Annotated in this window: 58 protein-coding genes and 1 pseudogene (2 of these 59 cut by a window edge); 29 read left to right on the top strand and 30 right to left on the bottom strand. The window is 69.5% G+C overall.

Annotated elements, in window-relative coordinates; translation table 11 throughout:
- Nucleotides 1-231, top strand: the 3' end of a protein-coding gene (locus tag AB0B91_RS37985) for an MFS transporter (RefSeq protein ID WP_358330445.1). The gene continues 1149 nt to the left of window position 1, outside the view; only the last 231 of its 1380 coding nucleotides appear in the window; its start codon lies off the left edge, out of view; the stop codon is at nt 229-231.
- 11 nt (nt 232-242) lie between these two features.
- On the top strand, nt 243-653 hold the full coding sequence (locus tag AB0B91_RS37980) for an organic hydroperoxide resistance protein (RefSeq protein ID WP_358330442.1): 411 nt from the start codon (nt 243-245) through the stop codon (nt 651-653).
- Between the two features lie 100 nt (nt 654-753).
- On the opposite strand, the gene AB0B91_RS37975 is transcribed toward AB0B91_RS37980, so the two are convergent.
- Together AB0B91_RS37975 and AB0B91_RS37970 are read right to left on the bottom strand one after the other, a co-directional pair.
- Nucleotides 754-2034 carry a S1 family peptidase gene (locus AB0B91_RS37975; protein WP_358330439.1) on the bottom strand — a complete coding sequence of 427 codons (1281 nt, stop codon included), beginning with the start codon at nt 2032-2034 and terminating at the stop codon, nt 754-756.
- Nucleotides 2035-2139: 105 nt separating this feature from the next.
- Nucleotides 2140-3105 (bottom strand): DUF2332 domain-containing protein, encoded by a 966-nt coding sequence (locus AB0B91_RS37970; RefSeq protein WP_358330436.1) that lies wholly within the window; start codon nt 3103-3105, stop codon nt 2140-2142.
- Between the two features lie 120 nt (nt 3106-3225).
- Here AB0B91_RS37970 and AB0B91_RS37965 point away from each other — a divergent pair, with 120 nt between their 5' ends.
- The 6 genes from AB0B91_RS37965 (at nt 3226) to AB0B91_RS37940 (ending at nt 6853) form a co-directional block, all read left to right on the top strand.
- Entirely contained in the window at nt 3226-3747 is a 522-nt protein-coding gene (locus AB0B91_RS37965) for a SigE family RNA polymerase sigma factor (RefSeq protein ID WP_358330433.1), read from the top strand.
- Between the two features lie 23 nt (nt 3748-3770).
- Nucleotides 3771-4547 carry a hypothetical protein gene (locus AB0B91_RS37960; protein ID WP_358330431.1) on the top strand — a complete coding sequence of 259 codons (777 nt, stop codon included), beginning with the start codon at nt 3771-3773 and terminating at the stop codon, nt 4545-4547.
- 119 nt (nt 4548-4666) lie between these two features.
- Nucleotides 4667-5293: a TetR/AcrR family transcriptional regulator gene (locus tag AB0B91_RS37955; protein WP_358330428.1), complete on the top strand. Its 627-nt coding sequence runs from the start codon at nt 4667-4669 to the stop codon at nt 5291-5293.
- Nucleotides 5294-5296: 3 nt separating this feature from the next.
- Entirely contained in the window at nt 5297-5737 is a 441-nt protein-coding gene (locus tag AB0B91_RS37950) for a thioesterase family protein (protein WP_358330425.1), read from the top strand.
- The gene (locus tag AB0B91_RS37945; RefSeq protein ID WP_358330422.1) at nt 5734-6111 is read left to right on the top strand and encodes a hypothetical protein; all 378 of its coding nucleotides are present in this window, start codon (nt 5734-5736) and stop codon (nt 6109-6111) included. The genes AB0B91_RS37950 and AB0B91_RS37945 overlap by 4 nt, the downstream gene beginning before the upstream one ends.
- A gap of 61 nt (nt 6112-6172) precedes the next feature.
- Nucleotides 6173-6853, top strand: coding sequence for an SDR family oxidoreductase (locus tag AB0B91_RS37940; RefSeq protein ID WP_358330419.1), 681 nt, complete (start codon nt 6173-6175; stop codon nt 6851-6853).
- Here the strand turns inward: AB0B91_RS37940 and AB0B91_RS37935 are convergent, their stop codons facing one another.
- Nucleotides 6854-7597, bottom strand: coding sequence for a TetR/AcrR family transcriptional regulator (locus AB0B91_RS37935; RefSeq protein ID WP_358330416.1), 744 nt, complete (start codon nt 7595-7597; stop codon nt 6854-6856).
- Nucleotides 7598-7705: 108 nt separating this feature from the next.
- Here AB0B91_RS37935 and AB0B91_RS37930 point away from each other — a divergent pair, with 108 nt between their 5' ends.
- On the top strand, nt 7706-8131 hold the full coding sequence (locus AB0B91_RS37930; RefSeq protein WP_358330413.1) for a nuclear transport factor 2 family protein: 426 nt from the start codon (nt 7706-7708) through the stop codon (nt 8129-8131).
- Here the strand turns inward: AB0B91_RS37930 and AB0B91_RS37925 are convergent.
- Nucleotides 8128-8697, bottom strand: coding sequence for a dihydrofolate reductase family protein (locus AB0B91_RS37925; protein ID WP_358330410.1), 570 nt, complete (start codon nt 8695-8697; stop codon nt 8128-8130). The two genes, AB0B91_RS37930 and AB0B91_RS37925, sit on opposite strands and share 4 nt — an antisense overlap.
- A gap of 87 nt (nt 8698-8784) precedes the next feature.
- Here AB0B91_RS37925 and AB0B91_RS37920 point away from each other — a divergent pair, with 87 nt between their 5' ends.
- Entirely contained in the window at nt 8785-9222 is a 438-nt protein-coding gene (locus tag AB0B91_RS37920; protein ID WP_358330407.1) for a GNAT family N-acetyltransferase, read from the top strand.
- Here AB0B91_RS37920 and AB0B91_RS37915 read toward each other — a convergent pair.
- From AB0B91_RS37915 to AB0B91_RS37900, 4 genes are read right to left on the bottom strand one after another with little or no spacing between them, the layout of a single operon-like run.
- Nucleotides 9212-10036: a class II fructose-bisphosphate aldolase gene (locus tag AB0B91_RS37915; protein WP_358330405.1), complete on the bottom strand. Its 825-nt coding sequence runs from the start codon at nt 10034-10036 to the stop codon at nt 9212-9214. The genes AB0B91_RS37920 and AB0B91_RS37915 overlap by 11 nt on opposite strands.
- A 21-nt stretch (nt 10037-10057) precedes the next feature.
- Complete coding sequence (locus AB0B91_RS37910) at nt 10058-11005, bottom strand: hexose kinase (RefSeq protein WP_358330402.1); 948 nt, start codon at nt 11003-11005, stop codon at nt 10058-10060.
- A complete protein-coding gene (nagA, locus tag AB0B91_RS37905; protein ID WP_358330399.1) occupies nt 11005-12138 on the bottom strand; it encodes an N-acetylglucosamine-6-phosphate deacetylase in 1134 nt (377 codons plus the stop codon). Before nagA ends, AB0B91_RS37910 begins: the two co-directional genes overlap by 1 nt.
- Entirely contained in the window at nt 12135-13007 is an 873-nt protein-coding gene (locus tag AB0B91_RS37900; protein ID WP_358330396.1) for an SIS domain-containing protein, read from the bottom strand. The genes nagA and AB0B91_RS37900 overlap by 4 nt, the downstream gene beginning before the upstream one ends.
- 128 nt (nt 13008-13135) lie before the next feature.
- Here AB0B91_RS37900 and AB0B91_RS37895 point away from each other — a divergent pair, with 128 nt between their 5' ends.
- The 3 genes from AB0B91_RS37895 (at nt 13136) to AB0B91_RS37885 (ending at nt 16253) form a co-directional block, all read left to right on the top strand.
- Nucleotides 13136-13906, top strand: coding sequence for a DeoR/GlpR family DNA-binding transcription regulator (locus AB0B91_RS37895; protein WP_358330393.1), 771 nt, complete (start codon nt 13136-13138; stop codon nt 13904-13906).
- Nucleotides 13907-14028: 122 nt separating this feature from the next.
- A complete protein-coding gene (locus AB0B91_RS37890; RefSeq protein ID WP_358330390.1) occupies nt 14029-15759 on the top strand; it encodes a glycerol-3-phosphate dehydrogenase/oxidase in 1731 nt (576 codons plus the stop codon).
- Nucleotides 15759-16253 (top strand): DinB family protein, encoded by a 495-nt coding sequence (locus tag AB0B91_RS37885; protein WP_358330387.1) that lies wholly within the window; start codon nt 15759-15761, stop codon nt 16251-16253. Before AB0B91_RS37890 ends, AB0B91_RS37885 begins: the two co-directional genes overlap by 1 nt.
- 50 nt (nt 16254-16303) lie before the next feature.
- Here the strand turns inward: AB0B91_RS37885 and AB0B91_RS37880 are convergent, their stop codons facing one another.
- Together AB0B91_RS37880 and AB0B91_RS37875 are read right to left on the bottom strand one after the other, a co-directional pair.
- A complete protein-coding gene (locus AB0B91_RS37880) occupies nt 16304-18274 on the bottom strand; it encodes a beta-propeller domain-containing protein (RefSeq protein WP_358330384.1) in 1971 nt (656 codons plus the stop codon).
- Nucleotides 18275-18312: 38 nt separating this feature from the next.
- Nucleotides 18313-20562, bottom strand: a complete 2250-nt coding sequence (locus tag AB0B91_RS37875) for a protein kinase (protein ID WP_358330381.1) — start codon at nt 20560-20562, stop codon at nt 18313-18315.
- 74 nt (nt 20563-20636) lie between these two features.
- Here AB0B91_RS37875 and AB0B91_RS37870 point away from each other — a divergent pair, with 74 nt between their 5' ends.
- The 3 genes from AB0B91_RS37870 to AB0B91_RS37860 are packed head-to-tail and all read left to right on the top strand — an operon-like array spanning nt 20637 to nt 23535.
- Entirely contained in the window at nt 20637-22142 is a 1506-nt protein-coding gene (locus AB0B91_RS37870) for a succinic semialdehyde dehydrogenase (protein WP_358330378.1), read from the top strand.
- A gap of 15 nt (nt 22143-22157) precedes the next feature.
- Complete coding sequence (locus AB0B91_RS37865; protein ID WP_358330375.1) at nt 22158-22739, top strand: TetR/AcrR family transcriptional regulator; 582 nt, start codon at nt 22158-22160, stop codon at nt 22737-22739.
- Nucleotides 22740-22776: 37 nt separating this feature from the next.
- On the top strand, nt 22777-23535 hold the full coding sequence (locus AB0B91_RS37860) for an MBL fold metallo-hydrolase (RefSeq protein WP_358330372.1): 759 nt from the start codon (nt 22777-22779) through the stop codon (nt 23533-23535).
- Here the strand turns inward: AB0B91_RS37860 and AB0B91_RS37855 are convergent.
- On the bottom strand, nt 23532-24272 hold the full coding sequence (locus AB0B91_RS37855) for an N-acetyltransferase (RefSeq protein ID WP_358330369.1): 741 nt from the start codon (nt 24270-24272) through the stop codon (nt 23532-23534). The two genes, AB0B91_RS37860 and AB0B91_RS37855, sit on opposite strands and share 4 nt — an antisense overlap.
- Before the next feature lie 124 nt (nt 24273-24396).
- Between AB0B91_RS37855 and AB0B91_RS37850 the strand changes: the two genes are divergently transcribed.
- The 3 genes from AB0B91_RS37850 to AB0B91_RS37840 all read left to right on the top strand — a co-directional run bounded on the left by AB0B91_RS37850 (nt 24397) and on the right by AB0B91_RS37840 (nt 28615).
- The gene (locus tag AB0B91_RS37850; RefSeq protein ID WP_358330366.1) at nt 24397-25890 is read left to right on the top strand and encodes a DUF885 family protein; all 1494 of its coding nucleotides are present in this window, start codon (nt 24397-24399) and stop codon (nt 25888-25890) included.
- 54 nt (nt 25891-25944) lie between these two features.
- The gene (guaA, locus tag AB0B91_RS37845; RefSeq protein ID WP_358330363.1) at nt 25945-27492 is read left to right on the top strand and encodes a glutamine-hydrolyzing GMP synthase; all 1548 of its coding nucleotides are present in this window, start codon (nt 25945-25947) and stop codon (nt 27490-27492) included.
- A gap of 253 nt (nt 27493-27745) precedes the next feature.
- On the top strand, nt 27746-28615 hold the full coding sequence (locus AB0B91_RS37840) for a hypothetical protein (RefSeq protein ID WP_358330361.1): 870 nt from the start codon (nt 27746-27748) through the stop codon (nt 28613-28615).
- Between the two features lie 21 nt (nt 28616-28636).
- On the opposite strand, the gene AB0B91_RS37835 is transcribed toward AB0B91_RS37840, so the two are convergent.
- The 5 genes and pseudogenes from AB0B91_RS37835 to AB0B91_RS37815 form a co-directional block, all read right to left on the bottom strand.
- Nucleotides 28637-29176, bottom strand: a complete 540-nt coding sequence (locus AB0B91_RS37835; RefSeq protein WP_358330358.1) for a hypothetical protein — start codon at nt 29174-29176, stop codon at nt 28637-28639.
- 15 nt (nt 29177-29191) lie between these two features.
- Nucleotides 29192-29662, bottom strand: coding sequence for a TetR/AcrR family transcriptional regulator (locus AB0B91_RS37830; protein ID WP_358330355.1), 471 nt, complete (start codon nt 29660-29662; stop codon nt 29192-29194).
- Between the two features lie 34 nt (nt 29663-29696).
- Nucleotides 29697-29750: pseudogene (locus tag AB0B91_RS37825) on the bottom strand (hypothetical protein); the annotation flags it as partial.
- A gap of 63 nt (nt 29751-29813) precedes the next feature.
- A complete protein-coding gene (locus tag AB0B91_RS37820; RefSeq protein ID WP_358330352.1) occupies nt 29814-30488 on the bottom strand; it encodes a response regulator transcription factor in 675 nt (224 codons plus the stop codon).
- Entirely contained in the window at nt 30473-31723 is a 1251-nt protein-coding gene (locus AB0B91_RS37815; protein ID WP_358330349.1) for a sensor histidine kinase, read from the bottom strand. The genes AB0B91_RS37820 and AB0B91_RS37815 overlap by 16 nt, the downstream gene beginning before the upstream one ends.
- A gap of 176 nt (nt 31724-31899) precedes the next feature.
- Here AB0B91_RS37815 and AB0B91_RS37810 point away from each other — a divergent pair, with 176 nt between their 5' ends.
- The 3 genes from AB0B91_RS37810 (at nt 31900) to AB0B91_RS37800 (ending at nt 33566) form a co-directional block, all read left to right on the top strand.
- Complete coding sequence (locus AB0B91_RS37810) at nt 31900-32340, top strand: hypothetical protein (protein WP_358330346.1); 441 nt, start codon at nt 31900-31902, stop codon at nt 32338-32340.
- 142 nt (nt 32341-32482) lie between these two features.
- The gene (locus AB0B91_RS37805) at nt 32483-33076 is read left to right on the top strand and encodes a hypothetical protein (protein WP_358330344.1); all 594 of its coding nucleotides are present in this window, start codon (nt 32483-32485) and stop codon (nt 33074-33076) included.
- 82 nt (nt 33077-33158) lie between these two features.
- Nucleotides 33159-33566, top strand: coding sequence for an ASCH domain-containing protein (locus AB0B91_RS37800; RefSeq protein ID WP_358330341.1), 408 nt, complete (start codon nt 33159-33161; stop codon nt 33564-33566).
- Between the two features lie 185 nt (nt 33567-33751).
- Here the strand turns inward: AB0B91_RS37800 and AB0B91_RS37795 are convergent, their stop codons facing one another.
- Nucleotides 33752-34045, bottom strand: coding sequence for a DUF397 domain-containing protein (locus AB0B91_RS37795; RefSeq protein ID WP_358330338.1), 294 nt, complete (start codon nt 34043-34045; stop codon nt 33752-33754).
- A complete protein-coding gene (locus AB0B91_RS37790) occupies nt 34045-34899 on the bottom strand; it encodes a helix-turn-helix transcriptional regulator (protein ID WP_358330336.1) in 855 nt (284 codons plus the stop codon). Before AB0B91_RS37790 ends, AB0B91_RS37795 begins: the two co-directional genes overlap by 1 nt.
- Before the next feature lie 572 nt (nt 34900-35471).
- Here AB0B91_RS37790 and AB0B91_RS37785 point away from each other — a divergent pair.
- From AB0B91_RS37785 to AB0B91_RS37770, 4 genes are all read left to right on the top strand, one after another.
- Complete coding sequence (locus AB0B91_RS37785) at nt 35472-35948, top strand: ATP-binding protein (protein ID WP_358330334.1); 477 nt, start codon at nt 35472-35474, stop codon at nt 35946-35948.
- Nucleotides 35949-36598: 650 nt separating this feature from the next.
- On the top strand, nt 36599-36733 hold the full coding sequence (locus AB0B91_RS37780; protein ID WP_358330332.1) for a hypothetical protein: 135 nt from the start codon (nt 36599-36601) through the stop codon (nt 36731-36733).
- A gap of 6 nt (nt 36734-36739) precedes the next feature.
- Nucleotides 36740-37153, top strand: a complete 414-nt coding sequence (locus AB0B91_RS37775) for an ABC transporter permease (protein ID WP_358330330.1) — start codon at nt 36740-36742, stop codon at nt 37151-37153.
- Between the two features lie 97 nt (nt 37154-37250).
- A complete protein-coding gene (locus AB0B91_RS37770; protein WP_358330327.1) occupies nt 37251-37601 on the top strand; it encodes a helix-turn-helix domain-containing protein in 351 nt (116 codons plus the stop codon).
- An 18-nt stretch (nt 37602-37619) separates the two neighbouring features.
- Here the strand turns inward: AB0B91_RS37770 and AB0B91_RS37765 are convergent, their stop codons facing one another.
- The 11 genes from AB0B91_RS37765 to AB0B91_RS37715 form a co-directional block, all read right to left on the bottom strand.
- Nucleotides 37620-39068: a hypothetical protein gene (locus AB0B91_RS37765; RefSeq protein ID WP_358330324.1), complete on the bottom strand. Its 1449-nt coding sequence runs from the start codon at nt 39066-39068 to the stop codon at nt 37620-37622.
- 19 nt (nt 39069-39087) lie between these two features.
- Nucleotides 39088-39771: a polysaccharide deacetylase family protein gene (locus AB0B91_RS37760; RefSeq protein WP_358330321.1), complete on the bottom strand. Its 684-nt coding sequence runs from the start codon at nt 39769-39771 to the stop codon at nt 39088-39090.
- A 10-nt stretch (nt 39772-39781) separates the two neighbouring features.
- Nucleotides 39782-40444: a class I SAM-dependent methyltransferase gene (locus AB0B91_RS37755; RefSeq protein ID WP_358330318.1), complete on the bottom strand. Its 663-nt coding sequence runs from the start codon at nt 40442-40444 to the stop codon at nt 39782-39784.
- A 9-nt stretch (nt 40445-40453) separates the two neighbouring features.
- The gene (locus AB0B91_RS37750; RefSeq protein ID WP_358330315.1) at nt 40454-41149 is read right to left on the bottom strand and encodes a class I SAM-dependent methyltransferase; all 696 of its coding nucleotides are present in this window, start codon (nt 41147-41149) and stop codon (nt 40454-40456) included.
- Nucleotides 41150-41154: 5 nt separating this feature from the next.
- Nucleotides 41155-42342 carry a glycosyltransferase gene (locus AB0B91_RS37745; protein ID WP_358330312.1) on the bottom strand — a complete coding sequence of 396 codons (1188 nt, stop codon included), beginning with the start codon at nt 42340-42342 and terminating at the stop codon, nt 41155-41157.
- Between the two features lie 74 nt (nt 42343-42416).
- Complete coding sequence (locus AB0B91_RS37740; protein ID WP_358330309.1) at nt 42417-44717, bottom strand: hypothetical protein; 2301 nt, start codon at nt 44715-44717, stop codon at nt 42417-42419.
- 54 nt (nt 44718-44771) lie between these two features.
- Complete coding sequence (locus AB0B91_RS37735; RefSeq protein WP_358330306.1) at nt 44772-46079, bottom strand: acyl-CoA reductase; 1308 nt, start codon at nt 46077-46079, stop codon at nt 44772-44774.
- Nucleotides 46079-47110 (bottom strand): acyl-protein synthetase, encoded by a 1032-nt coding sequence (locus tag AB0B91_RS37730; RefSeq protein ID WP_358330304.1) that lies wholly within the window; start codon nt 47108-47110, stop codon nt 46079-46081. The genes AB0B91_RS37735 and AB0B91_RS37730 overlap by 1 nt, the downstream gene beginning before the upstream one ends.
- Nucleotides 47107-48564: an AMP-binding protein gene (locus AB0B91_RS37725; protein WP_358330301.1), complete on the bottom strand. Its 1458-nt coding sequence runs from the start codon at nt 48562-48564 to the stop codon at nt 47107-47109. The genes AB0B91_RS37730 and AB0B91_RS37725 overlap by 4 nt, the downstream gene beginning before the upstream one ends.
- 108 nt (nt 48565-48672) lie before the next feature.
- Complete coding sequence (locus tag AB0B91_RS37720) at nt 48673-49425, bottom strand: SDR family oxidoreductase (protein ID WP_358330299.1); 753 nt, start codon at nt 49423-49425, stop codon at nt 48673-48675.
- Complete coding sequence (locus AB0B91_RS37715; RefSeq protein WP_358330296.1) at nt 49406-49651, bottom strand: acyl carrier protein; 246 nt, start codon at nt 49649-49651, stop codon at nt 49406-49408. The genes AB0B91_RS37720 and AB0B91_RS37715 overlap by 20 nt, the downstream gene beginning before the upstream one ends.
- 578 nt (nt 49652-50229) lie before the next feature.
- Here AB0B91_RS37715 and AB0B91_RS37710 point away from each other — a divergent pair.
- Genes AB0B91_RS37710 through AB0B91_RS37700 form a run of 3 tightly spaced genes read left to right on the top strand, consistent with a single transcriptional unit; the run spans nt 50230 to nt 54591 of the window.
- On the top strand, nt 50230-50649 hold the full coding sequence (locus AB0B91_RS37710) for a hypothetical protein (RefSeq protein ID WP_358330293.1): 420 nt from the start codon (nt 50230-50232) through the stop codon (nt 50647-50649).
- Complete coding sequence (locus AB0B91_RS37705) at nt 50646-52676, top strand: hypothetical protein (RefSeq protein WP_358330291.1); 2031 nt, start codon at nt 50646-50648, stop codon at nt 52674-52676. The genes AB0B91_RS37710 and AB0B91_RS37705 overlap by 4 nt, the downstream gene beginning before the upstream one ends.
- A gap of 28 nt (nt 52677-52704) precedes the next feature.
- Nucleotides 52705-54591: a glycosyltransferase family 2 protein gene (locus tag AB0B91_RS37700; protein WP_358330288.1), complete on the top strand. Its 1887-nt coding sequence runs from the start codon at nt 52705-52707 to the stop codon at nt 54589-54591.
- Between the two features lie 72 nt (nt 54592-54663).
- On the opposite strand, the gene AB0B91_RS37695 is transcribed toward AB0B91_RS37700, so the two are convergent.
- Nucleotides 54664-55612, bottom strand: partial view of an aminotransferase class I/II-fold pyridoxal phosphate-dependent enzyme gene (locus AB0B91_RS37695; protein WP_358330285.1) — the 3' portion only. It continues 176 nt past the right edge of the window; only the last 949 of its 1125 coding nucleotides appear in the window; its start codon lies off the right edge, out of view; it ends in the stop codon at nt 54664-54666.

Below are 55612 nucleotides of genomic sequence, written 5' to 3'. Positions count from 1 at the left end.
ATCGCCGCCGTGGCGGGCGCGGGACAGCAGGAGCAGGGCCTGGCGTCGGGCCTGTTCAACGCCAGCGCCCAACTCGGTACCAGCCTGATCACCGCCGTCACCGCCACCATGCTGGTCGCCAATGGCGGCGCGATGGTGGGCGGCTACCGGGCCGGACTCTGGACAGTCGTCGCCGTGTCCCTGGCCATCACACTGCTGTCGGCCCTGGGCACGAGAACTCCACAACCATGAAGGGAAATCGCATGCGCATCTACACTGCCACCGCCACCTCGGAAGGCCGCGACGGCCGGGCGGTCTCCTCAGACGGCCGGCTGGACGTCCAGCTCGCCCTGCAGAAAGAGCTGGGCGGCGACGGCGCCGGCACCAACCCCGAGCAACTCTTCGCCGCCGGGTACGCCGCCTGTTTCGCCACGTCCATGAAACTCGTGGCGGGCAGTCAGGACCTCGACGTGTCCGATGCCTCGGTCACCGCGGAGGTCGGCCTGTCACCCAACGGCAAGGGCGGCTACGAGCTGGACGCCGTCCTGCGCGTGAAACTGCCCGACACCCTCACCGCGGAGCAGGCACGAACCCTCCTGGACGCCACCCACCAGGTGTGCCCCTACTCCAACGCCACCCGCGGCAACATGCCCGTCGAACTGCTCCTCGACTGACGAGTACGACGCCCACCCCAACACGCATGGTTGGGGTGGGCGGTTTCGGTACTTCAGCTTGCCTCGCGATCCACGAACCCAGCCGCGGCCGCGCAGACGGTCACCAGACCTGTAGCTTGGCGCCGAACTCCAGGTCCACGTCCCAGACGCGGGAGAAGATGATCACAGAGCCGCCGTCGGCGCCGCCGCAGTACACCTTCTTGCTGCGGGCCGAGGTGATGCCCTGGGCCGCGACCTCGTCGAACCAGTTGGTGTACGAATAGACCGGGCCGCCGCTGTCACCGGCCGCGGTGGCGCAGCCGCCAACGACGCTTTTGGCGCGGACCATGTGCTTGACGTACTGGCCGTTGGTGTACGTGCCGCTCCAGCCGGTTTCGGTCACCTTGATGAGGCAGTTCTCACCCAGAGTGGCCCCGGAGTTGCAGACGAAGTTGCCGACGTACGCCTTCCACAGCGCCACCACCTTGTTGCTGGTGGAGGCGGTGTTGCTGCCGTCGAAGACGTTGGCCGTCGCGTCGCCGAGCACGATCGCGGCGTCACGTTTGGCGACGCGCCAGGACAACTCGCCCATGTAGTTCGCCGGGTTGCCGACGCCGCCGCCGTCGTAGAACTGGTCCCAGACGTTGCCGCAGTGAGCGGCGGTGAGGAACCCGGGCGTGCCGTACTTGTCCTTGACCGCGAAGCCCGAGCTGCAGCCCGCCCCCGACTGCTGGTTCCAGGTCCGGCCACCCGCGTAGTAGCTGGGTACGTCGTCCTGCCTGCTGTAGGCGGGACTGAATTCCTCTCCCCTTTCCAAGGTGATGGGCGCGGTCGTGCCGCTGGGCCGCTGCAGCTGCTGCGGGTCGGTGTCCTCCCCGGAGACCGAGAGCCGGATGCCGCTGCCGTCCGGCTGCGGCGCCGCGCCGCTCGCCTGGCCGGCCTCGGCCCACCGCTCGGCCTCCTGCAGGAGCTGCGCGTTGGTGTAGGCGGCCGGCAGTACGGCTACCGGAGCCGTCTGCCGTCCCTGGTCGATCGTGGTCTGTACGGCCGGCGGCACCGTGCCCCGCCAGTACAGGCGTACCTCGTGGTTCTCCGGAGCGACGACGATTCCCCCGAATCCTTCGGCGCTCTCGGCCGACTCGGTGATGCGGTCGGCCACCCCGTTCAGCCGGGTCTGCTCGGAGAACAGTGCCCTCCAGTCGGCGAACCCGCTGGGCACCGCCCCGCGTGGGCCGCTCTCGTCCCTGGTCGGCGTCTTGCCGCCCGGGTCGTCGGTGGCCCGCACCGTACGGCCCGGGTCGTCGATGGCGGTCTGCGCTGTGGCTGCCCCCGCGCCCAGAAAGGGCAGCAGCGCACAGGCGGTCCCCAGGACTGTCAGGCGTAAGCGGACGTTCTTCTGCATTGGTTAACCCCCGTGTTTGGCAATTGCGGGAGTTATCACAGCATGTGAAGAGCGTCGCTTTCTGCGGCCAATTACGAGTACGGTCTGTGGCCTCGGACCTTGCGCCTACCTGGTCAGCCAACGGAGCCAGCCTCCGTGCATTGCGCTGAACGCGACCGGCTGGTGATCGAGCGCGAGGACGTTGGTGGAGGTGTGCGCCGGTGGCTGCTGGGGGAGGCGGGCGGCGATGCTCGGCAGGACGCCCGGCCCTTCTTGGGAGATCCAATGGGCGTCGAGCTGTTCGACCTGCCGTACGAAAGTGGTGCGGTCGGCGTCTGGCAGGTAGTAGAGCACCGCGGTGTGGAAGACGACGAGTGTGGCGTACGAGGGTGCCTGAGCGGCCACCTCGCCGAGGCGCGCGTTGAGGTCTCCGGGCACGATGCGGGGCGGATCGGCTTGTGCCAGGGCGATCGCGGTGTTCAGGCGCTCCAGCCGGTCATGTTGTTCGGGCCAGACCAGGGTCCGCAGCCACCGGATGTCGGCCGGATCGGTGACGTCGAGAGGATTGAGGTCGATGCCGGCCCGCCAGGCGACGGTCACCGTCCCCGGCTCGTCGAATCGCGGCTGCGGGTCGCCCTCGACGTGGCAGCGCAGCCTCAACGGGCTGTCCACCGCCCCGGCCAGGCTTCCGTCGTAGTCGTAGCCGTAGCGATCGGGTAGCAGGCACAGGCCGGCTGAGGCGCCGACCTCCAGCAGGGCCAGCGGCTGGGGAAGCGCGGCCAGCAGGGGATACAGCGCGGCGCACCGAGCCGGTTCGTTGGTCTGGGTGCGGTGGGTGAGCATCGTCGCGACGACCGCGTCGCGGTTGTCGAGGACGGACTGCCGGAACTGCTGGTAGTCGGCCGGTGTTCCGCTGACGTGCCGGGCGGCGGCGAGGAGCAGGTTGGGCTGCCGCCTGTCCGGGGGAAGGTCGGACAACAACTCGATCAGGTCGCGGTCAGCTGCCACTCCGAGGGCGAGCTGCTCGTACAACGGCGATCTGCCATGGGCCTCCATGGACGCGAAGCGCCGGTACTGCTCTGCGATCGGCATGATCGGACTCTAACGCCGGCCTGCGAGAGAGCGTGGCGGGACATTCCAGGTCTTTCTCGTCAACCTGGGGTGGGGCTCAGGGAGTGTCAGGGGTGGCTTTCACCGACGAGAGGAGACCGGGTGGACGCGGATTTCGTGGACTTCGTCCGGCACCGGGGAGACCACCATCTGAGAACGGCGGTCCTGCTCACCGGGGATTGGCACACGGCTGAGGATCTGGTGCAGTCCTGCCTCGGCAAGTTGTACCGCGTGTGGCATCGGCTGGACACCCGTAGTGAGCCCGACGCGTACCTGCGCCGCATCCTGGTCAACACCTATCGATCATGGTGGCGGGCCCGGTGGCGTCGTGAGATCCCCCGCGCCGAACTGCCCGATCTGCCAGGTCCCGCGGACCTGGGGGAGGCCCGGGCGGTGGCGGAGGACGTTCGGAAGGCGCTGGCGAAGCTGCCGGTCAGACAGCGGACCGCTTTGGTGCTGCGGTTCTTCGCGGACCTGCCCGAATCGGAGGTCGCCGATCTGATGGGCTGCTCGGCGGGGACGGTCAAAACCCATACGCATCGCGGTCTGCAGGCGATGCGGCGACTGATCTCGCCCGGCACGGTGGTCAACCGAAACGAGGCGGAGGGGAGTGGGATCCGGTGAGACACCAACACGAGGAGCCGTCCATGAACGAGAAAGAACTCCGCTCCCTGCTCGTCAAAGCCACCGAGGACCGGCCCGCGGGCATCGACCTCATGCCGACGCCGCCGAAGCGCGGGCTGGCCCGGGTTCTGGTCCCGATCGCCTCGCTGGCCGCCGCGGTTGTGCTGGGTGCGTTCGTGCTGATACTGCCTTCGAGCCAGTCTTCGGCGCAGGCCCAGGTGGCCGCCGCCGTCGAGAACACCGGCCAGGAGAGCTACCGTCTGCACTGCGTCAGCGGCGCCAAGACCTTCGATGGCGCCTTCGACCCCGTCCAGCGGGTGGGCGTGATCACGAGGGTTGGGGACGGGGCCGAGACCCGGTTCGTCGGCGATCTGATGTACAGCCGGGAGCCGGGCGAGGCGAAATGGATGGTCTCTCCGCGCGTCGACGAGGAGTTGAAGAAGGCGCCGGCGGCCGTCGGCCTGGTCAAGCTCGCTCCGCTGGACCCCCAGGCGGCTCTGCAGCGGCTCCGTTCGGCCACTGACATCCGTGAGAGCGGCTCCGCCGCCGGTCAGGGCTGGACGGGCCGGCGGTTCGCGTTCTCGCTGGGCGACGCCGAGGACCTCACCGGATCCGTGGACGTGGATGACCAGGGACGGGTCCGGCGGCTGGAGTTCGTCTTCGGCGACACCGGTCACCGGAACGTCATGGACTTCAACGACTTCGGCGCCTCGGTGACGGTCACGGCCCCGCCCGCCGACCAGGTGGAGCCGCTGCCGGCCGACAAGCAGATGGGCAAGCCGATCCACAAGCCGACCTGACCGATCAATCCAGCACCCCTCAACCGTGTGCCTGGGCCGGAGCGGATGTGGCTCCGGTCCACGCACACCGCGTGTGACATTAACGACCGGTCGGTCTTATTTCTGCTAGAGTCATGGCTGTGGAAGATGGAAGGAAGGCTCGCGGGCAGCGCAGCCGGGAGGCGATCCTGACGCACGCCGTGTCCCTGGCCTCGATTGACGGGCTCGGCGGGCTGAGTCTCGGGCGGCTGGCTGAGGCAGCAGGTGTCAGTAAGTCCGGATTTTTCGCTCACTGGCGTGACAAGGAGCAACTCCAGCTCGACACCATCGACTGGGCCCGCCGCCAGTGGGTCGAACACGTGGTCACCCCGGCCTTTCAGCACCCTGCGGGCGTGCGGCGGCTGTACGCCCTGCACCAGAGCCGGCTGCGGTTCTACGCCGACGGGGTGCTGCCCGGTGGGTGCTTCTTCTTCGTCGCCCAGGTCGAGTTCGACGACCGGCCGGGGCCGGTCCAGGCCCAGGTGGCCAAGGCCATGGCCGACTGGCTCGCCGTGCTCCGTACCCAGGCGGAAAAGGCGATCGAGCTGGGCGAGCTGACCGGTGTCGACCCCGCGCAGCTCGCGTACGAGATCGAGGCGCTCGGTGAGGCGGCCGTCACCCATGCCCGGCTGCTGGACCACGACACCGCCTTCACCTACGCCCGCCGCGCGGTTTTGCAACGGCTGCGCGCGCACGCCACCGACCCCTCGCTGCTCCCGGAGGACTGACCGTTGACCCTTGCGCAAGGCTGCCGCTTGCCCGTCCAGGTGCACTTCGACGACCTCGACGCCATGGGCCTGCTGCACAACTCCCGCTACGCCCTGCTGGTCGAACGCGCCATCTCCGTCTACTGGACCGAGCTGGGCTGGAACTTCGACCCGGCGTTGTCGGCGTTCCAGGACGTGTTCATGGCCGTACGGGAATTCAAGATCACCTACCACACGCCGATCGTGGGTGCGTGCGAGCCCGTCGTGCACTTCTGGATGGAGCGGCTGGGCCGTACGAGCGGGGTGTACGGCTTCCGCGTGCTGTCGCCCGATGAGTCCGTGGTGCACGCCGAAGGGCACCGCGTGAACGTCAACCTCGATCCGGCGACCTTCCGCCCGACCCCGTTCAGTCCCGAGATCCGCCAGGCGGCGGGGCTCCTGCTCAGAGAGCCGGTGGCCAGTTGAGATCCCGTTGGATCGCCGGTCCGGAGCCGCGTGGCGACGATCCGGTGCTGGTCAGCCGTACCGACTTCCGGGTGAACCATCGGACCGACCTGCCGCGCGCGGCCTTCGCCGGCTGGCGGCTGGCCCGGCTGTGGCCGGAGTTGGACGGGGCGATCGGGCTGTGGTTGTGGACCGACGTGAAGGACCGCCGATGCGGGTCAGTGTCGGTCTGGCGGGATGAGGCCGCCTTGCGGGGGTTCGTACGGCTGGCCGCACACGTGCGCATCATGCGCGCCTACCGAGGCCGCGGCGTACTGACCTCGACCTCGATCCGAACCTCCGCCGAAGACCTGTGGACAGCGAGCTTCTCCCCGGTCGGGACTCCAGATTCCTGACTCGGTCACCGACTTCTTCACCCGCCCACGGTGATCACGGGGCGTGGATAAGCTCCGAGGCGTGAATCGAGTTTGCCTGGTCACCGGGGCCAATCGGGGCATTGGGCTGGAGGTCGCCCGCCGGCTCGCGCGGGCGGGCGACACCGTCGTCCTGACCGCCAGGGATCTGGGAAACGCCGAGAAGGCGGCGCGCGGGCTGCGGGGGACCGTGGTGCCGCGGCAACTGGATGTCGGTGATCCGGAGTCGGTGCGCCGGTTGGTCGAGGGGCTGGCTTACGACAGGCTGGATGTGCTGGTCAACAATGCCGCCATCCACTACGACACCTGGCAGCGGGCCGAGAACGCCGATCTCGACGTCGTGCGGGAGGCGCTGGAGACGAATTTGCTGGGGGCCTGGCGGGTGACGTTGGCGTTACTGCCGTTGTTGCGGGCCGGTGGCCATGGCCGGGTGGTGAACGTCTCCAGCGAGGCCGGGTCGCTGGCCGTCATGGGCGGTGGCACTCCGGCGTACACCGTGTCGAAGACCGCGCTCAACGCGCTGACCAAGATGCTGGCCGCGGAGCTGCGCGGTGATCGGATCCTGGTGAACGCCGTCTGTCCCGGGTGGGTGGCGACCGACATGGGCGGGCCCGGCGGGCGGCCGGTCGGCGAGGGGGCCCGTAGCGTGCTGTGGGCGGTGGATCTGCCTGATGGCGGGCCGACCGGGGGGTTCTTCCGTGACGGCAAGCCTCTGGCCTGGTGATCAGCCGGTGGCTCGGCGGCGGTGGGCCTTCTGCCTGCAGGCGCCTCCGCAGAAGCGGGCTGGGCGGCCGGTGCGGGAGGTGGGGATGGCGGCGCCGCACTCCTCACAGCGGGCGGTGGGACCGGGCTGCTCCTCGCGGGTTTCGTTACGGTGGCCGGGTTTCGTGACAGGTTTCGTTGCGGTGGGCAGCGGTGAATGTCCGGCGCGGAGGCCGTCCAGGACGAGGGTGGTGGCCCTGCCGGGGGTGGCGCTGTTGGCCTCCATCGCGACACATCCCGCCATAAGTGCCATGACATCTGTTATCTGGACATCCGGCCTTACGGCGCCGGCATGGTGGGCCTGGTCGAGCAGGGCGGCGAGGGCGATTCCGTAGCGTCGCCGTGCCTGCGGCGCCACCTCGGCCTTGGGGGTGGAGACGAAGGACTCGCAGAGCGCCTTGTTGAATCCAGCCTGTTCGACGGTCGAGGTGAAAGCGGTGAAGAACGCCGCTCCGGTCTCCGCTTCGGTGGTGGCCAGCAGGGCGGTGAGCTCGTCGGCCAGACGTTCGATCCGGTCGTGGACCACCGCCTCGAACAGGGCCTCCTTGCTGGGGAAGTGCCGGTAGACGGTGCCCGCGCCGACGCCCGCGCGCCGGGCGATCACGTCGAGCGGCACGGACAGGCCCTCCGCCGCGAACGCCTCCTGGGCGGCCTCCAGCACGCGGGCGCGATTGTGCCGGGCGTCCGCGCGTGCGGCGATCGTCATGCGGCCTCCCATGTGCCTGGTTCGGTGCCCGGATTGACAACCGGAACGCTCGTTCCGTAGCGTCTAAGCGGGTTGGGCGTTCCGATTCTACCGAACCTGGGAGTTCGCATGACCGTACCTACACAACCGACCGCCCGCGAGGTCGTCGAACAGTTCCTGCGGGCCTCCGTGGACGGCGGGCTGGCCGACCTGTACGCGCCCGACGTCGTGATCGAGATACCGTTCGCCCCGGCTGGCATCCCCCGGCGCTCGCAGGGGCGGGAGGAGCTGCGGGCCAGGTTCGAGGCCGCCGCCGGTGTGCTGCGCTGGGAGCGGACGGACAACGCGCTGATCCACGAGACCGCTGACCCCGAGGTGGTCATCGTGGAGTACGACCTCCACGGCTCGCTCGTCGCCTCGGGGCGGCCCATCGTCATGTCCTACATCATGGTCGTCCAGGTGCGGGACGGCCTGATCGTCCACTCCCGGGACTACGGAAACCCCCAGGCCATGGACGATTACCGCGAGGAGTTGCTGAGCGCGATCAACTCCTAGCGCTCGTACGTCATGAGGACCGTGCCGTTGCCGAACGTGCGCGTCGCGGTCAGGTTGAACAGGGTCGGGCGGAACTCGCCGTCGAAGGCGGCGATGCCCGACCCCGCCACCACCGGATAGGCCTTGATGATCAGCTCGTCGATCTCCGGCAGCAGTGTGCCCGCCAGCTTGCCGCCGCCGCACAGCCAGATGTCGAGGTCGCCCTCCTCTTCCTTCAGGCGGCGGACCAGCGCGAGGGGGTCGCCGGAGACGAGCTCCACGGCCGGGTCGGGGATCTCCGGGATCGTGCTGGAGAAGACGTACTGCCGCAGGTGCGCATACGGGCTGGTCATGCCGACGTCGAGGCCCGGCTGGTAGGTGCCCCGGCCCATGAGCACAGTGTCGAAGCGCCTGTTGGGGGCGTCGAAGCCGAGCTGCTTCCGGATGTGGGTGGGGACGGTTTCGGGGACCTCCTCGTTCCAGTACGCGGCCAGCTCGTCGGACACGGGATAGAAGTCGAAGTCGCCGTTCGGGCCGGCGATGTAGCCGTCGATGGAGATCCCCACGTAGTAGGCGAGCTTTCGCATATTCACTCCAGATGTAGTACTTAGCTCGAAGTGATTTCACCGTAGTACTACAACTAGAGTGGTGTCAAGGCTGCGACCATGGAACGCATGAGGCTTGCGAAAGAGACGGACAGGGGCGCGGTCGAGGAGCTGGTACAGGCGGCCTACCAGCCGTGGGTGGCGGTCATTGGCACGCGGCCCCTCCCCATGGAGGCCGACTATGCCGCGCTCATCGCCGAGGGCCGGGTGCACGTGACCGGCGATGACTTCGACGGGCTCATCGTGCTGATCCCCGAGGACGGCGTGCTCTACATCGACAACGTGGCGGTACGCCCCGGCCTGCACGGCAAGGGCATCGGCCGGAGTCTGATGGCCTATGCCGAGCAGGAGGCGCGGCGGCTCGGCCTGCCCGCCCTGCGCCTCTACACCAACGTCAAAATGGCCAGGAACATCGCCCTGTACGAGTCGCTCGGCTACGTCGTGACCGGACACAAGGAGCTCGACGGCCGGTCGGCCGTGGCCATGCGCAAACAGCTCAGCCCGTGAGGACGCCCAGCAGGTGGGTCACCTCGCGGGCCACCGCGTCGCGGCCCGCCCGCAGGTACTTGCGCGAGTCGACCACCTTCGCGTCCCCGGCGAGGTAGTCGCGTACCGCGCCGGTGAACGCCTTGTTCAGGTGCGTAGCGATGTTGATCTTCTTCATGCCGTGCCGTACGGCCTCGCGCAGGATGTCGTCGGGCACCCCCGACGAGCCGTGCAGCACCAGCGGGACCGGTACGACGGCGCGCAGCTCGGTGATGAGGTCCAGGTCGAGCACGGCGTCCTTGGTGGTCATGGCGTGCGAGGTGCCCACGGCGACGGCCAGCGCGTCGACGCCGGTGCGCGCCACGTACTCCACCGCCTCGTGCGGCTTGGTCCGCGCGCCGGGCGCGTGCACGCCGTCCTTGCCGCCCACCTCGCCCAGCTCGGCCTCCACCCACACACCGCGTTCGTGGCACCAGGCGGCCACGTCGGCGGTGGCGGCCACGTTCTCCTCGTCGGGCAGCGCCGACGCGTCGAACATCACCGAGCCGACCCCCAGCTCCACCGCCTCCTCGACCAGAGCGCGGCCGGTGGCGTGGTCGAGATGCACCGCCACCGGCACCGCGGCGCCCCTGGCGACCGCCAGGCAGGCGAGCGCGATGGGTTCCAGGGCGCCGTGGTAGCGGACGCAGTTCTCGCTGATCTGCAGGACCACCGGCAGGCCCAGGGCCTCGGCGCCCGCGACGATGGCGGTGGCGTGCTCCAGCTGGATCACATTGAACGCGCCCACCCCCGCGGGTGATTCGCGGACGATGTCGCCGATTCGGGCGAGGGGCATGACGACTCCTTGGACGATTCCTCAGACGATGACGATGCGTGGGTGGATGTCGGCGTAGACGTCGCGGTCGAAGTCGCCCGCCACGGGCGCCGCGACCGCCGCGGCGCCCAGCGCCGCCGCCCTGGTGAGCCGCTCGGGCCACGGGGACCGCTCCACGAGCCCCAGCGCCAGCCCCGCGACCAGCGAGTCACCGGCGCCGGTCGGGTTGCCTTCCACCTTGTACGGCATGCGCGCCCGGAAGATCCCCTCGGGCGTGACGGCCAGCAGCCCTTCGGCGCCCATCGACACGACCACCGACTCGGCCCCGCGACCGCGCAACGCCTGCGCGCCCTCCTCGGGACCGCCTTCCGGCACGGCCCGCGCGAGCTCCTCAGCGTTCGGTTTGACGATCGAGGGGCGGCCGCCGGGCGCGTGCCGCAGTGGTTCGCCGTCGGCGTCCACGATGGCGGGCACGCCGTGCTCGGCGGCGATGGCGGCCAGCGTCGCGTACGCGTCGAGCGGCACGCCCCTGGGCAGGCTGCCGGAGATGACGACGGCCTCCGCCGTGGCCATCAGGTCGGTGAAACGGCCGGTCATGCGCCCGAACTCGGCCGCCGTGACCTCAGGCCCCGGCTCGTTGAACAGCGCTGTTCGCGGGGAAGCTGTTCGCGGGGAGTTCGCGACGCCCGGCTCGGTCCGGCCGGGGTCCGCGACGACCAGCGTGGTGCGCGAGTCGGCCGCGATCCCCACGAAGGCGTGCGGCAGTCCGGCCCGCTGGAGGTCGGCCTCGATGGCCTGGCCGGTCGGGCCGCCCGCGAGGCCGGTGACCAGCACGTCCTGGCCGAGCGCGGCCAGGACGCGGGCCACGTTGACGCCCTTGCCGCCGGCCCGCCGGTGTACGGTGGCGACCCGGTTGACCCCGTCCCAGTCGACGCCGGGCACCTGGTAGGTGACGTCGAGGGCGGCGTTGAGCGTCACGGTGAGGATCATCAGGGCTCCACGATCCAGGCCCCGCGCTTCATCACGCCCGCGACCTCCAACTCGTCGGACAGGACCACCAGATCGGCCGCCTTGCCCACGGCGATCGAGCCGGTGGTGTCGGCGACGCCCAGCACGCGGGCGGGCGTCAGGGAGGTGAGCTGGACCGCCTCGGGCAGCGTCAGGCCCACCTCCTGGACGGTGCGGCGGAAGGCCACGTCCATGGTGAGCGTGCTGCCCGCGATCGAGCCGCCCTCGGCCAGCCGGGCGACCCCGTCGGTGACGATCACGTCCATGGAGCCCAGCACGTACGTGCCGTCGCCCATGCCGGCGGCGGCCATCGCGTCCGTGATCAGCGCGGTCCTCGCGGGCCCGGCCACCTCGTAGGCCAGCCGCAGCATGGCCGGGTGCACGTGCACGCCGTCGTTGATGAGCTCGATCGTGATCCGCTCGTCCTCCAGCAGCGCGGCGACGGGGCCCGGGGTGCGGTGGCCGAGCGGCGGCAGAGCATTGTAGAGGTGCGTGGCCACGGTCGCGCCGGCCTCGATGCCCGCCAGCGTCTGCTCGTAGGTGGCGTCGCTGTGGCCGAGCGCGGCGATCACGCCCTCGGCGGCGGCCGCGCGGATCGTGTCGAGGGCGCCGGGCAGCTCCGGGGCGATGGTCAGCATCCGTACGTGCCCGCGGCCGGCCGCGAGCAGCCCGGCGAACTCCTGCGGCGACGGATCGCGCAGCAGCCCGGGATTGTGGGCACCGCAACGGGCCCGGGAGATGTACGGGCCTTCGAAGTGGATGCCGGCCAGCAGACCGTCGTCGCAGAGCTCGGCCAGCGACGACGTGGCGCGGGCCAGGTCGTCCAGCGCACCGGTCACAAGGCTGGCCACCATCGTCGTGGTGCCGTGGCGTTCGTGCAGCGCCACCGCCTCACGCGCGCTGTCATGCTCGCCGGTCGGGAACGAGCCGCCGGCTCCGCCATGGTTGTGTATGTCGACGAAGCCGGGCACCACGTGCCGACCGCCCAGACTGTGGCCCGCGCGGGGCGCGGCTCCGTGCCCGACATGTGTGATGCGGCCGTCTTCGATGGTCAACCACCCGTCGTGAACTCCCTCGGCGGTCACGATGCGGGCGTCGGCAAGAGTAAGGCTCATGAAGAAAGAATCACAGATCGAGTGAGGTGCAAGGGCTCGTCCGGGTCGAGGCCACGGGCGAACGCCCTGGCGACCGCCACCCGCTGCGCCCTGATCAGCTCGGCCATCGGGTCGAGACCGGTCTGGAAGAACGTGCCGCCGGTCTCCACGACCTGCTCGCGCAGGCCCTCGGGGGCGGTGCCGAGCATCCAGGTGACGCGACCGGGGCCGGCGATGCTGATCGGGCCGTGACGGTATTCCATCGCCGGGTACGCCTCGGTCCACGAGCGTGACGCCTCGCGCATCTTCAGCGCGGCCTCCTGGGCCAGGCCCACCGACCAGCCGGTGCCTAGGAAGCTGAACTGCTCGGCGGCGACGAGCTCGTCGGGGAGCGAGGCCGACACGGCCTGCTCGGCGTCGTCGATCGCCTGGGTGAGGTCCTCGCCGAGGCTGGCGCGGAGCATGGCGAGCTGGGTGGTGGCGAACCGGGTCTGCACGACCGACTGCTCGTCCGCGTAGTCGAGCACGATGACGTCGTCGGCGGCCGTCATGACCGGCGTGGTGGGGTCGGCGGTGATGGCCGTGGTCCTGGCGCCGGTTCTGCGCAGGAGCTCTAGCACCTCCGTCGTGGTGCCGGAGCGCGTCAGGGCCAGCACGCGGTCGTACGCGCGTCCGGCCGGGGCCTCGGAGGCGGCGAACGCGTCGGTCTCGCCCTGCCCCGCCTGCTCCCGCAGCGTGGCGTAGGCCATCGCGATGAACCACGACGTCCCGCAGCCGACCACGGCGACCCGCTCTCCGGGGCGGGGCAGCGCGTCGGCGGGCACGTTGTCGACGGCGCGTCGCCAGCACTCGGGCTGGGAGCCGATCTCGGCCTCGGTGTGGGTGGTCACCACTTGCCTCCCCGGGATTGATTGTTTCTGCTTTTTTTATATCAGAACAGAGCATAAATGTGCACTGGTAGCCTGACCTGCCAGGTTGTGCAACGCTTGCTCCCGACGGATCTCAAAGGGGAGGCATCGTGTCCCGCTACGATCGTTGGAACGCGATTCTCGAGCTGCTCGCGCAGGAAGGACGGCTCTCCGTCGAGGAGGCCGCCCAGTCGCTCGACGTCTCCACCGCCACGATTCGCCGTGATTTCGACCAGCTCGCGCAGCAACAGATGCTCATGCGCACGCGGGGCGGCGCGGTCGCCCAGAGCGTCAGCTACGACCTCCCGCTGCGCTACAAGACGGCGCGGCACGCCGACGAGAAGCACCGCATCGCCTCCGCCGCGGCCGAACTCGTCTCGCCGGGCGCCGTGATCGGGCTCAACGGCGGCACCACGACCTCCGAGCTGGCCCGCACGCTGGCGACCAGCCCGGCGCTGGAGCCGGGCTTCACCATCGTCACGAACGCCCTGAACATCGCCTCCGAGCTCACCGTCCGGCAGCACGTCAAGATCGTGGTCACGGGCGGGGTGGCCCGGCCGCAGTCCTACGAGCTCATCGGGCCGCTGGCCTCGGGCGTGCTCGAACAGGTGACACTCGACGTGGCCTTCCTCGGCGTGGACGCGCTCGACGTGGAGCTGGGCGCCTCGGCCCACCACGAGGGGGAGGCGAGCGTCAACTACCTGCTCATCAGCCGCGCCTCGCAGGTCGTGGTGGTGGCGGACTCCTCGAAGATCGGCAAGCGGGCGTTCTCCCGCATCTGTCCCACCAACCAGATCGACACCCTCGTCACCGACGCCCAGCTCTCCGACAGCCTTGCCAATGAGCTGACGGACGCGGGCGTCAAGGTCATCCGCGCCTGATCGGGTCCCGCCTCGGTCGCCGTCCTCGCCACTGGTGCCGGGTGGCGGGTAACCCATGCGTGCCGTACAAGAAGAGAGAGCGGTTTGTCGCACGACGGGCTGCGGCGGGTAAGAGGAGGGTCATGGCGGGAAGGGGAATCGCCCGGCTTGGGCCTGGAGAGCGGACCGCGGCGCTGGACCGGATGGCGGAGCGGGAGCTGGACCTGGTCGTGGTCGGCGGCGGCGTGGTCGGCGCGGGGGTCGCGCTCGACGCCGTCACCCGAGGGCTCGACGTGGGCCTGGTGGAGGCGCGCGACTTCGCCTCCGGTACGTCATCGCGTTCCTCCAAGCTGATCCACGGCGGCCTGCGTTACCTGGAGCAGCTCAACTTCGAGCTGGTCAGAGAGGCGCTCCAGGAGCGGGCGCTGCTGTTGCAGCGGCTCGCGCCGCATCTGGTGCGGCCCGTGCCGTTCCTGTTTCCGATGACCCACTTCGGGTGGGAGCGGCCGTATGTGGGGGCGGGGGTGGCCCTGTACGACGCGCTGGGGTTCGCCTCGGGGTTGACGCGCGGGGTGCCGGGGCATCGGCACCTGTCCAGGAGCAGGGCGTTGCGGCTGGCGCCGGCGTTGAAGCGGACCGCGTTCACCGGCGCGGTGCAGTACTGGGACGCGCAGGTCGATGACGCGCGCTACGTGATGATGATGCTGCGGACGGCCGCCACCTACGGCGCGCACGTGGCGCCGCGGGCGCAGGTCGTGGGGTTCCTGCGCGAGGGGGAGCGGGTCACCGGCGTACGGGTGCGCGACCTGGAGACCGGCGCCGAGCTGGAGGTACGCGCCCGGCAGGTGGTCAACGCCACGGGCGTGTGGACCGACGACATCCAGGAGCTGGTCGGCGGCCGGGGCCAGATCCACGTGCGCGCGTCGAAGGGGATCCACCTGCTGGTGCCGCGCGACCGGATCCACTCGCTCACCGGGATCATCCTTCGCACCGAAAAATCGGTACTTTTCGTGATTCCGTGGGGACGGCACTGGATCATCGGCACCACCGACACCGAGTGGAGGCTGGACAAGGCGCATCCCGTGGCGTCGAGGGTCGACATCGACTACCTGCTCGACCACGTCAACGCCGTGCTGTCCGTGCCGCTGACGCGTGACGACGTCGAGGGGGTCTACGCGGGGCTGCGCCCGCTGCTGTCGGGGGAGTCGGAGGAGACATCGAAGCTGTCGCGCGAGCACGTGGTGGCGCATCCGGTCCCCGGCCTGGTGATGATCGCCGGCGGAAAATATACGACTTATCGGGTTATGGCGAAGGATGCCGTCGATGCCGTCGCCCACGGGCTCGACCAGCGCGTGCCGCGGTCGTGCACGGACCGCATCCCGCTCGTGGGCGCCGAGGGCTACCAGGCCCGCTGGAACGCCCGCCACCGGCTCGCCGACACCTCGGGCCTGCACGTGGCCCGCATCGAGCACCTGCTCCAGCGCTACGGCTCGCTCGTCGACGAGGTCCTGGAGCTGATCGACCGCGACAGGTCGCTGGCCCGGCCGCTCGGCGGGGCCGACGACTACCTGCGCGCGGAGATCGTCTACGCGGCCACCCACGAGGGCGCCCGGCATCTCAACGACGTGCTGAGCAGGCGTACGCACATCTCGATCGAGACCTTCCACCGCGGCCTGGGCAGCGCCCGCGAGGCCGCCGAACTGCTCGCCGAGCCGCTCGGCTGGGACGGCGAGCAGGTCAAGCGCGAGGTCGAGTACTTCACCAAGCGGGTCGAGGCCGAACGCCTGTCCCAGGAGCAGGACACCGACCAGGAGGCCGACGCGATCCGGCTCGGCGCCCCCGAGATCGTGCCCGTCGCGACGCCGGAGCAATGATGGACGAGCCGTCCAAGGACCTCGCGGATCCGCGGGAACTGCTCGCGGGCTATCTCGACTACTACCGCGACGTCATCCTGCGCAAGCTCGACGGGCTGCCGGAGCCCGAGGTCAGCCGGGTGCCCTCCGGGTGGACGCCGGTGGCGCTGCTCAAGCACCTCGCCTACATGGAGCGGCGCTGGTTCTGCTGGGACTTCGCGGGCCAGGAGATCGACGACCCCTACGGCGACGACGGTCCCGATGGACGCTGGTCGGCCACCGAGCCGTATGACGAGGTCAGGGCGTTCTTCCTGGAGCAGTGCGAGCGGTCCAGGCGCGTCGTGGCCGAGGCGGGTGAGCTGGCCGACCTGGCCGCGACGATCGGGCGCTTCCAGCCGCCCAGAAGGCCGCCGACGCTCGCCTGGATCATGTTCCACGTGCTGCAGGAGTACGCCAGGCACGCCGGGCACCTCGACATCGCCCGCGAACTGGCCGACGGCGCGACCGGCGAGTGAGCCGGGGCGCCGGCCGGGGTGGCCGGCGCCCCCTCCGCGGGAGGACTGGCTCAGTGGAGCGGGATGTAGGCCTGCTCGGCCAGCGTGTTCATGTCGTTGACCTGGACGCCGTCCGTGGAGACGGTCCAGATCGAGTCGCCGATGACCATGGCGCGCTGGATGCTCGGCTGGTACGTGGCGTCCTTCTGCTTCTGGACCGGATGCTTGATCATGCCGAGCTTCGTCACCGCGGTGTCGTCGATCTTCAGGACCATGGCGCCGATCTCCTCGTTCTTCTCCGAGTAGGTGTTGAGCGGGATCACCGACAGGCCGGTCTTGGGCCAGTACAGGAACGCGTGCGGGTCCCACTCGGCCTCGGAGCCCGAGTCCTTCTGGAACAGCTGCGACAGCCGACGCGGGCTCGCCGGGTTACTGACGTCGAAGAGCGAGATCTGCGTTCCGAGCGTCCGGCCCTTGTCGCTCGCCTCCTGCCCGATGCCGATCAGCCGGCCGTCGTTGCCGGGGTGCAGGTACGCGGAGTAGCCGGTGATCTTCAGCTCGCCGGTCACCTTGGGGGCGGCCGGGTCGCGCAGGTCGAGCGTGTAGAGCGGGTCCACCTGCTTGAACGTGACGCAGTAACCGACCGGGCCGATGAACCTGACCGAGTAGATGCGCTCACCCTCGCCCAGGCCGCCTACTTCGCCCACCTTGTCCAGGGTGTCGGCCTTGAGCACCGTCACGCTGCTGACACTGCTGTCGCTGGTCTTCTCGGTCTCGGAGGTGAGCGTGGTGGCGACGCGCAGGTTGCCCTCGTACTCCGACAGCGAGTACTGGTTCAGCAGCCGTCCCGGCACCTTGCCCGAGGCGATGTAGGAGGGCGGGCCCGGCTTGCCGATGTCGAACCGGTGTACCTCGGTCTCCTCGGGCGGGGCGGTCGGGGTGGGCTCGGGGCTCTCGGGGCTGAGGGTGACCTTGGCCGACGGGCTGGGCTCGGCCGGGTCGGGCTCGGTGGCGGGGGCCTGGGGCGTGTCCTCCACGGCCGCCATCGGGACCGGCCACCACCAGCGCGGGTTGCTGGTCACGTAGAGGCTCTGGCCGGTGCCGTAGACCGTGTCGCCGTCGGCCGCGAGGCTGATCGGGTCGGTGCCCGCCTCCGTGAGCCCCTGGGCCAGGTCGATGGTGTGCACGGTCAGCAGCGAGGTGCCGGTGTAGTCGGCCGGATGGCTGACCCGCGCACAGTCGACCGCCTTCTTGGTGACGGTCCCGGCCGCGTCGGTGATCTCGATCTTGGGCAGCCAGGCGTCGAGCGGCGCCCGGCGTACCGCCGCCTCGTTCGCCTGCTTCATCTCGGCCTCGGAGGCGTTCTCCTTCGGCTGCGGGAACGTGATCTCGGGCTGGCTGCGGGTGACGAGCCGCACGGTCGAGCCGACCATCCTGGCGTCCACGTACGTGCCCTGCGGCTTGATCGTGCCGAGCAGCTTGGGCTCCGCCCCGGCCAGGTCCACGAGCAGGTATCTGGTCTGGCCGACGGGGGCGAACGTCTTGTACATGATGTCGCCCCCTCTGAAGAGCACCAGCGCGCGGTCGCCCGAGACGAGCAGGTCGGCGGGGGCGTAGGCGGGCTCGTCGGCCTTGGTGAGCTTGAGGGACCCGGTGACCTTCCTGGTGGCCGTGTCGATGATCCGCAGCGTGCCGCCCGTGACCGTGATGACCCGGTTGCCGTCGGTCTTGACCAGGTCGGGCTCGTCCACGCCCGCCTCATGGGTGTTGGTCGAGGAGTGCTCCGGGGCGGCGTCGGCGGTCGCCGACTTCTCCCGGGTCATGAACATGGGCACCGCCCCGCCGAAGCCCCACTGGCTGACGTTGCTCGCCGCGTGCTCGCGGAGCCCGGCGAGCATGTCGTCGCAACCGTTGTAGGAGACCAGGCGTATGGCCGGCAGGCGCTGCTTCGTGGGCGCCGTGCCCCCCGGAGCGGAGGTGCAGGCGGAGATGGCCGTAGCGAGGGCCGCGCCGGCCACGACGGTACGGATCAGCGTCTTCATGACCTCATTGACGGATCCGCGGGCCGGGTGGTTCAGGATCATCCACCGGGATTGACGGTGAAGACAGGACTGAAGTCAAGGTTCTCGGGGATGTCGAGCAGCTTGCGGATCAGCTTGCCCTTGAAGTCCACCACCTGGATCTCGTCCCTGACGGAGTTGTCCTGTTCCCAGCAGTAGAGGTGGGTCTCGTCGTACCAGCCGAGGACCTTGTCGCAGTCGGAGGTGAACCGGCGGATCCGATCGCCGCTGCGCGCGTCCCAGACGCAGTGGTCGCCGTCGCCGCCCTTGGGGCAGTTCGTGATGAAGACTTTGCCGGAGGGGGAGAAGATGTCCTGCGTGCCGGAGGCCAGCGTGCCGATGTTCGCCAGGGTGCGGGTGGCCTTGCCCGTGGTGTCGAAGAAGCGCAGCCCCTGCCCGGTGGACATGTTGACCACGCCCTCCTCGTCGCCGTCCCAGCCGTAGGCGGTCTTGCGGACCGAGGTGTCGGCCACGGTGACCACCTTGGCGTCCTCCGCTTCCACGTCCACGATGACGAAGCCGAGGTAGAGCCAGTCCTTGCCGGTCTCCTTCTCGATGTTGAGCAGGATCTTCGAGCCGTCCTTCGACCAGGCGCGGATGCTGCTGATCAGCGGCTTGCGCACGGTCTTGATCGAGGTTTTCTCGCCCGACTGCCGGTCGGTGATGATCACCGAGTCGTAGTTGTCGGAGGTGTAGTTCCGGCCGCGGCCGGCCAGCGAGTGGCCGTCGGGGGAGACCAGCGACTCCCAGTTGCGGGAGTACTTCGTGAACGTGCCGCGCAGGGAGTTGCGGGCGTAGTCGATCCAGTCGTCGGCCTTCTTGTTGTAGACCTCGTACGAGGTCAGCGTGCTCGGGTCGGCCGCGTTCTCGTACACCGAGATGGAGCCGCCCGGCAGCTGTCTCTTCGTGCCTGTTCGCGGTACGCCCGTTGGTGTGGCGCTGGGTTTCCTGGCGGACGCCGAGGCCGCCACGCGGTCGGTGGGTGTGAGGGAGGCCGGGGGCCTGGTCTGGCTGATGATCACGGCGACACCGGCGAGTACGAGCAGTGCGACGGTCACGGTCGCGCCGATGACGATGGGGGCCCGGCTCTTCTTCGGGCCGTAGCGGGGGTCGTACGAGTTCGGGCGCGTCGAGCGGTGGTCGTTCGTGGGCGGGTGTCCGCCCCCGAGGGGCTGGCCATGGTGACCAGGCATCGACGGCGGCCCGCCAGGCATCGAGGGTTGCCCGCCGCCCATGGACGGCGGTCCGTAGTGACCAGGCGCCGAAGGCGGTCCGCCGGGCATCGAGGAAGGCCCGCCGGGCATGGAGGGCTGGCTGTGATGGCTGCCCATGGCGGGCTGGCCCAGCGGAGAGGGCGGGCCGGACAGCTGACCGGTCACGGGCGGCTGGCTGTGCTGCGGGCGCCAGGGCTCCGCCGGGGCGGCCGCCGCCGCTGCCTGGGCGAGCATGCCGGAGTTGGGCACCGGGTGCTGCAGCAGGCGCATGATCACCTGCTCGGCAGTCGGCCGCTGCGCCGGATCCTTGGCCAGGCACGCGGCCACCACGTCGAGCAGCGGACCCTGCAGCACGCCGAGGTCCGGCTGGTGGTTCAGCACCCGGTTGATCACCGCGGGCATCGTGTCGCTGCCGAACGGTGACCGTCCGGAGGCGGCGAACACCATCGTGCTGCCCCACGAGAACAGGTCGGCGGCCGGCCCGACGGTGTGCCCCATCACCTGCTCGGGCGGCATGTACGAAGGCGTGCCCACCGGCATGCTGCTGATCGTCGAGGTGGCGTTGAGCGCCCGGGCGATGCCGAAGTCGATCACCCGCGGCCCGTCGGCCCCGATGATCACGTTGGCCGGTTTGAAGTCGCGGTGCACGATCCCGGCCTGGTGGATCGCGGCCAGCGCGGTCGCCGTGCCGATGGCCAGGCGGTGCAGGGACGTGCCGGTGCGCGGGCCCTCCTCCTGGACGACCTTCTGGAGGGAGGGGCCTTCGATGAACTCGCTGACGATGTACGGGCGGTCGTGCTCGATGCCCGTGCCGAGCACCGCGGCGGTACAGAACGGCGCGACCTGCTGGGCGACCTGGACCTCGCGCAGGAACCGGCCCACGCTCACCTCGTCGCCGGCCTGGTCGGGGCGCAGCCACTTGACGGCCACGTGCGTGCCCGCGGGGTCTCTGGCCAGGTAGACGACACCCTGGCCGCCTTCGCCCAGCCGGCCTAGGAGGGGCAGACCGCCCAGCCTCTCGGGGTCTCCCGGTCTGAGTGGCGCGAAGGTTGGCATGAAGGGATTCTGTCCCCATGCCACGGATTGGCAAAAACTACCCGCCAGTAGCGATCCGGAATACCCTGCTTCCTATGCACGTGACGTCCAGCGGCAAGACCACCGAGATCACCGCACCGTTCACCGGCGAACCCCTCGCTCAACTGCCCGTTTCCGGGCCGGATGACGTACGTGCGGCATATGAGAAGGCCAGGTCGGCACAGGCGGAGTGGGCCGCGCGGCCGATCGCGGAGCGGGCGCGGCCGTTCCTGCTCCTGCACGACGCGATCCTGGACCGCAGGGACGAGATCCTCGACATCGTCCAGAACGAGACCGGCAAGGCCCGTAAGCACGCCTTCGAAGAGGTGCTGGACGTGGCGGGCTGCAGCCTCTACTTCGCCCGGCGCGCCCCCGGCCTCCTCGCCCCGCGCCGGCGGGCCGGCATCTTCCCCGTGGCCACCCGGGTGATGGAGCTGCGCCAGCCCAAGGGCGTGGTCGCGCTGATCACGCCGTGGAACTACCCACTCTCCCTGGGCGTCACCGACGCCGTGCCCGCGCTGCTGGCGGGCAACGCCATCGTGCACAAGCCCGACACCCAGACCGCCCTGTCGACGCTGTGGACCATCGACCTGCTGGCCGAGCTGGGGCTGCCCCGCGAAGTCTGGCAGGTCGTGCTCGGCGAGCCCGCCGAGGTCGGCGACGCGCTGCTCGACGGCGCCGACTACGTGGCCTTCACCGGCTCCACCCGGGGCGGCAGGAAGATCGCCGAGGAGGCCGCCAAGCGGCTCATCGGCTGCTCGCTGGAGCTCGGCGGCAAGAACCCGATGGTGGTGCTCGACGACGCCGACCTGGACCTCGCCGTCCAGGGCGCGATCCGCGCCTGCTTCACCAACGCGGGCCAGCTCTGCCTGTCGATCGAGCGCCTGTACGTGCACACCGCCGTGTTCGACGCCTTCGCGGCGCGCTTCGCCGAGCAGACGGCCGGACTGAAGCTGGGCACGGGCCACGACTGGTCGGTCCAGATGGGCTCGCTCACCTCACAGCGTCAGCTGGACGCGATCAGCGCGCATGTGGACGACGCCGTGGCCAACGGCGCCACGGTGCTGACCGGCGGCAAGGCCAGGCCCGACCTCGGCCCGCTGTTCTACGAGCCGACCGTGCTCACCGGGATCACCGAGGACATGCGGCTCTGCCGCAACGAGACGTTCGGGCCGGTGGTCGGCCTCTACCGGTTCTCCTCGGACGACGAGGCGGTCGCGCTGGCCAACGACACCATCTACGGGCTCAACGCCTCCGTCTGGACCTCCGACCTGGCGCGCGGGCGCGCGCTCGCCACCAGGATCAAGGCGGGCACGGTCAACATCAACGAGGGGTACGGCTCGGCGTACGCCTCCTATGACGCGCCCATGGGCGGCATGAAGGCGTCCGGGCTGGGCCGCAGGCACGGCGCCGAGGGCCTGCTCCGCTACACCGAGGCGCAGACCGTCGCCGCGCAGGCCACCTGGCTGGGCTTCGAGCCACCCTTCGCGATGACGTACGACAAATGGGCGAACGTCCTGGTCACCACCCTGAAGACCATGAAGAGGCTCCACCTGAAGTAGGTATACGTTGTATACGTGAAGGAGCAGGGAACGGCCGCCCGCATCGCGGACGTCGCGCGGCGGATCCTCGTCGAGCAGGGCGCCGAGGCGGTGAGCATGCGCCGGGTCGGCGAGGCCGTCGGCGTCACCGCGATGGCCATCTACCGCCACTACCCGAACCGCGAGGCGCTGCTGCGGGCCGTCGCCACCGCCAGCGGTCGCGAACTGGCCTCGGAATGGGCGCGACTCCCGAGGTCCGGCACCCTTGTGGAGCGGATCGACGTACTGCTCGACGGCTTCCTCGACTTCGCGCTCGGCCGGCCGCACCTGTACACGTTCCTGATGTCGGACGCCTGGGCGCAGGCGCGGCGTTTCCCCGAGGACTTCCACGACGGGCAGGGGCCGCCGTTCACCGTGGTCGTCGAGTTCGTCGAGGAGGGGATGCGTACCGGCATGCTGCGTCGCGACGACCCGCTGGAGGTGGCGCTGGCCGTCACGTCGTGTGCGCAGGGGCTGGTCCAGCAGTACCTGAGCGGACGCGTCGCGATGGACGAGGCCGGGTTCCGCGCGCTCTGCCACCGGACCATGCGGCGGATCATCGACGGCCTGCGCGCGTGAGCGGAATATCGCGTCCGGCGCGGGTGTCGTGATCTCCATGGAGATTCGTTACGTGGGTGGCCCGACCGCGGTTCTGGAGATCGGTGGGGTGCGGCTGCTGACCGACCCCACATTCGACCCGCCGGGTGACTACCCGATCGGGAACCGGGCGCTGGTCAAGACGGCCGGACCGGCGTTCGGGCCCGGCGACGCCGGGACCGTGGACGCCGTGCTGCTCTCACACGACCAGCATCCCGACAATCTCGACAAGGCCGGACGCGCCTTCCTGCCCTCAGCGCCGGTGGTGCTGTCGACGGGGTCGGCGGCCGAGCGGATCGGCGAGCCGGTCCGGGCGCTGCCGAACTGGACGCACACCGATCTCGTACGTCCCGGCGGCGGTGCGCTGCGGGTGACCGGCGTGCCCGCGCAGCACGGGCCCGACGGGAGCGAGCACCTGGTGGGCGAGGTGACCGGGTTCGTGCTGAGCGGCGAGGGGCTGCCGACCGTGTACGTGAGCGGGGACAACGCCTCGCTGGACGTGGTCAGGGACATCGCGGGGCGCGTCGGGGCGGTGGACGTGGCGGTGCTGTTCGCCGGAGGCGCGCGGACGCCGCTGGTGGGTGACGCGTACCTCACGCTGACCAGCGACGACGTGGCGGAGGCGGCCGAGATCCTGGGCGCCCGTCACGTGGTGCCGCTGCACTTTGAGCATTGGGGGCATTTCACGCAGGGCCGGGACACGCTGGTCAAGTCCCTCGCCGCGCTCGGCGACCGCGCGCACCTGCTGGAGCCGGGCGAAGGGGTGACTCTCTCTTAGAGCGGATGGCTGACCCAGACGTTCGGCTCGACGTAGACGGCGTGGTCGTGCGCCACGTCGCAGTGCACGGGGTTGAGCGCGCCAGGGACCTCGACCGGACCGGGCCGGTCGAACGGCAGGCCGGTCCACCCGCGCCACTCGTCGAGCGTGCCCGGGATCACCATCGAGCGCGGCGCGACCTTGACGATCTTCGCCCCGGCCCGCACGTGCACGCGCAGCCAGGCGTCATGCGGCAGGCCGTCGTCCCGGGACCTGAAGGCGTACTCCGTCATGGGCGTGTGCGGTTCGAGGTGCTTCTGGTTCGGCCGGACTGGCGCCACCAGCTCGCCGAACCCCAGCCGCGCGGCCTGGTCGCGCATCGCGGCCAGCATCAGCGGTGACAGCCCCGAGCCCAGCAGGTCGCTCCTGACGGTGATCTCCAGCGCGGAGACGGCGTCCAGGGGGCGGTCCCGCTTGACGGCCAGCCATCCGTGGCGGATCACCCCGTCCCAGCCGTCGTCGGGCAGCTCGGCGCCCCTGGTCGCGAAGGGGATCATGCACGCTCTGGCCACCATCCGGCCGGGTTCGGCGTCGTCATCGGCCACCAGCACGTATTCGGCGTAGTCCGTCGCGGCGACCGGGTAGAACAGGTCGGCGATCGGGTCGTTGAGCATGAAGACGCGCCATGAGCTGTCCATCTCCCATAACGTGGGCGCGAACTCGGGACGCTCGGCGAGCGTGGTGATCCGGAGCGACATGCGGATCATTGTCACATCTCCCGCGACCGGCTCTCATCACATTTCCAACGGCCGCTGGACGGGCCTCGCTGTACTGCTCTCGCTGGACTCCTCAAGATCAAGGACGTGCGCTAGCGTCGGCGGCATGACGGAACTCGACCCCAGGCTCCGTGCCATCACAGATCTGAACGTGGCCGAAGCGCGCGAAACGGGCGGCAGGCACGAGTACGACGGCAGGATCCAGGACCTGTCGCCGGAAGGCGTACGGGCTGGACTGGCGCGGCTTGGCGAAGGCGCCGCACCGGCCGACCCGTACGACTCGGCGCATCTCCGGATCTTCGAGGACGGCCTGCGCACCCAGTTCGGCGAGCTGGAGCTGCATCGCAGCAACCCGCTGCCCCACCTGTCGAACCTCGACCTGGCCTGCTACGACCGCGACTACGCGCCGGAGGCCGAGCGCGCGGCCGCCAGGGCCGCGCACCTGGCGCTCTGGCCGGAGGCGGTGACGAACGCGATCGCCGCGCTCGACCGGGTCAGCGCGCCCGTCGCGAGATCGCTGGTCACAGTCGTCCAGGGGCTGTCCGCCGGTGTCACGGATGCGGCCGCGCTCGACGCGCACGGCCTGCTGGTCGCGCACGTCGAACGGGCGGCGGCGGTCGGCGATCCCGACGCGTCGCTCGGCGGTGACGCGCTGGCCCGGCTGATGGGCGCCACCGAGGGGCTCCCCGTCGACCTCGGCCGGCTGGCCGAGCGCGCCGACGCCGAGCGTGACCGGCTCATGGCCCTGCTCACCGAGTCCTGCGCCAAGCTGGGGCGCCGGGGCGAGCCGCCGCTCGACGTCGTACGCGAGCTGGTCAAGCAGCACCCCGACGCCGACGGCGTCATCGAGGCGGCCAGGATCGGCACCGAGAAGGCCATCGCGTTCACCCGCGAGAAGGACCTGGTGCCCTACCACGACGGTGAGTGCCTGGTCGGCCTGGCGCCCCCGTCGCGCCGCTGGGCGATGGCGATGATGTCGTGGAACTCTCCCGGAGAGCCGGAGGGCCCCTCCTACTACCACATCACCCCGCCCGACCCCTCCTGGCCCGCGCGGGACATCGAGGAGTGGCTGGAGGTCTTCAGCGACACCACGCTGCCCGCGATCAACGTCCACGAGGTCGCCCCCGGGCACTTCTCGCACGGCCGCGCCCTGCGTCGCGCCGGATCAGACGTCCGGCGGCTGCTGCAGTCGATGTCGTTCACCGAGGGCTGGGCGCACTACGCCGAGGAGCTGTGCGTCGAGGAGGGGTTCGAGGCCGAGGACCCGCGCTTCGAGATCGGCGTCTGGATGGAGGCGCTGATCCGCGTCACCCGGCTGGCCTGTGCCATCGGCGTGCACACCGGCCAGATGACGGTCGAGGACGGTGCCCGGCGCTTCGAGTCCGACACGAACCTGGCCGGACCGGCCGCGCTGTCGGAGGCGAGGCGGGCCACGTTCGACCCCACCTATGGCCGCTACACCTGGGGCAAGCTGCTCATCCTCGACCTACGCGAGCAGGCGCGCAAGGAGTGGGGCGCGGGCTTCACGCTGCAGCGCTTCCACAAGGCCCTGTTCGACCTGGGCTCGCCGCCGTTGGGGCTGATCGGCAGCATCCTCTAGGTTCACCCCCCGATACACTTGGAGCACCGCATTCGCCTTTGGGGGGTCCTCTCGGTGTCTGAGTTCGACACAGTGCTCGTCGTCGACTTCGGCGCGCAGTACGCGCAGCTGATCGCCAGGCGGGTGCGTGAGTGCCATGTCTACTCCGAGATCGTCCCCTCGACGATGCCGGTCGAGGAGATGCTGGCCAAGAAGCCCAAGGCGATCATCCTGTCCGGCGGGCCCTCCTCGGTCTACGCCGAGGGCGCGCCCGCCGTGCCCCACGGGCTGTTCTCGACGGGCGTGCCGACGTTCGGCATCTGCTACGGCTTCCAGGCCATGGCCCAGGCACTGGGCGGCGAGGTCGCCCAGACGGGCGTCGCCGAGTACGGCGGCACCGACCTCGACGTGCTCAGCGAGGGCGTGATCTTCGCCGGGCTGCCCATCGCGCAGAAGGTCTGGATGTCCCACGGCGACAGCGTGGCCGCCGCCCCCGACGGCTTCACCGTGACCGCCTCGACCAATCAGACCCCCGTCGCCGCCTTCGAGGACGCCGGGCGCGGGCTCTACGGCGTGCAGTTCCACCCTGAGGTGCTCCACTCCGAGCACGGCCAGGCGGTGCTCAAGCACTTCCTCGACGCGGCCGGCTGCCGCCCCACCTGGACCATGCTCAACATCGTCGAAGACGCTGTCGAGGCGGTCCGCCAGCAGGTCGGCGACGGCCGCGCGATCTGCGCGCTGTCCGGCGGCGTCGACTCGGCGGTGGCCGCCGCGATGGTCCAGCGGGCCATCGGCGACCGGCTGACCTGCGTGTTCGTCGACCACGGCCTGCTGCGCAAGGGCGAGGCCGAGCAGGTCGAACGCGACTTCGTCCGCGCCACGGGCGTCAAGCTCCGCGTCGTCGACGCCGCCGACCGCTTCCTCAAGGCGCTCGACGGCGTCAGCGACCCGGAGGACAAGCGCAAGATCATCGGTCGCGAGTTCATCCGGGTCTTCGAGGACGAGCAGCGCGCGATCATGGCCGACGGTCCCGTCGACTTCCTGGTGCAGGGCACGCTCTACCCCGACGTGGTGGAGTCCGGCGGCGGCACGGGCACCGCCAACATCAAGTCGCACCACAATGTCGGCGGCCTGCCCGAGGACCTGCAGTTCAAGCTGGTGGAGCCGCTGCGGACGCTGTTCAAGGACGAGGTGCGGCGGGCGGGCGAGGAGCTCGGGCTGCCGGCGGCGATGGTGTGGCGCCAGCCGTTCCCCGGCCCGGGGCTGGGCATCCGCATCGTCGGCGAGGTCACGCGGGAGCGCCTCGACCTGCTGCGCGAGGCCGACGCGATCGCCCGCGAGGAGCTGTCTCGCGCCGGGCTCGACCGGGAGATCTGGCAGTGCCCGGTGGTGCTGCTTGCTGACGTGCGGTCGGTAGGTGTGCAGGGGGATGGGCGTACGTACGGGCATCCGGTGGTGCTGCGGCCGGTGACTTCCGAGGACGCGATGACGGCCGACTGGTCGCGGGTGCCCTATGACGTGCTGTCCCGGATCTCCACTCGCATCACCAACGAGGTCCGTGACGTGAACCGGGTGGTGCTCGATGTGACGAGCAAGCCGCCGGGCACCATCGAGTGGGAGTGACGTCCCGACGGTCAGATCCCAGGCCACAAGCTGGCACCCCAATCGCTTGTGTGCCTTGTTGACCTGAGAGCGTGGGTTGGGCACGACGGTGACCGGCCAAAACATGAAGGTTCCTCTGGTTGCGGTCGTCCAGTTTGCGGCTTCTTGACAAGTTTTTGTCATGTTCATGGTGACAGATGGTCAACTTGCGCTCATTCTTTGTTATGGTCGCTTCTTGTCCCGCTTTTGGGACAACCTTTACCTAAGGAGGACCATGAGGAACACTGCGCGGATCATCGCTGTCACCACGGCGCTCGCGGCTGCCACGGCTCCGTTGCTGGCGCTCTCGTCTCCGGCTCTCGCCGAGCGGTCCGCCAAGACCGTCCAGTCCGTCCAGAACCTGCCGCTGGACTGGCTCTCCCTCCAGGGACTCACCGAGACCGCGCACCTGCAGCGCATCAAGCAGTTGCTGGGGAAGGGCTACGTTCCCTCGGCGTTGAGCGTGACCAACGCGGCCAACCCGGAGTACACCTCCGTATGGGTCAAGGACGCCACCCGCAAGGTGAACGTCCTGCAGGACCTGTCGGTCACCGACCTGCCGAAGCGCGTCACCGAACAGCAGAAGCTGGGCTTCCAGCCCACGCTGATCACTGGTACGGGTACGGGCGCGGGCGCCGTCTTCGCGGCGGTCTTCGAGAAGACCACTCGCAAGCTCCAGTCCAGGACCGACCTGACCAAGGACACCTTGGCGACCGTCAATACCCAGCTCAGCGCCGCCGGTTACACCATTGCCTCGCTGGACGTGTACGGCACGGCCGAGAAGCCGCTCTACGCGGCCGTTTGGGCGGCCGGCGCCGTCGCGGGAACCGTCCAGGTGACCACCGGCCAGACCGTGGAGCAGCGCGGCAAGGAGCTCCTGGCGCGGGCGAAGCAGGGGCTGAGCCCCATCGCCATGGCCGTCGAGCCCGGCAAGCTCTACTCCACCGTGTGGGGCAAGGTCGGTTCGACCGGCCTGAAGGAGTACCTGCAGCTGTCCCGTGTGACCTACAAGCTCAAGTCCATCGAGTTGAAGGGGCTGGGTTACCACCCCACGATGGTGAACGTCGAGGACAATGTCTACGCGGCGATCTGGAGCAAGAACTAAGAGCTCGGATCGAGAATTTCGTCACCCGGGGTGCTTCCGCGTTCTGGGAGACGGCCGTAGCTCCTCGTCCGGAGGCATCGCCCGGACGTTGCCTCCGGACGCTGCGCCACGGTGGGGCGCCGCCTGACGGGATGTCGACCCGCAGTCTCTGAACGAGTGCCACCGCACGCCGGGGAACTCCGCGTGCAATGCGGTGATGTCCGTGTGTACCGGGCTGTCCTCGAAGCTCTGGAACATGTCGGCGATCTCGTCACCCGCCCACTGGCGTACCAGCGGGATGGGGGTGGTCTCGTACGGCAGGTCCGTGCCGATGACCTCGGCCAGAATCTCCGCGGCCTCCAGGCTGGTCGCACCGTAGACGCCCGTGTTCAGCGGGTTGAAGCCCACGTTGAGCGCGTTCTCCATGAAGCACACCGGCTGAAGACCGTTGAAATGCACACCCTGCTCGGTGATGTAGCGCTGGACGACCTGCTTCGCGGAGGCGTGGTCGACCTTGAAGTCCGCATCGGGCGCCCTTGGCGGCGAGTGCCTTCGCCGCCTCTGTGCCGGGGTCGCGGACATAGGCGACGTCGCTTCTCACAGGTTCGGCTGTACGCCCATCAACGAGAACAACTGCCTGCTCACCCGTTCCCGGTACTCGGCTGACAGCGGATCCACCCCATAGATCGCCTCGATCACCTGTGGCAGCGCCACCGGCGCGAAGGCCAGGAGGAAGGAGAGCAACGCCAGGAACTCTGGCTCGAGCTCGTCGCCGACCTCGCCCACCGCCTGACGGGCCCGCATCTGCTCGACAGCCGATGCCGAGACCTTGTGCCATTCAGCCGCCAAGGCATCCGCGTCGCCGGGGTAGTCGCCGAGCGCCTGCCAGACGATCAGACGGGCCCTGCGCGGGTCCTGCAGCGTGGCGTTCAGCGCCGCGCGGAAGTTCTCCTGGAACGGCTCGGCCGTCGTGGTCGGCGCGGGTTGACCGTGCCGCTCCCGCCAACTCCGGCGGAGCTCCTCCAAGAGACCTTCCTTGCCGCCGAAGTAGTACGAGATCAGCTGCACGTTTGACCCCGGCGCGCTTGGCGATGGCGGCGGTGCGGGCACCGGAGTAGCCCTTGGCGGAGAACTCGTCGAGAGCGGCATCGAGCATGCGCTCCTTGGTGTGCGCCGCGTTGCGCTTACCGCCAACCTCACCTGCCGCCATGCCGACCAGCTATCGATCATCCGATTGATTAACAACTCCGGGCTGGTTCAGGTAGGTGAGAACGGCGAGCACGCGGCGGTTGTTGTTGTCGTCATCGGTGATGCCGAGCTTGCCGAACAGGGAGGTGGTGTACTTGCTGATGGCGCTCTCACTGAGGAAGAGCCGCTGGCCGATGGCCTGATTGGACAGTCCTTCCGCCATGAGGCTGAGCACGGAGTGTTCGCGTTCGGTGAGCTGTCCGAGTCGTCGGTTAGAGGAGCCGCTGGACAGCAGTTTGGCGATGACGGCCGGGTCCATGGCGGTCCCGCCACCGGCGACGCGTTCCAGGGCGTCGATGAACTGGTCGGCGTCGAACACGCTGTCCTTGAGGAAGTAGCCGATGCCACCGGAGCCGTCGGCCAGGAGTTCGCGGGCGTACAGCTGTTCGACGTGCTGAGAAAGGATCAGGATCGGCAGCCCGGGGACCTCGCCGCGGGCGGCGAGAGCGGCCCGCAGGCCCTCGTCCGACTGGGTCGGCGGCATGCGGACATCGACGATGGACACGTCCGGCCGCCACGTCAGCAGTGCGTCGAGCGTCTCGGGTCCGGTGGACGCGGTCGCCACCACCTGGTGTCCGTACGCCTGGAGGAGGCGGACCATCCCGTCGCGCAGGAGGTAGAGGTCTTCGGCTACAACGATGCGCATGGCACCACCATTCTCGCGCGGGTCGGACCGCCTTCCGGACTGGTGACCTCCAGGGCACCGTCGAAGACCGCGAGGCGGCGGTGCAGCCCCGCGAGTCCGCCGCCGGGTCGCACGTCGGCCCCGCCCCGGCCGTTGTCTTCGACCTCGACGACGACGCCGGTGTCGTCCCGGGCGATGGAGATGCGGGCCCGGGTCGCGTGGGCGTGCTTGACCGCGTTGGTCAGCAGTTCGGCGACTCCGAAGTACAGGGCGGACTCGATCGGCGGGTCCAGTCGTAGCTGAACGTCGGTGCTGACAGCCGTTTCGAGCGGACTGTCCAGCGCGAGTGCGCGGACGGCGTCGACGAGCCCTCGTTCGGTCAGCACCGGCGGGTTGATTCCCTTGACCAGTTCGCGGAGCTCGGTCAGTGACGTGGTGGCGCCGGCTCGCGCTTCCCGCATAAGCGCCTTGGCCTGGTCGGGGTCGGTTTCCATCAGTTTCTCCGCGGTCGCCAGAGAGAGGCCGAGCGCGACCAGGCGGGCCTGCGCCCCGTCGTGCAGGTCCCGCTCGATCCGGCGGATCTCGGCGGCCTGCGCGATCGTGGTGTCGGCGCGCTGGGCCGTCAGCTCATCCACCCGGTCGGCCAGCGTCATCGCGTTCATCCCGGTCGACGGGCGCAGGAATCGGACGGCTACCGGCTCGACGGCCCGCCAGGCGTACGGAGCACTGGCGACGGCCACGACCGCGCCGGCAACAAAGATGGTGGGCGACGACTGAAACAGCCCGAAAACCGCTGCCGCGGCTCCGGCCGGCGGGACCGCGGCGATCACGCCCGCGGTGACCGGCGCGATCGCGGTGAATCGCAGGTCACGCCAGAGGGCGGGATCGCGCCACCGGGTTCGCCACTGCTGATCGAGGCGGGCGTCGCGGCTGGTGCGCTCGTAGGAGTAGCCGTTCCACCAGTACCCGGTCGACATCTGTGTGACCGGACCGGGCTGCCGGTATACGGCGGGAATGACGGTGCCCGTCCACTTCGCGACGAGGGAGCGGATCATCCGGCACACCGGGCGGGACAGGGCGAACGTGCCGATACATGCCCACAAGAACGGCGCTATCCCCGACCACGGGTTCCCGCCCCACCACCAGATCCACAGCGCCACGGCACCGGCCCACACAGCCGGGATCAGCATGCTGACGACCATCACTACGCAAGCGCGCACGAACCCCACGGCGACACTCGCCACCCACTGTCGCATGACTCTTCCTTCTCGCTTCGGTGCTTTCACTGTGCACCGCACAGAGCCGTGTCCCCGCCAGATCGGCTGTGAAGTGGGTCTAGCCCCACCCACCTGTACGTCCAGCCGCATACCGCATCACCCGTCGCGCTTCCTAACGTCGACACCAGTCCAGACAACACGAGGAAGAATCCGACATGGAAACCCCCAACCGCACCACGGCCGAGGTCGGCCACGTCAACCACCCGCACACCCAACAGGCCTTCGGCAAGGTGAAGAGATTCGTCGCTGCCTACGGCGCGCTCAGTGTCGCCGTCCTCATCGTGGTCGTCGTCCTCTCGGTCCTGGGTCGCGAGGTGACTTCGTTCATGTGGGGCCGGACCGGTGGGATGTTCGCGAGCGCCGTGGTGACCTACTGGCTGACCGTCCTCGCCTCACGGGGAGCACAATGGGCTTACGTACGCGTGCGCATCATCTCCGTCATCGTGCCGATCGCGATCGTCGCGATCGACGGCATCCCCGGCGCCCTCCCGCTGTGGTTCGTCGCGATGCAGGTCGCAGGTGCGCTCGCCCTCGTACCAGCCGCGTTCATCGTCAACCGGTCCGAACTGCGCGCCGCCTTCCCCAAGGCGCACTGACCACCTCAGGAGCGGGTGGCGTAAGTAGCCTTCAACTGTCGCTGGCCATCCTTCCAACTACAAGTCATTTTTAGTTTGGCGTACCAGATCTACGTCAAACTAAAAATTTCTGTTAGGACCTAAACTGGCACAGTGGAGTCACGTGAAGACACGCCTCGTATGCGGCTCTGGCGACGGGGCAGCGCACCAACGCGGTTACTTCACCGCAAGCCAGGCCCTTGAGGACGGCTACTCCTACCAGTCGCAGTACTTTCAGGTCCGCCAGGGTCACTGGATACGCATCGATCGCGGCCTCTATCGCTTCCGGGAGTTCGTTGATCTCCCTCCAGGCGAACATGATCATCTCGTACGCTGGGCGCTGTGGAGCCAGGGACGCGCGGTCGTCTCCCACGCCACCGCGCTCGCTGTTCACGATCTGGGCATCGCCAATCCTGCCCGGATCCATCTGACGGTCCCGCCCGATTTCCGTCGGCGAAATTCCTCGGTGATCCTCCACCGAGGAGAGCTGACGAGTGACGAGGTGGAAGAACATGAAGGATTTCGGGTGACCAGACCCGTACGCGCCATCGCGGAGTCCGCTGCGGACAGCGTGGATCAGGATGTGATCGACTCCGCGGTCGTCGAGCTGCTCGATCGTGGTGCCGCGACCAAGGGACAACTTCTGAGGGCTGCACAGCAAGCCGGATCGAGGGCCGAGCTGGCGGTAGAGCGAGCCATTCGCACGGAGCTCACATGAGCCGCTATTCGACCCCGGTGGATCTCCGACGCGCCTCGCCCAGTTCCCCGTGCCGACCGCCTGGCCGGAAGGTGGCGACGTGATGAACGAGCGTACCGATTCCGTGGAGATAGTCAGCCCGAACAACGTGCTGGTGAACGCGATGCGAGCCCGCGAGATGAATCTCTACCGCCGCTACTTCGATCTGGTCGCCACCGGCCGCAAAACAATCGAGGTCCGCGTCCAGTGCCCCAACCTTCGCACCCTGACGGCCGGCGACCACATCCGCTTTGTCTGCGGCCGCGACGACGTCCTCACCCGCGTCAAACGCGTCGCTCGCTACGCCTCGTTCGAGGAGATGCTCGACACCGAAGGCCCCGCCAACGTCAACCCCGACAGCCCCCGCGACCAGCAACTCGCCAACATCCGCCGCATCTATGGCCCGGAGAAAGAAGCCCTCGGCGTTCTGGCCATCGAGATCGAACTCCTCGACCCACCCGCGAACCCCTAACACCGAAACCTCCAGCTATGGGAATCAATCCCAGGCGTCTGGGGAGGATCGTCGGGCTTCTTGATCTACATCTCGGGATCGGTTCCCGACGGTGTGGCAGGGGTCACCGAAGGCGCGGGCGCTCTTTCCCAGTAGGTCTTGTTGAGGGCGAGGCGTCAGCTCTATTTGAGGACAATAAATCGACGCTAGGCTAGATCGTCGAACTCGCCCGCCATAACTCCTCGACGGAAAGCTGCGAACTCGCTTCGAGTGAAGTACAGCTTGTGGCCATCGGGATCTTTGGAGTCCCGTAGCGCAATCAAAGATCCCATACCGGCTTTGTGCTGTGCACCGACGAGCGCTTCATTTCCGGCACCATCAAAGCCTTCGTCCACTAGCGCTACTTCGACGCAGTCTCCGCCCGTTCCATTGGAAAAACTGGACTTGCGCCATGTCGTGTCGGCGGACTGCTCCAGGTCTTCGTCTCTTCCATGGTTCACTAGGTCGCTCCTGCTGCCTGCTTGATCAGGCGTCGGGTCTGATCGGGCCCAAGTGCTCGTGCGCGAAGATGATCGAATAGGCGATTGTAGGCGTTTACGTCATCTGGGGCTTCGAGGTAGATACCGCCTCTCCAGTAATCAAGGTACACGATGTCTGGATCCGACAGCTTTGGGAACTTGAGGATACGGAACCCGCCGTTCATGGCTGGATGGGCTCCGCTGTCGAAGGCAAGTATCTGGATGTTGATGAAGTTCTGCGATGACAGCTCAAGGAGGCGCTCAAGCTGTCGACGCATGACGCCCTCGTCGCCTATCTCTCGTCGGATGACGGCCTCATTCAGCACCATCCACATCTCGGGCGGTTCCGCAGACGCTAGACGCTCTTGACGCTTCATCCGGATTGAGAGACCGCGTTCCAGCTCCTCCTCGGAGGGCAGGGTCGGCTCTGCTCCCATGATGGCCTGTGCGTACTCCTCCGTTTGGAATAGACCAGGTATGTACTCGCTCTCATATCCGGAGATGAGCGATGCGTCCTCTTCAAGCCCCACATAGCTCTGGAAGTGCTCGGGGATCGAGTCGGACATCTTGTCCCACCAGCCCCGTTTTCGTGCGTCACGGGCCAGTTGGAGAAGCACCTCTTTGCTGTGGGCCGGCACATCGTAGATCTCCAGCAACATGGTCACGTCGGCTATGCGGGCGCTGGTCTGGGCCGCTTCGATGCGGGTGATCGTTGGTGGCGAACAACCCAGCCGCTCTGCGACCATCTCGCGGGACATGCCTTTGTCCTTGCGCAAGTCGCGCAAGATGGCGGCCAGGCGTCGCTGGCGGGCTGACGGGCTGCGCTGAGCTTTCATTTCACCTCCGTGAGTACGGCAAGTCTCTTAGATTGATCTTGATTCCACAACTTGTACTAAGTTCACTCTGCGAAATCTGTTGCGCAGAGAGTAGCGGACAATGCACACTCTGTGTGGAAGCGATGCAGCCTCTGGGTTATCTACCTGCATCGTTATGAATGGGTCAGTTCGGCTGTCGGTGTAACTGACGCGCTCATCAATCAGTGAACTAAGTACAGAGTGGCGTGTCTCTGTTCCGGTTCCAGCGCTTGAAAGGTGGTTCGAGCGATGCGTCGCACGCGGAAGCAAGATGAGTGGACACGATCGGATTCAACGGGGCCGACTCACGAGCAGGTGCAGTTCCTCCATCTGACCCGGCTGGCATGGGCTTTGCGGGTGCGGGGTTTGACCGTTTCGGTTCAGCTACCGCGGCGTGCCGAACCGTGTATCTGCGTCCGGCGGGCGTCGGGGCCGCTGCTCGTCCGGGCTGCGCTACAGGGCGAGCGGTGGGTCTTCACCTGGGGCCGGGGACGTGATCGGTGGGTGGATGCGCTTGGCGAGCGCGCACCCGAGCGCGTGTGGGGGGTCGCGCAGTGAGCGATCGGACATTGGTGAAGATGACATTTCCGGGGATTGCGCGCTCCGCCTCGCTGGCCCGTCGCTGGGTCGCGGATGTGCTGACCGCAGCCGGGCATCAGGATGTGGACGGTGCGCGGCTCATCACGAGCGAGCTGTTTGCGAACGCCGTGCTGCACACCGGCTCGGGACGAGCGGGCGGCCTGGTCACGATTGAGGTCTTCGAGATCGGTCACGCCCTGGCCAGGATCGAAGTGATCGACGAGGTTCCCACTCTCCGTGAGCCCAGCAACGGCGACTGCGGCGGGCGCGGGTTGCGGCTGGTCCACGAGAGCTCGATACGGTGGGGGATTCGCGCCATGCCCCCGAGACGGAATTCGGTGTGGGTCGAGGTGTCCACGTTGATGGTCCTCGGCGCGTCGGAGTATTCGAGCTGGTCCGATGGCGCTGCGGCAAGCGCGCGCGAGGCGCCGTCGGCGAACGTCCACTCTTAACGGTCACGTCGGCTGCGTGCCGTGACGTTTAGTAACGAATAGTCCGCAGCCCTGTGCGGTGATCAGAGACCTTCGTTCTTGAGCGCCAGCCATGGCCTAGTTGCTCAACATGCCTTTTAGATCTCAGCTCCCAGCCCTTCCATCGGGAACGAGGAGGCATCGCACCATGACCGAACTGCCTGACTTCCACGGCCCTCACATCGGTTCCCCGCTGCCCGACGCTGAAGCTGTCGATTGGAGTGAGCAGGTGCCGCGCTTCACGCGCGTACGGGTCCTGCGGCACACCTGCGAGTGCAAACCGTACGTCTACGAGCTGTGTGCTGCTGGTGGACTCGCGTGGGTGCGAAGGACCAGCCGGCTCGGCTCTGCCCCGAGCGTCACTGAGAGCGACCCGGCTTCGTTCAGCAGGGCCGAAGCGCTATGGGAAAAGCTCTTGAACGGGGCGGCTGCATAGCGGAGTTATCGATCGCAGGTGAAGTGGCTGCGAAGTGCCCTGAACGCGACGAGAGTGGACCGGGTGCTCAGGATGAGCCCCGTGAGCCCCACGCCACCGCCACGAACAGCCAGGGATTCTTGGTTTCCAGGACCTGCGACAGGGCCAGACCGATGCCGGCGGGGACCGTGACGAGGGTGAACACGACGACGGCGCTGTGGACGTGCTGGTTCTCGTCGTCGCGGGCGAACTGGTTGAAGTCGCTGATCTCGGTGAGGAGCTGCTCGAAGCGTTCCTGGAGGACGTGCTGACGCTGATAGGCGGACAGGAGCCGGTCGGGGATCCCGTGTGAAGTCAGGTGCGGCGATTACGGCAGGTCGTACTGCCTGGTGAGGGCTATCGCCTGCTTCTCGTCCACCTGCTGCGGTGTGCGGGCTATCTGCTCGCGCAGGTCTTGCAGGATGTTGTCGCCCGCGCGGGAGACGCGGGAGCGGAGGAGTTCCGGCTGCTGCGATCGGCGGGTGCGCAGCCGGGGCAGCTCGCCCGGGCGGTGGGTTGGGAGTCCCTGATCGTGACGTGCGCGGGGGCGCTGCTCGGGACGGGAATCGCCGCCGCCTCACTGACCGCCATGGGCAAGGCGGTCACGGGCGAGCTGTGGTTCGCCTACTCGCTGCCGCAGTACCTGGGACTCGTGGCGGTCTGCGCCGTGAGCGGCCTGGTCGCCGGGCTGGTCTCGACGAGGAAGGCACGGAACGGACCGCTGGTCTCCTGACACAGACTCGTCCACTTCATCCGAGTTAAAGCAGGATGAAAAGCCCCATAGGGGATGTCTTGTAACAGTGGTCATGATGTGTGACCATCAAGGTCCTATGGAGGACGTTGTACCGCCGCGCGAGCTCCTCGACCGCATCGCCGGCAAGTGGGCGATCGAGATTCTGGTGGCGGCGTCTGACGGGCCGATCAGGTTCACCGAGTTGGAGCGGCTCGTCGAGGGCAGCCGCCGGATGCTCACCCTGACGCTGCGCAGCCTGGAACGTGACGGCCTGCTCCAGCGTACGGTCTACGCCACGGTCCCACCCAAGGTCGAGTACGCGGCCACGCCGATGGCGCTGGAGCTCCGCGAGGCGCTGCTGACGCTCACCGACTGGTCGGCCAGGCACGGGAAGTCCGTGGCGAAGTCCCGCGAGAGCTACGACGCCCGCCACGCGGCCGCGAGTTAGCCCGCACGCGGCCGCGAGTCAGACGGCCGCCTCCTCGCGCTCGGCCGACGCCGGTCCGCGCGGGGGCAGGCCGCGGACGAGCCGTACGACGGAGGCGACGAGCAGCGGCACCAGCAGGACGCTGATGAGGATCGGCGAGGCCATGTAGCGGAAGTCCTGGGCGGAGATGTTGGCCAGGATGGCGAGCTGCTGCCCGGCCACCGGCGCCGCCACGGCGATCACATAGCGGTTGCGCAGCGCCAGCGCGCCCACGGCCACGGCCAGGTAGGACAGATAGCACCAGAACGCCCCCCGCCACAGCACCCAGTCGTACTGCGGTTCCTCGGCGGTGGCCAGCCACGAGCTCGCCGCCTGGTAGAGGTTCTGCGACATGGGCCTGAGCGAGTAGACCCACCGGCCCTGGAAGTCGGGCACCTTGCCGGGGCCCACGTAGGTGTCGGCGTTCGGACGCAGCGAGAAGCGGTAGGTCCGCCCGCCGGGAGCCGTGTCGTCCCCGGACACCTTCCAGGCGATCGCGCCCCGGCACAGCCTGGCGTCGACCACCATCGCCGGCCGTTCGACCAGCAGGCGTTTCCAGAGGTCGAGCAGTTCGGTGGCGTGCGCGTCGGCCTGCGGCCAGTTGAAGTCACCCCGCCAGATCAACGGGTTGATCGTGTAGCAGGTGCCGCCCAAGGTCCACCTGTTCAGCGGCGCGACGGCTGACATGAGCGCCTTGTCCTGCTCGGTGAACAGCTCGGGATGGTCCCGGTAGGCGACGGCGATGTCGCCGAAGGCCGTGTGGTAGACGTACGTCTTCGACGGGGCCGCGATGCCGAGCTGGGGGAAGAGCAGGTTGCTGAGCAGTAACGGGATGGCCGCCGCCACCGTGCCGACCAGCGCCAGCCGTACCCGCATGACCGAGACGACCACGAGCAGCACGACGATGGCGACGCCCACCACGAGGAAGCCGTTCGCCCGGAACAGCCCCAGCGCGGTCATCAGCAGGCCCAGCCCGAGCAGCCTGCGGTTGGTGACGGTACGGTCGGCGGCCATCGCGGCGCAGGCGGCCGCGATCGCGACCGCGCAGATCGTGAACGGCACGTCCTTCCAGAGCGTGACCGTGAACGCCCCGGCCGTGGGCACCAGCGGCAGGAGCACCGCCACCACCGTCGTCGTCTTGCGCGGCGCGCCGAGCGCCTTGAGCGCTTCCGTCAGGTACGTGAGCGCGGCCGCCATCGCCGTGGTCTGCAAGAACGTGACGGTGCCGAGGTCACCGGTGGTCCTGAAGCTGAGCCACAGCAGCGAGTCGTAGAGAACCGAGTGGTCGCCCACCCACGGGCCGACGATGGTGTGACTCAGATAGAGGACCGAATCGCGGCTGAACAGGCCGGGATAGAAGGCCGCCCACCAGCAGGCGAGAACGGCCTGAATAGCAACGAATGTCCCGAGTGGCACCCATCGCCGGCGCTTGGCGATTTCGATCTGCATGGCTCCCGATCCAGGCGGTCTAGGGGTAGCTCACCCCGGCCTCCATCCCCTTACCGCGCAGCAGCGTCGGCACCGTGACGAGGTGGTAGCCGTGTTTTTTGAGCTCCTTGATGATCGCCGGCATGGCTTGTACGGTCTGCGGCACCACGTCGTGCATGAGGATCACGCCGTCGCGCTTGGCCAGCCTGAACACGGCCGCCTTGATCTTCTCTACATTACGCAGCTTCCAGTCGAGCGTCGTACCCGTCCATAACACCTGTGACATGTCCTGCGAGCCCGCCAAGCCCAGCACCCGGTCGTCGGTGGCCCCGTACGGTGGCCGGAACATCGTCGGCAGCTTGCCCGTCTGCTTCTGGATGAGCTCCTGGGTGGTGTGGATCTCGTCGAGGATCTCGTTGTCCAGCAGTGTGGGCAGCGACGGGTGCGAATAGGTGTGGTTGCCGATGGCGTGGCCCTCGGCGGCTTCCCGCCTGACGATGCTCGGATATTTCTCCACCTGCTCGCCCACCAGGAAGAAGGTGGCTTTGACACGTTCCTTCTTGAGCAGGTCGAGCAGCTTCGGCGTGTAGACGCTCGGGCCGTCGTCGAAGGTCAGGGCCAGGCATTTGACCTGGCTGCAATTGATCTCCGCCGATGCCTGAACGTCGGTCGCGGGGAGCGCGGTCATCACCAATGACGCCGCCAGTAAGCCGTGAATCACCACAAGCGCTAGCCTATGGCCAAAGACGCCTGCGGAAGACTCTTAGATCGTTCCCATATATGACGCGGTGCGCCGTACGGGAGACCTCCAGGGCGAGCCGGTTCTCCGCGGCCCAGTTCTCGATCGTGGTGATCGGCACCGGCTGGATCCACTCGCGGGCGATGATCAGATCGTGGATCCGGCAGGCGGCGTTGCGCCACAGGGGCCGCGCGCTCATGTCCTTGTAGACGAGCAGGCCGCCGGGCCGTACCGCCGCGCAGGCCCGGTCGAACACGACCCGCTGCGCCGGAATCGGTACGTGGTGGATGACGTCCTGCATGTGGACCACGTCGTAGGAACGGTCCGGCCACGGCGAGCGGGCGTCGCGGTGCTCGAAGCGGAGCGTCGAGCCGCTGTCGCGGAGCCGGACGGCCATCCGCCCGGCCAGCCCGATCGCGACCGGGCACGGGTCGAAGCCGTGGCCCCGGACGCGCTTCCCGCGCGCCGCCATGAGACCGAGCGTCAGCCCTGAGCCGCACCCGATGTCGAGCACGCTCGCGCCCTCCGGCACGAACCCGATCGTCACCTCGAACGGGCAGGCCAGCACCCGCAGCCGCTGCTTGATCCGCAGGGTCCGGGGCGCGTCCGCGTACAGCCGCCACGCGTCGTCGAGCAGCACGCTCCGGTCGAGCGGCACGCGAGTCTCCTAACTCTCGCGGCGGGCGCACAGGAACAGCGTCACACCCCTGAGCGAACGGATCGGGAGACGCCGCTCCAGCATGACGACCGCGCTCAGCCCCGCGTTGATCAGCGGGTGCACCCGCTCCAGGTCACTGCCCATGGACGAACGCCGGCGCCGGGCGACCAGCGGGCGAAGGAGCACGTTCCAGCTCCACAGCCGCTCGACCCGCAGGCCCGCCTTCTCGACCACGCCGGCTAGCGAATCGCGGCAGTAGCGGCGCACGTGGCCGACGGCCTCGTCGTGGGCGGACCACAGCGACATGTCGCAGGGGACCGCGATCAGCGCCCGCCCGCCCGGCCGCAGCACCCGGGCGATCTGCTCGGTGGCCAGATAGTCCTCCTCGATGTGCTCCAGCACATCGAGGGCGGTGACCAGATCCACGCTCCCGGACTCGATCGGCAGGTCACGCGCGTCAGCCTGTACGGCCCGAAGCCCCCGATCCCTGGCCACCTCCACCGCGAACCCGGAGCAGTCGGTCGCGGTCGCGTCCCAGCCCTCCTCGACCAGCACCCGGGTGTTGCCCCCACCGCCCGCGCCGATGTCGAGCGCCCGGCCCGGCCGCAGACGGCGCAGCTCGGCGCGGAGGACGGCCCGGCGCTCCCGGTACCACCAGTGGCCGTCTTCGAGCGCGGTCATGCGGCGGATCTCTTGTGTGCGCATCTCTGTCATCTCTTGGGGACCCACCGATCCAGCGCGACGAAGCGCAGCAGGGTGAGCAGGCAGTACGTGCCGGCGGCGGTGGCCACCTCGGACAGGCGATCGCCCGGCGGCAGGCCGTGCAGCGCCATGGTGGTGATGGCGTAGTCGGTCAGGAAGACCAGCGCGGCCCGGGCCTGCGGGGTCCTGCGGTGGCCGCCGAGCAGGTTGACCGTCCAGCGGCGGGCCTCGGCGTTCGCGAAGCCGGTGAGCGCCAGCGCGACGAGGTTGGCCACGGCGGGCGACCAGAGGCCGCGCGACGAGAGATAGAGCAGCGCGTAGAGGACCGCTGAGGCCACGCCGAGCACGGCGAACGACGCGAACCTGGCCGGCGGGCGGGCGACGACCGCGTCCGGGTGCGTGGGTGTGAGTTCGGTCTCCTTCCGCACCTTGAGCGCGGCCGTGCCGGTGGACATCGACCGCGCGACCCTGGCCAGCCCCCGGAGGTCCTCGACCGCCGTCCTGACGATGCGGACGCGCGAGTCCAGGTCTTCGACCCAGTCAACGGGCACTTCGTGTACGCGCAGGCCGTTGTGCTCGGCCAGCAGGAGCAGCTCGGTGTCGAAGAACCAGCCGTCATCCTCGACGCGGTCCATGAGCGGCCGGATCACGTCCATTCTGGCGGCCTTGAAGCCGCACTGGGCGTCGCTGAAGCCGGCGCCGAACCCGTACCGGAGCAGGGTGTTGTAGCCGCGCGAGACCAGCTCCCGCCGCAGTGACCGGCGGGTGCGGGCGCCGTGGGCGAGCCGGGTGCCGATCGCGAGCTCGGAATGGCCGCTGGCCAGCGAGGCCACCATCGGGAACAGCGCGCCGAGCCCGGTCGACAGGTCGACGTCCATGTACGCGACGATGTCGGCCGGGCTGTCGCGCCAGGCGGCCTTCAACGCCGCACCTCGGCCCCTGGTCTCCAGCCTGCGGGCGTACACCTGCGGGAACTCTCGGGACAGGCCCCTGGCGACCCGCCAGGTGCCGTCGATGCTGCCGTTGTCGACGATCGTGATGCGCCACGGCAGCGGGAAGGAATCGCCGAGGAACGCGTTGAGCGTCCTGATGCAGCCGGGCAGGGCCCGCTGCTCGTTGAGCACCGGAATGACGATGTCCACAGTCGCCAGGGTGACCGGTCCGTCGAGAACGGCCATGGCGGAACGCGTGTCCATACGGGAATGCTGCTGGGGCCGTCCATTGATGCGCGGGCTGTTTCTCCGCACCATTCTTCGGCTAGGGCAGACTTTTACCCCAGCTGATAGACGGAACACCGCCCGCTGCGGAAACGCAATGTCGCGAACCCATCAAGAGCCGTGCCATTCTCCGTGAACGCCCATTTGACGCCATATTCATGTACGAGCCGCGCGATGTTCTCCGCCGACGGCTGCCGGAACACCTCGTCGTTCGCCGCCAGCCGCGCCTGGTCCGCGAACGGCACGGCCAGGAACGACGTGCCGAACGGCTGGCTCCGCGACAGCGTGCTCTGGGCGTACGCCCAGCTCTCCACCAGCACCCGGCGCTCGCTGTAGCCGGACACCCAGAAGCGGCGGCTGTCGCACCTCTTCCCCGCGATGGGCCGGCAGTGCGCGTCGGTCGCCACGACGTCGCCCGGCGCCGAGTGGTCACGCAGCCATCGCGCGGCCTCCATCCCGCCCTGCGGCAGCACCCGCGTGGGCGGAACCCCGCCGCTCGAAGGTCCGATGCCGCTCGACGGCCCGATCCCCTTGTTCACGGTGGCCGGCAGCGCATACCCGGTGAGCAGCGCGACCACCGCGAGCGCCACGGGTCCGCGCCGCAGCGCGACTGCCGCCGCCACCCCCGCCGCCACCACCCCCAGCACGAGGTACGGCAGCGCGAGAGGGAACAGCCCCTGGACCGGCACGTCCGGCCCGAGCAGCGCCTGGACCCCCACCACCAGCCCGGCCCCCAGCGCCACCCACCACTTGGCGCCGGCGAATCCCCGCTCCCGGCCGAGGGCCGCCATCCCGGCCACGGACGCGATCGACAGGTACGGCCGAGCCCCCTCCAGGAAGTAGTACTGGCTGAGCGCCGGATGGCCCAGCAGAGTGACGCCCGCGACACCCGCTGCCCCGATCCCGAGCAACAGCAGCACTCCCGGATCCAGCCGCGCCGCCCGCCTGGCGACCACCCCCAGCAGCCCCGCCCACACGCACGCCAGGCACGCCAGGTGAATCACCGTCAGCCCGGCAATGGGCCACACAGGCGCCTCGGCGAGCCGCTCACCACCGAGGTACGTCACCGCTCCCCACACCCGCCGCATGCTCGCGAACGGCTCGAGCACCAACCCCTGCCGCTGGCCTCCGAAGACGACGAACTGCGCGAACGCCAGAGCCGGCACCGTGATCACGATTCCCACGAGAGCGGGCCGAGACCACCGCCTGACGCCTCCCACGAGAGCGGGCCGAGACCACCGCGTGACGACCAGGACGAGCACCAGCCCGCCCAGCAACAGCGGCAGGAACGTCGCCTTCGCCCCGGTCAGCGCGCCCAGCAGCACCGCGACCAGTACCCACCCGCCGACCCCGGCCCGCTCCCCGCGCAGACAGCCGACGAGCAGCAGCACCACAGGGACACAGAGCAACGCGCCGAACGTCTGCGTCGGACTGGTCCACACCGTGAACAGCGACCGCGACGTGAACAGATTGCCCGCTCCCCAGTAGAGCTCCGGGCAGACGGCGAAGTACGTCACCACGACCGCCGCCACACCTGCCCACCACTGCCCGGTCACCCGCCTGGCGAGCACCGCCACCAGCACGACCATCGCCACCATCATCGGCAGCATCGACAGCCGGTACAGCAGCGTCTGCGCTTCGATCCCGGTGACCCAGCTGGTGGCGGCCATCTCGGCGTAGACGTACCAGTGGTAGGTCAGCGGCTCGCCCAGGACCGTCGGGAGCGTCGGGGGCACGTGGTGCCTGAGCTCGCCGAGCAGGGCGAGGTGGTAGTGCATGTCGACGTACGGCGTCGCGTTGCCGGGCCAGGTCAGGCCGTGGCCGAGGTAGAACGACCGGGCACTCCAGACGACGAGATAGCAGCTGACCGCCGCGACGGCCCACGCACACCACAGGGGCATTCGCTCATAAGCCGCAGGCGTCCGCTCGCTCTCTGAGGGCTTGTGCTCGCGGGCCGACGCACCCGGCCGCCAGTGCCGTCGCAGTCGTGGTACGGCTGTGAACAGGGCGATCACCGTCACCGGCCAGACGAGCACCAGTTGCGGCACTCCCGCCGCGCGCGCCGGGATGTAGGCCAGCACTTCGACCGCGTAGCCCAGCGCCAAGCCCGCCGCCAGCTCCTCCGCGAGCGACCCCCCGGCCCGTCCCAGCGCCCGCCAGAGCAGCGTCCCGGGAACCAGCACCCCGACACCGACATAGGCCCCGAAGACCACCAGATCCCGAACCGGAACCCCGCGCCAGACCAGCGCCAGCACGGCCACCAGGCCCACCAGCGCCACCGGCGCCCAGCCGGACCACCGCCGCCGCCCCGACGCCGGCGACGTGACCACGCTCGTAACCGCCGTGATCGTCATCCCACCCCGTCCCCCTGGCCGCCGTGCCCGACGAGGCAACGGCGGTCGTGCTCGTCATGCGATAACTGTCACCAGGCGGGTGAACTCCGTGGTCAGCTCCACACCATCCCAAACCCGGTGAAAGCTCAGCGCGCTCCCGATCGGCACCATCCGATCGACCCCCCGCCCGCCCAGCGCCCCCGCCAGCAACTCCAGCTCGGCCGGGACGAACCCGAAGTGCGTCATCGTCTGATCCCGGCGCTCCACCAGCCGGGCCAACTCCCCGAGCCCTTCGATCCGGGCATGCGCGAACGTCCCCGTGCCCAGCCACCGCCGCGGCGCCGCCTCAGGCCCGGCCAGCGTGACGTTGGCCAGCGCGTTGCCGTGGAAGTCGATGGCACTGGCCTGGCCATCGGCGGCCAGCCCGTACGTCGCCACCCGCTTCTCGACCGCCATCGCGGCGTCCACGGACCACCCACGCTGCGCCACCGCCCGCGCCAGGCAGGCGGTGAAGCCGTCGCGCGCCGCGTCGCAGTCGGCGGGCGAGCCGACCCAGTAGACGGTGCGAGGGGAGGAGCACGCCGCCTGGTCGAACCAGTAGGCATCGTTGGCGAACCCGTCGGCGACCGCGCCCCGGGCGGCGGCCGACGCCGAGAGCCAGGCCGCCGCCCGGAGCACCGCGAACGACGTCCGATCGGGAAAGGTCAGGTCACGCGCGTGCGGGGCGAGCGGATGACGGCGGATCTCGTCGACCGTGGCGTCGCCGCCCCAGATGACCCGCAGATCGCAGGCCGCCGACAGGGCCGCGGTGACGGCGTCGGAACGGTCGTACGTGACGATGCGCTGCGTGGCGGCCACCACCGGATCGGCGTCGGCCAGCGACTCCTGCAGCGTCCGCGTGATCGTCGCGGCCACGGCGCCCGCGCGGGGTGACAGGCGTACCACGTTGCGGTTGCCCATCAACGCCGACAGCGCCCAGGAGTAGACGAAGACGGTGTCGACGTTCGCGGGCGGGACATGGAACACCAGACCGCGCGGCGCCCGCAGTTGATCGCCCCGCGGTCCGTCCAGAATCCGGGCGAGCTCGCTGGGCCGCAGGAAGAAGCCGAGCGAGGCCAGCTCCGGGTGGCGCCGCGCCAGCTCGGGGCTCAGCAACCGCCTCCCGACCCCAACGAGAAACCCGCGAATCCGCTCATCACCCACCGCGAGCGGCTCACCCTCGCGCACCTGCCCGACCAACGCCCCAACGGACACATCCGGCCCCTCGGGAAACCGAACCCCGACCCGCGCGGACTCGGCAGCGAGGCCGGCCCGCTCGACCGGCGCAGCAGAGGGCGTGGCGGCGGGGGAAATGTCGAGGGGCTCGGCCGGTCGCTCATCCATTACGCCGCCGCCCGTGCCGCCGTGTCGCTGCAGCCGCGTGCCTCTGCCCTCGGCAGCCGCCCGAGCACCGAGAACCGCTTGCCCGGCCACACTCCGTCGTCCACCCCGTGCACCACGCCGAGGTCCTCCGTCAGCAGGACGTGCCCCGGATACGAGGTGGGCAGCGTGCTGACCACCTCGATCAGCCCCGGCACGCCGACAGGCGCCTCCTGCCACGTCTCCGGGTCACGGATCACGACATCGGCGAAATCGGGGCAGTAAAGCCCACCCCCATCCGGCCCCTCCAGGAACACGGTGCCGATCTGCTCGACCATCCCGTAGAAGTCGTGGATCCGCCGCAGCCCGCAGTCCTCGCCCAGCCGCCCGCGGAAGGTGGCGTGGTCGACGGCCTGCTCGGCCAGCCGCTTCCAGCCCCCGGAGTGGATCAGCACCCCCTGCGACAGATCAAGCCCCAGCTCGCGCAGGTGCGACCACGCCATGAACGTGAACCCGAAGATCAGATAGGGCGCACCACCATGCCGCGCGAGGAAGCCCTTGACCGCCTCGGCATCCAGCCCGCCACCCTCGTCGAGGACGAAGGTGTGATCCCTGCCGAAGTTCATCATGCCGAGCACGCCCGCGCCGCGAGCGCTCAGCGTGGGATCGCGTACCACCGACCGGCTGTCGACGATCAGCATCGGCAGCCGCCGCCCGCCCAGCACCGCCCGGAGGGTCGCCGCCAGCATGCGCGGCTGCGCGGCCGCCGCGTCGCGGTCGAGGTAGACGCGGCTGGGCCGCTGCCCGGTCGTCCCGCTGGAGGTGAGCACCCTGAACACCGCACTCTCCGGCACACTGCGCAACTCGTGCGTCTTGAACAGCCGCACCGGCAACCACGGCAGATCCGCCACCCGCTCGTACGGCCCCACCGCTCCGATCGCGTCGAGAATCCTCCGGTACGGCAGGCACGCCCGCCGATGCCGCTCGGTCAGCGCGACCAGCTCAGGCAGCAGCACCGCCTCCTTCGCGCCTTGGGCCAAGGTGAAGACACTCATGTACGGGCCTCCAGCGCGCTGTAGTCGATCTTTCCCGTGCCGAGCAGCGGCAGCCGGTCGACGCCGCGCACGTCGAACCCGCTCCAGTGGAGCCGCAGCTCGGACCCCAGCCGCCGGGCGAGAGTGGTGCAGCCGTCGGTGTCGAGGCCCTCGGCCCAGACCGTGATGCGGTCGTCGCCGCTCGTGGCCGCGACGGGGCCGCGGTCGCGGAGCAGGTGTTCGATGTCGTCGAGGTTGACGCGTACGCCGAAGACCTTCGCGATGCGCCTCATCCGGCCGGTGATGTAGAGGAAGCCCTCGTCGTCGAGGTGGCCGAGGTCGCCCGTAGGCAGCACGCCGCCCAGGTCGTCGCCTCTGGCCAGGTCGTCGGCCGTTTCGGCGTAGCCCATCATCACGTTGGGGCCGTGGTAGACGACCTGGCCGTCGTCAATGGTCAGGCGGCCGCCGGGGACCGCCAGGCCGGCGGAGCCCGGTTTGGTGGCCAGGCGGTCGTGGGGGAGCACGGCGATGCGGGCGGTCGCCTCCGTCTGGCCGTACATGACGAAGAACCGCTTGGCGTTGGCGGCGAACTCGGTGACCAGCTCGGGGCGCAACCGCCCGCCCGCCTGGGTGAGGGTGGTGAGCGCGGGGTGTTCGGCCGGGTCGAAGCGGAGTTTGCGCAGCATCTCGTACTGGTAGGGGACCGCGGCGAGCGAGGTGCAGCGGTGCTCGTCGAGCATGGTCCAGAAGGACCGTTCGAGCAGGCCCGCGTCGGTCAGCACCACGGTGGCGCCCGCGGCGAGATGGCTGTTGAGCACCGACAGGCCGTAGCTGTAGTAGAGCGGGAGGCTGGTGGGCGCGGTCTCGTCGGGGCCGATGGCCAGGGCGGTGGCGATTGCTCGGGCGTTGGCCAGCACGGCGGAGCGTGACAGGCGTACGAGCTTGGGGTTGCCGGTGGAACCCGAGGTGGCGAGCAGGACGGCCAGGTCCGGGTGGGGCTCGGGGGTGCCGCCCCTGGCGCGCCGCAGACCGTCGGCGGCCCGCGTGAAGCCCAGCAGGGCGGCGGGCTTGAACCTGGCGGCCAGCTCGGCCAGCGTGCGGGGCGGCAGGTCGGGGTCCAGCAACGCGATGGGCCGGCCCGCCCGCAACGCCGCGAGGTATCTCAGGACGGACGGCAGATCGTTGCGCATGCCGCAGAACACCGGGCCGGGTGGCAGGGCGGCCAGGGACTGCGTGGCGCTCCCGATCCGGGCGGCCAACTCGTCGCCGGTAAGCACACCCGGCTCCCCGGCGACGACGATCCGCGCATCGGGGTGCGGAAAGCACTCCGTGGGTCGTACCTCCTGCCGCGCAGAGCCCCCGATCCCGCCGTCAGTGGCGTCCGCGGTGTGGGGCGCGCCGGGGCGGGGGGAACGAGACAGTGACCCCATCGCCTCGCCGTCAGTGTGCACGCCGGGGTGTGGGGAAGGGGGCATGGAAGCTCGCCCGTCGCCCGCGGTCCCGCCGTTGGTGTGTGGCGGGGAACCGTCGGTGGGGTGAAGTGAAGCGTTCATAGAAGACCGCCCGTCCATCGTGTCGGAGGCTTACAGCACCAGCCCGCCGTCCACCCCGATGACCTGGCCGGTGATGAAACCGGCGTCGGTGGAGAGCAGGAAGGCGGCCGCGGCGGCCACGTCGCTAGCGGTGCCCAGGCGGCCGAGCGGGGTCGCGGCGATGGTTTCGGCGCGTGCCCGGTCGTCGAGCGTGGAGAGCATGTCGGTCTGGATGTAACCGGGTGCCACCGCGTTGACCCGGATGCCCTGAGGCCCCAGCTCCTTGGCGGCGGCCAGGGTGAGGCCGAGCACGGCGGCCTTGGTGGCGGAGTAGACGGCCTGGCCGGGCGCTCCCTTGCGGCCCATGACCGAGGAGACCAGGACCACGGTTGGATCCGTGCCCCTGCGCAGCAGCTTGACCGCGGCCTGCAGGGTGTGGGTGGCGCCAATCGCGTTGACGTGGAAGAGCCTGCTCACCACGTCGCTGTGCATCATGCCGAGCAGGCTGGCCGCGTGCCCGCCCGCGTTGATCACCAGGGCGTCGAGCCGCCCGTGTCGCCGGTGGATCTCCCGCAGCATCGCGGACACCGCGGCGGGGTCGGCCACGTCGCCGTGGACCGCGTCGGTGTGGCCGCCGGTCTCGGCGGCCACCTCGGCCGCCGCCTTGGCGGCTCGCTCACGGTCTCGCCCATGGACCACGACTTCGTGGCCGGTCCGGGCCAGCCGGACGGCGACGGCCCGGCCGATGCCCAGCGTGGAGCCGGTGACGAGCGCGACGCGAAGGTCAGGTGACGGCGTCGGCACCGTGCTTCTCCAGCAGCTCTGCGGCCTTGGCGAACGAGCTCATGTCGATCATCTCATCCGTGTCGATCATGATGCCGAACTCGTCCTCCATCGCGGCGACGAGGGCCATGTGGGCCAGCGAGTCCCACTGCGGGATCGCGCGGTAGTGGAGCCCGTCGACGTCCGTGTCGGCCGGCAGGCTCAGCGAGGCGCGGAAGACGCCGCGCAGGCGGTCGAGCTGGCTCATGTCTGCTCACTTTCTGTCGCCGGACAACGACTCAGTGTAGCCATGATCGTCCGTCAACAGAAACCAAGCCCCCGTCGTGAGTAATGGAACCGTATAACGGCGAGTGCCCGCTGTGCCGGGCTGGGAATGTCGCATGGCGCGCGTCAACCGCTACAGGGGGAATGATGGACGAATCCAATCACTGGTACGGGCACTCCCGCATACTCGGCCGATACTGTGAAGTGGCGGAAGACACTCCCCGGCGAATACAGGGTTTCTTGCAGCACGGCTGGAACTATCTCCACGGATTCCCGCCCAACGACCACTGGTGCAGCCCCGGCTACCCCCGTTTCGTCTGGTCCGACGTGCTCAGACGCCGTGGCTGGTCCATGGGCCGCCGAGGTCACTATGTCATCGGCGCGCCGTGGATCTACCTGCTTGATATGGAGCCCCGAACGGCCGCTGCTCCCGAAGGAGAGGGTACGATCTGGTACCCCTTCCACGGTTGGGAAAAGCATTCGGTCATCGGGGACCATGCCCGACTCGCCGCCGAAATCGCCGAAGTGGAGACAGGGTCGGTGACAATCTGTCTTTACTGGTTGGAATTCGCTAATCCGGACATCCGGCGTGCTTATCGGTCGGCGGGTTTCCGGGTCATCTGCCATGGCGAACGTGGTTCGCGGTGGGACGGCAAGGGGCGGGACTTCCTGCCTGGCCAGCTCGCCCAGCTGCGGCGGCATCGCCGGGTGGCCTCCAACCGGCTCGGCAGCGCGCTGTTCTACGGGGCCTCCGTGGGCTGCGAGGTCGCCGTCTACGGGGACCCGATGCAGTTCGAGGACGAGCGGCCCGAGTACGGCGGCACCGCCCGCCGGATGCGGCTCTGGCCCGAGCTGCACGGCGAGCGCGTCGATCCTGAGGCGGCCAGGGAGGCGGCGCGGCAGGAGTTGGGATTCGAGTATCAGGCGACACCGGAGGAGCTACGGCGAATGTTCGGCTGGAAGCGGGCGCGATGCGCATGAACGAGGCACCCGAGAACGTCCGGCTGATCGGCGGCGAGATGCTGCTGTGGTCAGACTCATCCCATACGTCCGGCGTCACGGACTGGCGGGGCGTGGCCCTCGAACTGGTCAGGCGCCTGCTCCCCGTCGAAACCGACAAGCCTTCCAGGGCCGACGAGGAGGCCGGCGCCGAAGAGGGGACCAGATGCCACGAATGGGTCAGGGCCGAGGAGCGAGTGAGGGCCGAGGAGCGGGCCAGGCGCGACGAGTGGACCAGGGCCGAGGAGCGGGCCTGGGGTGATGGGACGGCCAGGACCGGGGAGCGGGCCTGCGGTGATGGGCTGGCCAGGGAGCGGGCCTGGGGTGGCGAGCGGGCCAGGGTGTTGCTGGTCGGGCCGCATCCGCGCGGTCTGGTGGACGAGGTGGTGGCGCGGGCCTCGTCGGTGGCCGTGCTGCTGCGTTCCTATCCCGACGCGTGCGCCCTCGCCGAGCGTCATCCCGGTATGGCGGTGCACTGCGGCCGCCTGTCGGCGTTGCCGGCGGAGGAGACGTACGACCTGGTTCTGGCGCTCGACGGGGTGCGGCGTACGCACTCGGCCGAGGAGGTCGCGCCGCCCTGGCGTGAGTCGCTGGGCATGCTCGCCGCGCGTGTCGCGCCGGGCGGGCGGTTTGTTCTTAGTGTCAGCAATGACCTGGGGATCGACCGGTTCGTCGAGGCCAGGCCCGCCGACAGGGCGGGAGCCGACGAGCACTGGGAGCCGCACGGCTTCGACCAGGGCTATCCGGACGGCTCCGGCGCCCTCGACGATGAGCTGGTGGCGGCCGGACTGGTCCCCGAGAGGTGTTACGCGGCCTATCCCGGCCGTGCGGCGCCGCGCGGGCTGCTCGCCCGCGAACTGCTCGGGCGCGGCCTGCCCGACGCGCTCACGGTTCCGCTGAGCGCCCGTGGCGGCGACAGGATGCTGGTAGCCGACCCGCTGCGGCTGACCCGGCTGGTGTTCAGACACGGCCTCGGTGAGCAACTCGCCCCGATATGGGTGGCGATCGCAACCCGACCCCCGACCACGACCACCGCTCCGAGCGCGACCGCGACCACCGCCCCGGCCGCGACCAGCGCTCTGACCGCGTCCGGCGTCGCGGCCGAGTCCGGTGTTTCTACCGAGTCCAGCGCCCTGGCCGCGTCCGGCGTCGCGGCCGAGTCCGGTGTTTCTACCGAGTGCAGCGCCCTGGCCGCGTCCGGCGTCGCGGCTGAGTCCAGCGCCCCGGTCCCGCCGGTTGCGCCGGTCGTGGTGAGTTTGCCGCTCGGGCTCGTCGAGGAGGGGCACGCCGTACACGAGGTCACCCGGAGCACCACCCGCCAGTTGCCCGACGGCGTTGAGCGGGCCATCCCCGGTGGACGGGTTGTGGAGGAGGTCCTGGTCGAGGCGTGCGCGCGGGAGGACGTGCGGGCAGTGCGCGATCTGCTCGCCGCGCTCGGCGGCTGGGTCGAGATGGGTGGTGACGCCGCGGCCGACAACCTGGTCTGGGACGGCGAGAGGTTCGCCGCGATCCATCCCGTGCCTGTGCCACCCGATCGGCCGGCCGGCCGTGTGGTGCTGTGCCGGGTGTTGTGGCGGTTCGCGGTACGTCTGCTGGCCGCCGGTCACCACCATCCGTGGCCGTGGCCGCGGCAGGCCGAGCAACTGGCGTTGACGCTCTGCGGCATGGCGGGCCGGCCGTGTGACCAGGCCGACCTCGATCTGGCCCGCAAGCTGGACGCCGAGCTGGGGCAGCCGGCCGAGCTGAGCGAGGCCGCCCCGACGTACCGTGACCTGCTCGGCGCGCGGGACCGGCTGGCGGACCAGCTGACCGCCGCGCTGGCCAGGGTGTCCCGTCTGGAGACCAAGCTCACCTACCGCGAGCGCGAGCTGCTGCGGGCCAGGGGCCGGTTGAGAAAGAGCCAGCGGAAGTCAGCCGCCTACCGCAGGACGCTCGGCTACCGGCTCTCCCGCCGCCTGGCTCGCCCGCGCAAGGTCGCCCGCAGGGTCCTGCGCCTCCTGTCCGGCTGACGAATCCGGCTGACGAAGAGGAGTTCTTGTGCCGGTTCTTTCGGTGATCGTCCCGTTCTACAACGTCGAGAAGTACATCGGTTCCTGCCTGGATTCGCTGGCCGCGCAGAAGCTCCAGGACCTTGAGATGATCTGCGTGGACGACGGCAGCACCGACGCCGGCGCCGCCGTGGTCGAGGCCCGGATGGCGACCGACGAGCGGATCAGTCTCATCCGGCAGGCCAACCAGGGGGTCGGGCGGGCCCGCAACATCGGCGTACGGCGGGCGACGGGCCGTTACCTCGCCTTCGTCGACGGCGACGACATGGTGCCGCCCCGCGCGTTCCAGCGGCTGGTCTCCTCCCTGGAGGCCACCGGCTCCGATCTGGCCTGCGGCAACGTCATGCGGATCTACCGCAACCTGCTCGTACCCTCGTGGGCGCACAAGCGGGCGTTCGCCGAGCCGCTCAAGCGCACCCACATCACCCGCCACCCGCTGCTGATCCGCGACCGCATGCTGTGGAACAAGGTCTACCGGCGCGACTTCTGGGACGCCCTCGGCCTGACCTTCCCCGAGCGCATGTACGAGGACCAGCCGGTCGCCATGGCCGCGCACGTGGGCGCCTCGTCGGTCGACGTGATCAAGGGCATCGTCTATCACTGGCGGCAGCGTGACGAGGAGGGCTCCTCGATCACCCAGCGCTGCCTGGAGCCGGCCAACCTGCGTGACCGCCTGCTGTCGGTGCTGCAGACGGCCGCGCTGCTGGACGACCGCGCGCCCGCGCTCAGACCGCACTTCGACCGCGACACGCTCGACATCGACATGACCGTGGCGGTGGCGGCCATGGCCGGGATGGGCGCCGCGGCCGCCCCCGACCTCGTCGACCTGATCGTCCGCTATCTCGACGGCGTCGCGCCGGAGGCCTGGGAGAGCATCCCGTTCGCGCAGCGGCTGCAGGCGCACCTGCTCCACGGGCGCCGCCTGGACGAGCTGGCGCGCGTCTTCGAGCAGGACCGCGAAGGCCTCCTGCAACCGCGCATCAGCCCCGTGGGACTCCTGCGCAAGCGCTGGCACGGTCGGCACTCGGCCATGCCCAGGCATCTGTCGGAGGTGTCGGCCGAGCTCAGCCTGTCGGCCCGCCTGCTCGAACTGGAGTGGCACGACGGCCTGCTCAGAGGTACGGGCCGGGTGAGCGTGGACCGGTTCGACGCGTCGGAGCTGCGCAGGACGAGCGTGCAGGTGTGGCTGGAGGAGCGCAGGACCGGCGACGTCATCCCGCTGTCCGACCAGCCTGTCTCGTCGACCTGGGCGAACGTCGAGCAGGAGGAGGGCGGTGCGGTGCCCGAGCACGGCTTCTCCTTCGAGTTCGCGTTCGACCCGGCGGCTCTGACGGGCCCGCGGCTCGCCCGCCGGGGGCACTGGAACCTGAAGGTGCGGCTGCGCGCTCACCGGCTGACGCTGGAGGCGAAGGTCGCGGGACCGCGCTGGCTGCCGCCGCTGGTGCCCGCGCCGAGGCGTACGGCGGGGGTGTGGTTGGTGCCGGTACGCGGCGGCGGCGGGGCCTGGGGGCTGCGGCTGCGCCGGGCCCAGGCGCTGATCGGCGAGTGCCGGGTCGACGGTGACGACCTGGTCTTCTCCGGCCAGCTCGCCGACCCGGGCGACGGCGATCCGGTGCTGCGGCTGGTACGCAGGAGTGACGGCGAGGAGATGTACTTCCCCGTCACGCTGGCCGGGCACGACTTCCGGGCCCGGGTGCCGCTGGTGGACATCGACGAGGTCGTCGGCCATGAGTCGCGCTGGGACTTCGTCATCGACCAGGGCCGGATGATCCGGCCGCTGGCGCGTACCCAGGCGCGGCCGATCGTGACCGTCGCCGAGCGGCGCTTCCTGGTCGACCGGGGCGACGACGGCAACCTCATGCTCGCCGAACGCTGAGCCGAGGCACCGACACGTCAGCGAGCCGACGCACCGACCCACCAGCGAGCCGGCGAGTCGGCAAGCCGCGGATCACTCCAGGATGGCGCGCAGCCGGTCGACGACCTCGTCCTGCTGGTGGTCGGTGAGGTCGGGGAAGAGCGGCAGAGAGAGCTGCTCGGCGTAATAGGCCTCGGCCTCGGGGCAGATCCCGCGCCGGTAGCCGAGGTCCGCGAAGACCGGATGCCAATAGGCCGGGAGGTAGTTGACCTGCACCCCGATGCCTTCGGCCCGCATGCGGTCGTACACCTCCCGCCGGCGCCCGTCGCGGATCCTGACCGGATAGAGGTGCCAGCTCGGGGTGGTGTAGGGGCGCTGGGCGGGAAGTGTCAGCCCCGTCAGGTCACCGAGCAGCGCGTTGTAGCGGGCGACCAGGTCGGTTCGGCGCGCGCGGAAGTGTTCGAGCCGCCGCAGCTGGCTGATGCCGAGCGCGCAGAGCACGTCGGGCAGCCGGTAGTTGAGGCCGAAGTCGTGGACCTCCTGGTGCCAGCCACCGTGGTCGGGGTCGCGCTGCTCGGCCGGGTCGCGGACCAGGCCGTGGTTGCGGAACCGGGCGGCGCGGGCGTAGCGGTCGCGGTCGCGTACGGCGACGGCGCCGCCCTCGGCGGTGGTCACGGTCTTGGTCGGGAAGAACGAGAACGTGGTGAGGTCGGCCGGCTCCCCGACCGGCCGGTCCTTGTAGAACGAGCCGATGGAGTGGGCGGCGTCGCCGATCAGCAGGGCGCCGGTCCGGTCGGCGATCACGCGCAGCTCGTCGTAGTCGGCGGGATGGCCCGCGTAGTCGACCGCGGTGATCGCCTTGGTGCCGTCGCCCGCCAGCGACTCGACCGACGCGGGATCGAGGTTGCCCGTGTCGGGCTGCACGTCGGCGAAGACCACCCGGGCGCCGCGCATGGCGGCGGTGGCGGCCGTCGCCACGAACGTCAGCGGCGAGGTGATCACCTCGTCCCCCGGCCCGACCCCGGCCGCGACGTACGCGACG

The sequence above is a fragment of the Nonomuraea sp. NPDC049141 genome (assembly GCF_040648415.1).
Lineage (GTDB): Bacteria > Actinomycetota > Actinomycetes > Streptosporangiales > Streptosporangiaceae > Nonomuraea.
This window is presented reverse-complemented; position numbering and strand designations above follow the sequence as displayed.

Bases quoted from the DNA above. Each gene is read 5' to 3' on its own strand.
- AB0B91_RS37920 (WP_358330407.1), top strand. From the start codon at position 8,785: ATGAGGCTTGCGAAAGAGACGGACAGGGGCGCGGTCGAGGAGCTGGTA.
- AB0B91_RS37980 (WP_358330442.1), top strand. From the start codon at position 243: ATGCGCATCTACACTGCCACCGCCACCTCGGAAGGCCGCGACGGCCGG.
- AB0B91_RS37765 (WP_358330324.1), bottom strand. From the start codon at position 39,068: ATGCAGATCGAAATCGCCAAGCGCCGGCGATGGGTGCCACTCGGGACA.
- AB0B91_RS37870 (WP_358330378.1), top strand. From the start codon at position 20,637: ATGCACGTGACGTCCAGCGGCAAGACCACCGAGATCACCGCACCGTTC.
- AB0B91_RS37960 (WP_358330431.1), top strand. From the start codon at position 3,771: ATGAACGAGAAAGAACTCCGCTCCCTGCTCGTCAAAGCCACCGAGGAC.
- AB0B91_RS37855 (WP_358330369.1), bottom strand. From the start codon at position 24,272: ATGTCGCTCCGGATCACCACGCTCGCCGAGCGTCCCGAGTTCGCGCCC.
- AB0B91_RS37880 (WP_358330384.1), bottom strand. From the start codon at position 18,274: ATGAAGACGCTGATCCGTACCGTCGTGGCCGGCGCGGCCCTCGCTACG.
- AB0B91_RS37970 (WP_358330436.1), bottom strand. From the start codon at position 3,105: ATGCCGATCGCAGAGCAGTACCGGCGCTTCGCGTCCATGGAGGCCCAT.
- AB0B91_RS37770 (WP_358330327.1), top strand. From the start codon at position 37,251: ATGGAGGACGTTGTACCGCCGCGCGAGCTCCTCGACCGCATCGCCGGC.
- AB0B91_RS37910 (WP_358330402.1), bottom strand. From the start codon at position 11,005: ATGATCCTCACCGTGACGCTCAACGCCGCCCTCGACGTCACCTACCAG.
- AB0B91_RS37925 (WP_358330410.1), bottom strand. From the start codon at position 8,697: ATGCGAAAGCTCGCCTACTACGTGGGGATCTCCATCGACGGCTACATC.
- AB0B91_RS37840 (WP_358330361.1), top strand. From the start codon at position 27,746: ATGAGGAACACTGCGCGGATCATCGCTGTCACCACGGCGCTCGCGGCT.
- AB0B91_RS37885 (WP_358330387.1), top strand. From the start codon at position 15,759: ATGGACGAGCCGTCCAAGGACCTCGCGGATCCGCGGGAACTGCTCGCG.
- AB0B91_RS37835 (WP_358330358.1), bottom strand. From the start codon at position 29,176: ATGTCCGCGACCCCGGCACAGAGGCGGCGAAGGCACTCGCCGCCAAGG.
- AB0B91_RS37975 (WP_358330439.1), bottom strand. From the start codon at position 2,034: ATGCAGAAGAACGTCCGCTTACGCCTGACAGTCCTGGGGACCGCCTGT.
- AB0B91_RS37730 (WP_358330304.1), bottom strand. From the start codon at position 47,110: ATGAGTGTCTTCACCTTGGCCCAAGGCGCGAAGGAGGCGGTGCTGCTG.
- nagA (WP_358330399.1), bottom strand. From the start codon at position 12,138: ATGAGCCTTACTCTTGCCGACGCCCGCATCGTGACCGCCGAGGGAGTT.
- AB0B91_RS37930 (WP_358330413.1), top strand. From the start codon at position 7,706: ATGACCGTACCTACACAACCGACCGCCCGCGAGGTCGTCGAACAGTTC.
- AB0B91_RS37705 (WP_358330291.1), top strand. From the start codon at position 50,646: ATGAACGAGGCACCCGAGAACGTCCGGCTGATCGGCGGCGAGATGCTG.
- AB0B91_RS37790 (WP_358330336.1), bottom strand. From the start codon at position 34,899: ATGAAAGCTCAGCGCAGCCCGTCAGCCCGCCAGCGACGCCTGGCCGCC.
- AB0B91_RS37815 (WP_358330349.1), bottom strand. From the start codon at position 31,723: ATGCGACAGTGGGTGGCGAGTGTCGCCGTGGGGTTCGTGCGCGCTTGC.
- AB0B91_RS37860 (WP_358330372.1), top strand. From the start codon at position 22,777: ATGGAGATTCGTTACGTGGGTGGCCCGACCGCGGTTCTGGAGATCGGT.
- AB0B91_RS37745 (WP_358330312.1), bottom strand. From the start codon at position 42,342: ATGGACACGCGTTCCGCCATGGCCGTTCTCGACGGACCGGTCACCCTG.
- AB0B91_RS37935 (WP_358330416.1), bottom strand. From the start codon at position 7,597: ATGACGATCGCCGCACGCGCGGACGCCCGGCACAATCGCGCCCGCGTG.
- AB0B91_RS37875 (WP_358330381.1), bottom strand. From the start codon at position 20,562: ATGCCAACCTTCGCGCCACTCAGACCGGGAGACCCCGAGAGGCTGGGC.
- AB0B91_RS37890 (WP_358330390.1), top strand. From the start codon at position 14,029: ATGGCGGGAAGGGGAATCGCCCGGCTTGGGCCTGGAGAGCGGACCGCG.
- AB0B91_RS37800 (WP_358330341.1), top strand. From the start codon at position 33,159: ATGAACGAGCGTACCGATTCCGTGGAGATAGTCAGCCCGAACAACGTG.
- AB0B91_RS37915 (WP_358330405.1), bottom strand. From the start codon at position 10,036: ATGCCCCTCGCCCGAATCGGCGACATCGTCCGCGAATCACCCGCGGGG.
- AB0B91_RS37850 (WP_358330366.1), top strand. From the start codon at position 24,397: ATGACGGAACTCGACCCCAGGCTCCGTGCCATCACAGATCTGAACGTG.
- AB0B91_RS37820 (WP_358330352.1), bottom strand. From the start codon at position 30,488: ATGCGCATCGTTGTAGCCGAAGACCTCTACCTCCTGCGCGACGGGATG.
- AB0B91_RS37715 (WP_358330296.1), bottom strand. From the start codon at position 49,651: ATGAGCCAGCTCGACCGCCTGCGCGGCGTCTTCCGCGCCTCGCTGAGC.
- AB0B91_RS37750 (WP_358330315.1), bottom strand. From the start codon at position 41,149: ATGCGCACACAAGAGATCCGCCGCATGACCGCGCTCGAAGACGGCCAC.
- AB0B91_RS37810 (WP_358330346.1), top strand. From the start codon at position 31,900: ATGGAAACCCCCAACCGCACCACGGCCGAGGTCGGCCACGTCAACCAC.
- AB0B91_RS37740 (WP_358330309.1), bottom strand. From the start codon at position 44,717: ATGACGATCACGGCGGTTACGAGCGTGGTCACGTCGCCGGCGTCGGGG.
- AB0B91_RS37735 (WP_358330306.1), bottom strand. From the start codon at position 46,079: ATGGATGAGCGACCGGCCGAGCCCCTCGACATTTCCCCCGCCGCCACG.
- AB0B91_RS37725 (WP_358330301.1), bottom strand. From the start codon at position 48,564: ATGCCCCCTTCCCCACACCCCGGCGTGCACACTGACGGCGAGGCGATG.